Origin of the sequence: Mycobacterium sp. (assembly GCF_035506235.1) — a bacterium.
Classification (GTDB): Bacteria; Actinomycetota; Actinomycetes; order Mycobacteriales; family Mycobacteriaceae; genus Mycobacterium.
In genome coordinates this window covers 1-55,353 of sequence record NZ_DATJPU010000100.1, presented here as the reverse complement: position 1 = coordinate 55,353, position 55,353 = coordinate 1, and the positions used below count along the sequence as shown (strand labels likewise).

Below are 55,353 nucleotides of genomic sequence, written 5' to 3'. Positions count from 1 at the left end.
AACGGTGTCCGGCGCAAGTACCCGAACATCAAGTTCATCCTCAGCCACGCCGGCGGGTTCGTGCCCTACGCCTCGCACCGCATGGCGGTCGCCATCATGGGCGACACCGGACGCGCCCTGACCGACAGCCTGGATGACTTCGCGGGCTTCTACTTCGACACCGCGTTGTCGTCGAGCTCCGCGGCGCTGCCGACCCTGCTCGCCTTCGCCAGGCCCGGGCACGTCACCTTCGGCTCCGACTGGCCCTTCGCGCCCGTTGCGGCCGGCAAGCTGTTCGCCGCCGGCCTGGAAACCTACCGCGGGCTGGACACCGGCGCCCGGACGGCGATCGAGCGCACCAACGCGCTGACGCTGTTCCCTCGCCTGGGGGCGGCGCCCCCGCCGGATGCCGGCTCGGCGCTCGACCAGGTACGCCACGCCGCCAGCAGGGCGGTGATGCGCGGCGTCTCGCGACTGATCAGCACCCGGTAAGGGGTTCAGCGCAGGGCCTGCTGCCAGGACAGGACGCGGTCGGCCAGTTCCGGTCCGGCGTCTTCCTGGATGAAGTGGCTGGCGTTGATGCGCGCGTGCGGCTGGCCCGCCGCGCCGGGGACGTGCCTGATCAGGGGGCGGTCCGCTCGCCCGAAGATGGGGTCGCGCCCGCCGAAGATGGCCAGGAAGGGCTTCTCCCAGCGGCTCAGGGCCTTCCACGTCGCCCTGTTGGCCGGGATCGCGGGATCATACGGTGACGTCGGCACCAGCTGAGGGAACGCGCGGGCCCCGGCCTGGTAGGTCTTGTCCGGAAAGGGGGCGTCGTAGCCGGCCCGGACCTTGGGCGGCACCCGGCGGACGGTTCCGACGGCGACGATGCGACCGGCGGGGAGCACGGGGGAGTAGCGGGCGAAGGCCCGCCAGACGTAGAAGGCCGGAGGCATGGGCCGCTCCGCGGTGGGCAGGAAGCCGTTCGCCACCACCAGCCGCGCGATCCGGTCGCCCTGTTCGGCGGCGATGCGCAGACCGATGAGCGAACCCCAGTCCTGCATGAACAGCGTGACGTCCTTGAGGTTGAGGCGCTCGAACCAGGCGGTTACCCACTCGACGTGCCGCTGGTAGGTGTAATCCTCGATCCGGCTGGGCTTGTCGGAGCGGCCGAAGCCGATCAGGTCGGGCGCCAGGACGCGGTTCCCGGCGTCGGCCAGCGGCGGAATCATCGTGCGGTACAGGTAGCTCCACGTGGGCTCGCCGTGCAGCAACACGATCGGCGGCCCATCGGCCGGTCCCTCATCGAGGAAGTGCATGCGCAGCGGCCGGGTGTCGCTCGCGGCCACGTCGAGGTAATTCGCTACGAACGGATAGCCCTCCAGGTTTTCGAATCGGGAGTCTGGGGTTCGCAGCACATCCATACTCGGCTCCTCCGGGGTGAGACCTTTGCAAGCCTCTCGCGGCGAGGCGATTTCGTCCAGTAGTAGATTCATTGAGACGCTGACCGGCAACCACTAAACTGCCCACCATCATGACCATCCGGCGCGCGGTCCTGCTCATCGCCGACATCGGCGGATACACCCACTACATGCACTGGAACCGCACCCATCTCGCGCATGCGCAGCAGACGGTGGCCGGACTGCTGGAGTCCGTCATCGACGCCGGCAAAGGTCTGAAACTGGCCAAGCTGGAGGGTGACGCCGCGTTCTTCTGGGAGCCGGACGGCAACGCCAAAGTGCTGGTGTGCGACCGGCTGTCACGGATGCGCCAATCGTTTCTTGCGCGGCGTGAGCGATTCAAGCGCGACATCGCCTGCGAGTGCGCGAGCTGTTCGCAGCTGGACAACCTGTCGCTGAAGTTCGTGGTCCACGTGGGCGAGGTGGCGGAGCAACGGGTGAAGCGGCACGTCGAACTCGCCGGTGTCGACGTCATCCTGGTCCACCGGATGCTGAAAAACTCGGTGCCCGTGCTCGAGTACGTGCTGATGACCGATCCGGTCGCCGCGTGCCTCGACGACCCGATGCGTGGGCTGTGCAAGCCGCTGGTGCACCACTTCGAGGGCATCGGGGACACGTCGACGCACTACATCGACCTCACCACGTCGGAGGTGCCGGCTGTTCTGCCGGCGCCGCCCGCGCGCGGCTTCTTCGGCCGGTTCGGGGCGACGGCGAAGTTCGAGTTCAGCTCGCTGCCGTTCCTGTTGGGCATCAAGAAACCCGCGGAAGGGTTCCGCAACCTGGACCGCGCCGAGGACATCCCCGCGTAGCTACCGCGCCTTTTCGAGCGCTTGGCCCATGCGCGATAGGGCCTCGCCGAGAATGGCTTTGGAGGTGGCGAAGTTCAACCGCACATGCCCGGCGCCGCCGGTTCCGAAGACGTGTCCGGAGCTGAGCGCGACGCGGGCGTGGTCGAGGAACCAGCGCGCCGGCCCGGCCAGATCGGCGACCACGGCCAGCCCATCGGCGGGCTCCTCGGTAAAGCCGAGTTCTCGGCAATCGAGCCAGGCGAGGTAAGTGCCTTGCGGCCATTGATATTTCACACCTGGGAGATATTCGGCGACCAGATCGCCAAGCAATGTCCGGTTCGCGTCCAGGCCGTCCAGCAGTGCGCCGAGCCAGTCGCCGCCGCTGCGGAACGCTTCCGCATGGGCGATGACGCCGAAGTGGCTCGGACCGTGGCTGACCTCCTCCGGCATCCGGCGAAGGTCGGCGGCCGCCTCGGGACCTGCGATGGCCAGGGCCGCCTTCAGGCCGGAGAGGTTCCACGCCTTCGAGGCAGACGTCACGGCCAGGCCGTTCTCCGCGCCCGGCACGGTCAGGTAGGGAACGAATCGCGATCCCGGCAAGATCACCGGCGCGTGGATCTCATCCGACACCACCCGGACATCGAAGCGGCGGGCAAGCTCGGCAACCCGGCGCAGTTCTTCGACCGTGTGCACCGACCCGGTCGGGTTGTGCGGGTTGCACAACAGGTACGCCACCCTGCGGCCCGAAGCGCCGGCACGCGCGAACGCCTCCTCCAAGGAGGCCAAGTCGATTCGGCCGTCGGTGCCCAGCGGCGCCTCGATCACCCGCCGGCCGTCGTGTGCGACGAACGCGTAGAACGGGGCGTAGACCGGTGAGTTGACGACGACCGCGTCACCGCGGTCGGTGACCAGCCGAAGCATTTCGACGACGCCGAGCATGACGTCGGGCACGATCGCGGTGCGGCCGACCTCCAGGTCGTGCCATTGCCAACGCTGCGAGGCGAATTCACTGACCGCTTCGGCAAGCGCGGTGCCGCAAGGGTATCCGGTGTCGCCGATGTCGATGGCCCGGCGCAGCGCGGCGGCCACCGTCGGCGCCAGGTTGACGTCCATCTCCGCGACCCAGAGCGGCAACACGTCCTGCGGATGCGCGCGCCACTTCATGCTGGTGCGCAGCCGCAGTTGGGGCAACGTGAGTTCCTCCAGCGGGTTAAACGTCACCCCGGCAGACTAGGTGCCAAACGCGTGCTTTGGAATCGTCAGCGGCAGGTCGACCGAACTCAGCAGTCCCGGTTCTGCGGCAACGACATACGGCACGGCATTCACGACGCGCATCGCGGTGGCGACCATCGCGCCCGCGCCGGAGGTCATGCCCGCGACTCCGGCCTTGCGGGGATCCTTCAGCGTGGCCGCCATGGTGCAGTCGATGTCGGGGTCGCCCGTGATCGTGATGCGGTAGGACAGGTCGCCGATCCCGGTCGGCCAGTCCGGGGCGACGTCGTGCGCGAGGCGGGTGACGTGCTCGATGACGATGGCTCCGCGGCCGTCGACCACCCCGATCGCCCGCATGCGCAGCGCGCCGCACGTCCCCGCCTCGACGGTGCCCATCGCGACCTCCAGCGTCCGGTTGGTGACGGCCCGGTCGAAACCCTCGCGAACCTCCTGGACTTCGACGCCCAGCGCGTCGGCGACCAGGCGGATCTGCCCCTGCCATTCGCCGGCGATCGCACCCGGGAAGCCGATCCAGGGCTGGTATTCGAGCGGCCGGCCGAACCCCAACGCGTCGCTCATGATGTCGGGAACCCCGTAGTCGTCGTACAGGCCGATCTCGAACGAGTGGATCTTTTCGATCGACGACGACTGGGTGGTCAGGACCAGGGGCAGGTAGTCGGCGGCGAAGCCCGGCTCGATCCCTGACGCGTACAGCGACACCTGGCCCCGCTTCGCCGCGGCGACAAGTTGGTCGCGCCATTCGGCGGGTTCGTAGGCGTGCGGGTTGACCAGACGGGTGGTGCTGGTCGTGACGACGTTGATGCCCGCCTCGAGCAGCCTGACGTAGTCCGGGACGGCCAGCGCATCACGTTCCGGGCCGCTGGCCGCGTAGATCACGCAATCGGGCCGCAGCGCAATCAACGCATCCGCGTCATTGGTGGCAGCCAGGCCGATGGGCTCGCCGTTGGCGAGCTGGCCGGCGTCCTTGCCGTTCTTTTCCGGCGAGTGCACCCACACACCGACCAATTCCAGATTGGGGCGATGCTGAATGGTGCGGATCGCGATCGACCCGATACCGCCCGTCGCCCACACCACCACGCGATGAGCCGTCATCTCGTTCCTCCTCAGGTGCGGACACGATGAAAGCCGAGGCGGCCGTTGCCCTTACGTCGCAAGCTAACAGCCGCGGGTCCACGCGGTCAATGGTTTAAGAAAGCACGCACTATCTTAACGAACAAATTTTAGGTTATGGTGCTGTGAGTGTTCACGCTCAGGTTCGACATGCGAGGTCCGGGCCGAGCCGCGCCGGCCGCCGACCTCTACGCCGCGGCGATCGACATGTGCGCGTGGGCGGAAACCCGGGGCGCTGTTTTGGTGGTTCTCTCCGAGCATCACGGGGCCGACGACGGTCACCTGCCCGCGCCTCTCATGCTGGCCTCGGCGATCGCGGCCAGGACCCACACGTTGGCGATCCTTCTTGCCGCGGTGCCGATTCCGTTGTGGGATCCCGTCCGGCTGGCCGAAGAGATGAGCGTCCTCGACCTGATCAGCCGGGGACGGGTGTCCTACGTGTTCGGTGTCGGGCATCGAAGCGAGGAATACGAGCACTTCGGCATCGCCATGGCCACCCGCGGCCGGGTGGCCGATGAGATCCTCGACGTGCTGGGCCCGCTGGTGCGCGGCGAGGCCGTCGAATACCGGGGGCGCACGGTCCGGGTCACGCCGCCGAGCGGCTCGTCCGACGGGCCGATGATGCTGATTGCCGGCGGCAGCAAGGCCGCGGCCCGGCGTGCCGGCCGCTTCGGCCTCGGGTTCGTCTCCCAGACCGATCTGGCGGGCCTCAAGGAGTTCTACGAAGAACAGTGCCGCGCCCACGGACACGAGTTCGGAATGATCCAGTTTCCCGTCCGAGGCGCTGCCACAGCGGTTTTCGTCGCTGACGACGTCGATGGGGCCTGGGATGCGCTGGGGCCGTATCTATTGCACGACGCGGTGATGGCGGCGTCGTACCGGCCCCACGACGACTCGGTGGCCAGCATCACCCGCGCTGACAGCGTGGCCGAACTTCGCGCGGAGAACGGCCCCTACCGCATCCTCACGCCTGAGGAGGCAACCGAGTTCGTGCGCGGCGGGCGGCCCCTCCCGCTGCACCCGCTGTGCGGCGGCGTGCCGCCCCACGTGGCGTGGCCCTACCTCGAGCGCGCCGCGGCCGCCGCCGCCCGGGCCCACGCGTAAGGAGAGTGCTTGTGACACGAGTCGTTGTATGGTCCACCGGCGGAGTCGGATCGATCGCGATCGATGCCATCCGCCGCCGACCGGATCTGGAACTCGTTGGCGTATGGGTTCATTCGCCCGACAAGGTCGGCAAGGACGCGGGCGAGCTGGCGGGCATCGAGCCGTTGGGCGTGAGGGCTACCCACGACGCCGACGCGCTGATCGCGCTGGCCCCCGACGCCGTGGTGTACGCCGCGAGCGGTCCGGACCGCGACGGCGCCGCCGTGCCGGACTACCTGCGGCTGCTGGGGGCGGGCATCAACGTCGTGTCGACATCGTCGACGAGCCTGGTGTATCCGCCCTCGTATTTCGCCCCGGACTGGCGCGACCAACTCGAGACGGCGGCCAAGTCCGGCGGGGCCTCGTTCTACGTCTCGGGCATCTTTCCCGGCTTCGCGTCCGATCAGCTGGCGTTGCTCATGACGACGCAGTCGAAGAACATCCGCACCATCACGGCCAGCGAGGTCGCCCTCAACGACCACTACCCGGTGGCCGACGTGATGATGGACGGGATGGGCTTCGGCCGCCCACCGGATTTCTCTCCCATGCTATCCACACCCGGCTTCATCGAAATGGCTTGGAAGGCACCGATATACCTGATAGCCAGCGGGCTGGATGTGGAGGTGGAGCGGATCAACGGCTCCCTCGACCGGGAGGTTACCGATCGCGACATCGAGGTGGCATTCGGCACCATCCAGGCGGGCACCTGCGGCGCGGTGCGCACCCGGGCCGCGGGGGTGGTCAACGGCCGCGAGGCGATCGTGATCGAGCACATCATCCGGATGGCCCGCGACGTCGCCTCCGACTGGCCGACTTCGGAGTGCGACGCGACCTATCGCGTCGACATCGAAGGCGATCCGGATGTTCACTGCGTATTGACGCTCGGGGAGGCCGAGGGCCACGGCGCGGGGCGCGCCGCCATGACAGCGACGGCCATGCGGGTGGTCAATGCGATCCCGTACGTGGTCGACGCGGCGCCCGGCCTGCTCAGCTCGCTGGACATCCCGACGACTTTGCCGCGCCACGTCTTTGCCTAGGCGTTGACGCAGCTCTTGGAGGCCACGTAGCGTACGGGCAACAAATCTTAGGTTGTCTAGGAGCTGGGTGTGTTCACACTGCGCTTCGACATGCGCGCCCCGTCGTGGGGGGCGCCGAAAGTGGCGCTGTACGGCGCCGTACCCGAAATGTGTGCCTGGGCCGAGGATCATGACGGGCTGGCCGCGGTGTTCTGCGAGCATCACGGGTCCGAGGACGGCTACCTGCCGTCCCCACTTTTGTTGGCGTCGGCCGTGGCCGCGAGAACGCGGCGCCTGGCGCTGAGCCTGATCCTGATTCTCCCGTTCTACGACCCCGTGCGCCTCGCCGAGGACATGGCGGTCCTCGACATCATCAGCAACGGGCGGGCGTCGTACATCCTGGCCCTGGGGTATCGGCCCGAGGAGTTCGAGCACTTCGGCGTGGCACTGAAGGGTCGCGGGCGGCTCGCGGACGAGAAGCTCGAGCTGCTGCGCTCGCTGCTTTCGGACGAAACGGTCAGCCGAGACGGACGACGGATCATGGTGACGCCGCGCCCGCACACCGCCGGCGGCCCCGGTTTGATGTGGGGCGGCGGCACCGTGGCGGCGGCCCGCCGGGCCGGCAGGTATGGCCTGGGCATGTTGGGCAACGCCAACGCACCCGGCATGCAGGAGGCATACGAGGAGGCCTGCCGCGAGCAGGGTCATACGCCTGGCCCGACGATGTTTCCCGGCCGCGACACCCCCTCAGTCGTTTTCGTCGCCGATGACGTGGACCAGGCTTGGCAAGAGCTTGGCGAGCATCTGTTGCATGACGTGCGCACCTATGCGGAGTGGAATCCCGGGGACGAGACGACGGCTGGCTTCTCGCACGTGCAGACCGTCGACGAGCTGCGTGCCGCGCCAGCGTCGCACGTCATTATCTCTGTCCCGGAGGCGATCTCGCGGGTCCGCGCCGGCCAGATACTCAACCTTTCGCCGCTGTGCGGCGGACTTCCGCCGGAGGTCGCGTGGCCGTACCTCAAGCGCGTGGGCGACGTCGTGCTGCCCGAGGCGCTCTCGGAGCGAAAGGCGGCGCTGTGAGCGGAGCAAGCACCGCCCAGGTGTATTACGACCCGTTCGATTTCGACATCGACGACGATCCGTACCCGGTCTGGAAGAGGCTGCGCGACGAGGCACCGCTCTACCACAACGACAAGTACAACTTCTACGCGCTGAGCCGCTACGACGACGTTTCCCGCGAACTGATGAATTTCGACGTGTTCCGATCGGGTCGCGGCACCACCATGGACATCATCATGAGCGGTATCGAGTTGCCGCCCGGTGTCATCCTTTTCGAGGACCCGCCGATCCACGACGTTCATCGCCACGTGCTGTCAAAAGTTTTCACGCCGCGGCGGATGGAGGCCATCGAGCCGCTCACCCGGGCGTTCTGCGTGCGCGCGCTGGACCCGCTCGTCGGCACGGGCAGGTTCGACTTCGTCGAGAACCTCGGCGCGATGGTCCCGATGCGCACGATCGGCTACTTGCTGGGCATCCCCGAGGACGATCAGGTAGCGATCCGGGACAAGGGTGGCAGCCAGCTCACCCTGAAAAAGGGCACGTTCCGGGCGGTTCCACAAGACTTCCTGGAGCACAGCCACGAGATGTTCGCGAACTACATCGATTGGCGCGTGGACCACCCCTCCGACGACCTGATGACGCAGTTGATCAACGCCGAGGTCGAGGACGCCGACGGGACTCGGCGGCTGGCCCGGTCCGAGGTCCTGCTGTACACCAGCATGATCGCCGGCGCGGGCAACGAAACGACCACGCGACTCATCGGTTTCATCGGCCAACTGTTGGCCGAGCACCCCAATCAGCGCCGGCAGATCGCGGCCGACCCGTCGCTGATTCCCATGGCCATCGAGGAGGTCTTACGCTACGAAGCGCCCTCCCCGGTACAGGCGCGCTACGTCGCCCGTGACGTCGAATGCCATGGCACGAGGGTCGCCGAGGGGTCGATCATGTTGCTGATCAACGGATCCGCCAACCGGGACGAACGCCGGATTCCCGACGCGGAGACGTTCGACATCCATCGCGGCGCCACGCATCTGAGCTTCGGCCACGGGCTGCACTTCTGCATGGGGTCGGCGTTGGCGCGCATGCAGGCGCGGGTCGCGCTCGAGGAAGTCATCAAGCGCTGGCCGGATTGGGAAGTCGACTACGCCAACGCGACCAAGGCGCACACGTCCAGCGTGCGGGGCTGGTCCAAGCTGCCCGTCTTCACCGGCTGAGTTCTCGCCTGCCTAAGGGGGTTGGTTCGGCACGCCCGGGAACAACTGGCCCGTCGGCCCCGAAGTTACCCAGCCGCCCAGCTTCGTCACGAGGTGGGGCGCGAAAACTGCTCCGTAGAGCACATTTCCGAAGACGACGATCGCGACAACGGACAGGACCGACGCTCCAATGCGACTCGACGACCTCTTCTCGGCCCACGCCTCCAACACATTTCGTCCTTGCGAATCGGTCCGGCCCAGCAGGTAGGTGAACACCATCATTTGTATGCCCATCGCGAGGGAGTCATACAGCGGGTATTGGTGAATGGTTCCCTCACGTATCGCAAGCCCGGGGATCACGCGGCCGTAATAAAAGACGCCGAGTTTGGCTCCCAGGAACCCGTTGAAGAGAAGCGCCCAGCAAAACCCGACGACGAGGCCGACAGTCAACAGTGTTATCGCTCTGCGCCACTGGAGTTTCGCGCTCAGCCATCTCCCCAGCGCCGCGCCGGTCACCGCCGGAAACACGAAGTAGGAGATGTAGCCGATGGGAACGAACGAGGGCAGCCCACCCCACGTCACGTTGAGCGGCCACCATGACGGCATTCGCGGAATAGCGGGCGGGAACTGGGCGTACATCGCCCAGTCATAGGGCGCCTCGATCCAAGAGAACGAGATCGCCGAGATGCAGAGGAGCAGCAGTGGGTGCAGCCGGCGTCGGCGCACGCTCAGGTAAACACCGATTGCGGTGAATGTGATGCCACCGACGAGGGCGAAGCCACTGGCCGCCTGCATCAAGGGCGTCATCCCGGCGCTCATCGGTCGCCCTTGTCGAAGCGCAGCACCAAGCCGAAGATCAGGGCGATCAGCCCGAACAGCGTGCCAAGCATGATGACTGCGCCCACGTCCGCGCCCTTCCCATAACGGGTCGATTCATGAAGATAGTGCATGCTATCTTAAACGTCGTGGCCCAGCGATCTGCAACTACCGCGGCCACGCGCCGGCCGCGTGGCGCACCGCGCAAATTACTGCTCGACGCCGCCCGAGACCTGTTCGCCCGCCAGGACTACCGCGGCACCACCACGCGTGAAATCGCCCAGGCTGCCGGCGTTACCGAGCACCTGCTGTTTCGCCACTTCGGATCGAAGGCGGCGCTGTTCCGCGAGGCGCTCGTCCTGCCGTTCACCAGCTTCGTCGACGAATTCGGCCGGACCTGGCAGTCGGTCATCCCCGAGGAGACCAAGGAGGAGGAGCTCGCCGGGCATTTCGTCGGGCAGCTCTACGACGTGTTCGTCGAACACCAGGGTCTCCTGCTGACGCTGATGGCATCCGAGGCCCTCACCGAGGAGGAGATGGCCGACGCGGGCATTGCCGACGTCAGGCGGGCGCTTACGGTGCTCGGCCGGATCAGCGCCGAGGGCATGCATCTGCGCGGGCTGCGGTCGGATCACCCGGACCTGCCGGCGCATTCGACGGTGGCGATGATCGCCGGCATGGCCGCGTTGCGTTCCACGTACTTCGGAACCAAGCAGCCGTCGAGGGAGGTCATCGTGGAGGAGCTCGTCCAGGCGATCCTGCACGGCTTCCTGCACCGGAAGGAACACGATCATGACAGGCACTAGGGCCGTCGAGTTGTATTACGACCCATACGACGTCGACATCGACGACGATCCGTACCCGGTGTGGAAGCGCATGCGCGAAGAGGCGCCGTTGTACTACAACGAGAAGTTCAACTTCTACGCGCTGAGTCGGTATGAGGACGTGGCACGCGAACTGCCGAACTGGGAGACCTACCGATCCGGTCGCGGCACCACCGCCGACATCCTCTTCAACAACATCGAAGTGCCACCGGGCATCCTGCTATTCGAGGATCCGCCGCTGCACGACCTGCACCGCCGCCTGCTGTCCCGAGTCTTCACGCCCCGGCGCATGCTGGACGTCGAGTCCATGGTGCGGGGATTCTGCGTCCGGGAACTGGACCCGCTGATCGGTGCCGGCGGGTTCGACTTCATCGCCGACCTCGGGGCGACGATGCCGATGCGGACCATCGGCTACCTGCTGGGCATCCCCGAGGAGGACCAGGCGAACATACGGGATCGCAACGGGGCCTTCATCGAAATGACCGAGGGCCGCAAGCCCGGTGGGGTCAACCCGAACCTGTTCGCGGACACCATCGCTATGTTCGCCGAGTACATCGAATGGCGCGCCAGTCATCCGTCCGATGACCTGATGACCGACCTGCTGCGCGCCGAGATCGATGAACCCGACGGCACGCGGCGCCCCCTGTCACGGACCGAGGTGCTGGCCTACACCGCCATGATCGCCGGTGCCGGCAACGAAACCACCGCCCGGCTCATCGGTTTCATGGGACAGCTGCTGTCGGATCACCCGAACCAGCGCCGCGAACTCGTCGCGGATCCGTCGCTGATCCCCGGCGCGGTCGAGGAAACCCTGCGCTACGAACCCCCGTCGCCGGTGCAGGCCCGCTACGTCGCCCGCGACGCCGAGCACCACGGCCGCGTCGTCCCGGAGGGATCATTCATGTTGCTGCTCAACGGTTCCGCCAACCGAGACGAACGCCGATTCGCCGATCCCGACCGCTTCGACATCCACCGCGAGGGCGGCCACCTCAGCTTCGGGCAGGGCCTGCACTTCTGCCTCGGCTCGGCGCTGGCCCGGATGGAGACCCGGGTGGCGCTGGAAGAGGTGCTCAAGCGCTGGCCCGATTGGGAAGTCGACCACGCCAACGCCGAACGGGCGCACACCGCGAGCGTGCGCGGCTGGGCGCGCTTGCCCGTCGTCACCGGGTGAAGTGCCGCGACATGGCGAGGAGGTCGTCGACCGACCACTGGTCGTAAGCGTGCTTGCCGTATTTCACTGCAGCGACGCCACCGTCGGCGTCGATCAACAGGTCCGCGGGCAGGCCGAGATTGCCGTTGGTCGGACTGGCCGGCATCGGTGCTCGGTGCTGACTGATCGCGTTCCGGAGCGCATACCACCACCCGCTGGGCAGCGCCCGCCAGGCGCCGGGGTTGAGTATTGCCCTGGCCGCGGCCTCGACACCGAAGCGGCGGTACAGCTTCCGGTCGGGATCGCCGACGACCGGGAAGGGCAGGTCTTTCTCGTACTTGCGCAGTTCGGCAGGGGTGGAATGGAATACGACGACCTCCCGGATGCCGGCGGCGGTGATCTCGTCGAGCCGTGCGGTGATCGAGCGCAGGTGCAGGTTGCAGATCGGACAACCGGCGAACCGCCGAAATTGCAGATGGGTCAACGCGCCTCCGGGGTCGGGGATAGCGATGGGTTCGTCGAGGATGCCGGTCAGTTCCAGTTGCGGAAAGTGGTCTCCGGCGCAGAGGCGGGCAGCGGTGGTTTCGGCTTTGCGGGACATAACGTTCTCTCCTTGATCTATTTGACGGCCGCGACGAGCTTCTCGAGGGTTTCCCAGGACGTTCCGAAGGTCTTGTTGAAGGTGAAGTAGCTGATACCGAGTTCCTCGTGCAGTTTCTGGATGCGTTCGACCGCACCGAAAACGGGAAGGTCGAGCAGCGTGGTGAGCTTGCGGAGCTCGGCCTCGGGAGCGTCGGGCTCGAGCAGCCGCAACAGGGACAGGTCGCTGGGGCCGTCCATCGAGACTTGAAAGAAGGAGAAGCTCAATTCGAGGTCGTCGACGCGGTTCCCGGCTTTGTCTTTGACGAAGCCGACCCGTTCGGCCAGATCGGCGTCGGTGCCCATGGAGGCGATGGCGACGATGTCGGCCTGCTGCGCCGCCATCGTCAGCAGTTTGTCTCCCGCGCCGGCCACCATGATCGGCGGCGGAGTCTGTACCGGCGGGGGGATGTGGCCGGGATTCGAGAGTAGCCTGCGGACTTCGGTGGCGTGTTCGGTCAGGATGCGGACGCGCTGGCCCGGGCTAGGGAACGGTAGGCCGGCCGCGTCGAACTCTTGCTCGGCGTAGCCGGTGCCCAGGGAGACGATCAGCCGCCCACCGGTTGCGGAGTCCACGGCGGCGAGGTCGCGTGCCAGCAGTGCCGAGGCGCTTCCTCGGCCATCTCCGGTACGGAGTTCCGGCCGGGCAGCGTCAATCCGAGCCTGATGGGTCTGGCGGGCATGGTGGCTTCCTTCCCCTATATTCGTCGTACTAATAGTATGCTCAATAAACGATGGATCGGATTAATTCCCGATCGACCGGCCCGGTGGGGCATACTGGGAGTCCGATGAATTCCTCGCGCAGCCCGTATCAGTCCCGGTTGCGTGCCGAGCAGGCCGCCGCCACGCGCCGGCTGGTGCTGGACGCTGCCACGCGTCTCTTCGTGGAACGCGGTTACGGGGGCACGTCGATCGATGCGATCGCCGAGGAGGCGGGAGTCGGGCGTTCCACCGTGTTCGCCGCCGCCGGTGGCAAGCCCTGGCTGCTGAAAACCGCGTGCGACCGGGCCATCGTCGGCGACGACGAGCAGGTCCCGTTCCATGAACGTCCCGAAGCGCGCAAGCTATTCGCCATGGCCGACCCCACCGAGATCGTCACGGGATACGCGGGCATGCTCAGCGACGCCCAGCAGCGGGTGTCTGCCATCTACGAGGTGGTGCGGTCGGCCGCCGGAGTCGACCCGGAAGTCGGCGAACTGTGGACCGAACTCAGCCGGCAGCGCCTGGCCGGGGCGAAGGAGATGGCGACCCTGCTGGGCCGCAAAGGGGGATTGCGGCCTGGGCTATCCGTCGCGTCAGCCCGCGACATCATCTGGGTCTATAACGACCCCGGCCTGCACCACGCGCTGGTCGGTATCCGCCGGTGGAGCCAACCGAAATACCGCGACTGGCTGGCCGACACCTTGAAGTGCCAACTGCTCGGCGGCCTATGAGGTGCTGTCCACCAGGACGGCGCCGTCGGGCTGGTTCCCGAGCGTCTGAAGCGGGATGTCCCCACCCCGAGCCGTGAGGCGAACGATCTGGGCCAGCTGCGCGGGGGCGTCGCACTGCAGGTAATGATCCGCGCCGGGCACCAGCCAGTAGCGGTTCCGGCCGGGCTTGGTCTTGAGATACGTCTGCCACACGTAGTTGGGGACGCGCACCGGCGAGACGTTGTCGTGCAGGCCCCACACCACCGTGGTGTTGACGTTGAGCTTGGAAAGCGCCTCCAGCCAACTGGTTTCGTCCGCGGCGCGCTCGTTGAGATATTGGATCGTGTCCGGCAGCACGCGGATTCCGTCGTTGTGGGCGAAGCACTTCGCCAGCGCCGCGATCTCGGGGTCTTGCAACGTCCGCCGCGGCATGAAGGTGCTGGCGCCCAGGCCCGCCGCGAGCATCTCCGGGGTGGTCGCCGCCGCGGTGTCTCGCCCGGTTGCGGGGTTGAGCAGGGCGGTCTGGAACACGGTGAGATTCGACAGCGGAAGATAGATGTTGGCGTTTGTCAGGATGAGGTCGACGGGCAGTGTGGGCGGGTCCTGGGGAGCCAACATCTCCAACGCGATCATGCCGACGCTGCTGCCGCGATCGTGGGTGAGCATGCGGAATTCGGTCAGCTTCCACACCTGGGTGATCGCGTAGACCAGCAGACGCGCGTCGTCGTACAGCGAATACACGTGGGGGGGCGGCGGCTTGTCGGACAACCCGTAGCCGGGGAAGTCCAGCATGAACATGTCGAATTCGCTGCCGAGTTCGCGGGTGAGGGCGAAAAAGTCGATGCTCGACGTCGGGAAGCCGTGCACGAGAACCAGCGCGGGAGTTCCGGGTGTCCCGCAACGGCGGCTGAACACGGTGACTTGCTGTCCGTCGTTGGCGGCGGTGGTCGACCGCCACCGAACTTCCGTCCCGCCGTCTTGCCACTCCGCGAAGATGTCCAAGCTGCCAGCATGTCAGAGGGGATCGCGGTTCGACAACCGGCCGGTTGGTCCCAGGAGTCACAAGAAGCGGTGGATATGCCGTTGAGTCCACCTCGTAGCGACTACCGGTTGTCGCTATGAGGTGGACAAAAAGTCAGGTGCTCTCCTCGGGTGACTCAAGTGACAGAAGAGGAAAGCCCCATGACGGCAACGAGTTTCGCCCTCACGGGCACGTCACGTGAATTCCGAACGTCACCTGGTGGACGTCCCCCTGATTCGGCGACGCCCCCTGGCCCGTCCCGGTAATCGTGTAACTCTTCCCGTCCTTCGTCGCTTGTACCTGGGTTGCGGACTGGGGCGCCTGCCACGGCAGCTGATACTGGCCGGACCCCGTCTTGAGCGAAATTGAAAAGCCGTCGACGCTGGGCGGCTTCTCGTCCGAAATGGACAACGCTATCGACGCCGAATCGTCATGAACGCTGACGTGGGTGGTCAGATCGCCCGACTCGGCCGGCGGCACCGCCGCGGAGTTGTTGCACTCGACGCCCGCGGTCATGGTGTGCTTGTTGCCGTCCATCATGACGGTCGTCGTCGGCGGAACCGCACTCGAACTCGTGACGGAAGACGGCTGACCACCCTTGCTCGAGCAGGCCGGCAGGCCACCCCCCAACAAGGCGAGCCCGGCGGCGGCGAGAACGAGCCGTCGATTGGTCATCACACTTCCTTCGCTAGGTCGTCACGAAGGACTATAGGGCCCGCTCGCACGGCCACGCCTCCCAGCTGACCATGGTTCGCAACGGTCCCGCGAAGACGGGCCGCACCGCGGCGGACCGCCACCGCTCTTCGATGAGGGGGGCCAGGGCGTCGGCCGTGGTGAGCGGGTCGCCGTCGAGGTAGACGACGGTGATGTACTGGTGGTCCGTCCGCCAGCCGACGGGCAGGCGGCTCCAGCCGGTGCTCGAACCGAACGTCCAGGCGCCAGCGGTGCCGGGCGTGCCGAGCAGCGCCGGGTAGTGCTCGGCATGCAGCCATCGCAGCCACTCGTCCGGGCGGCCGTGGGTGGGTTCCTCGATGAGCAGCACGATCCCGCGGTGCGGCCGAAACGGCACCACCTCGGCGGAGACGAGCGCGTGCGGAGCGGCCCGCCACTGCAGCAGGCGCAGTCCGGCCACTTGCAGCGACGGACGGGTGACCGGAAAGCGGCCGTTCTCCCGCAGCGTGCGGCCGAGGGCGACGAAATCCTCGAAGGTTTTCTCGACGGGATCACCGACCAGGTAGTGCACCGCGTTGCCGACCTGCCCCAACGGCCCGTCGGCCGCCAGGCGGTGCTCGAGGTAGTCGCCGTCGGCGATCCACCGCAGCCCGTACACGATCCCGGGCAGTTGGTATTGCTCGGGCATGTGATCCAGCAGATGCCACCGCAGGTAGCTGCCGTCATCGTCGGCGGGTGCTGGCGCCGTGAGGCTGAAAAAGCCTGCCTTGACTCGCATTACGCGCCCGGCCCGATCACGAAACAGCGGCCGTTGCCCGTGCTCAGCAATACCTCCTGAACGGCGGACTTGTCGATGGCCGCAAATTCGAAGCGGTGGACTTGTTGGCCGGGCTCGATGTTGGCGTCCTGGGACTCGCTGGTGCCATCCTTCTTGCGCACCAGGGCCGTCACAGTGTCGGCCTTCGAAATGTTCTGCGGCTCATGGAAGTACCACACCTCGATCCCGCCGCCCGACGCATCGCGCCAGCCGTCAGCGTAGTAGCAGCCGGGATTTCCTTCGGCATCCGGCGGAGGCGGCGGGCATATCGACAACCCGACGCAGGCCGGCGTGCTCGTGGCGGTGACCGGCGAAACGGTCGTGCCGACCACAACGCCCGCACAACCCGTCAGGAAGATGAACAGCACTCGAAGCGCCTTCGACATGGGAGCCCTTCCCTCAAGACAGATGCAACTCGGCGAGCGCATGCAGATTTTCCAGGTAATGCCGGAGCGAGGTATGCGTGAAAATCGCGGCGAGGATGGTGGCGCCGTGCGCCGCGGTCTCGGCGATCATGTCCCGGGTTTGTTCCGGCTCGTCGATCGGGTCCAGGGGCGCCGGGGGCGGCAGCACGACCTCGAATCCCGGCCCGATGTCGAAGCGGCCCAACCACTCCCGGACCTGCCGCAGGCCCACGTTGAAGGGCGCCCAGCCGTCGGCCAGGCTCGCGGCGCGGCGCAGCGATCGCAGCGTGCGTCCCCCGATCCAGATGGGAACGCGTTCCTGGACGGCGCACGGGTCGACGACCACGCCGCCGAACGAATAGAACTCGCCGTGGTAGGAGGGTTCGGGCGCCGACAGCGAGGCGCGCAGCGCCCGCAGGGCGTCGTCGCCGCGCGGCCCGCGGTCGTCGAACGGGGCGCCGATGAGCTCGAACTCCTCTTTGAGGCTGCCGACGCCGACGCCGAGGATGAGCCTGCCGTTGCTGACTTTGTCCAGGGTGCCGTAGCGCTTGGCGATCTCGAGCGGATGGTGGTACCCGAGCACCAGCACATTGGTGGCCAACCGGATCCGTCGGGTACGCGCCGCGAGGTAGCCGAAGGTGGCCAGCGGATCCCAATAGCGGGCGCCGCGGCGGTGCTGTTCGGCGGCGGGCAGCGCGATGTGTTCGCTGCACGTCAGGTGGTGATAGCCGAGTCGGTCCGCGGCCTCGGCGATCTGGGCCAGCTCCTCGATGGAGCCGGTCTTCTCCCAGTCGGCGCTGGCCCGGGGGAACATGGTGACCACGGGCGTGGCGACCGAGAGTTTCGGGTGTCCGGGGCTCATCCCTGCATGTACCCGCCGGCGTCCACGGGAATCGATTGCCCGGTGATGGTTCGGCTCTCGTCGCCGGCCAGGAACAATGCCAGGTTGGCGACGTCCTCGGGGGTCGAAATGTCCTGCAATGGCACGCCTTTGAGGGACCTGCCGCGAACGGTCTCGAAGTCGAGGCCCTGCTCGTCGGCAGTGCGTTGCACCCAATTGCGAAACAGCTCGGTGTCGATGGCGCCGGGCACGATGCAGTTGCACCGGATGCCGTACGGGCCGACCTCGAGCGCAACGGCTTTGGTGAACGCCCGCAGCGACGCCTTGGCGGTGACGTAGTGGGTCTTGCGGACGATGCCGGAGTAGCCGGCCGTGGAGGAGAAGTTGAGGATGACACCGCGGCGGCGTTGCAGCATCGACCGGTTGAGCACCTCGCGGGTGCACAGCATGGCCGCGGTGACGTCGATGGCGAAGGTGGCGTTCCAGTTGTCCAGCGTCTGCTCCCAGATCCAACGGTCCTGCCCGGGCGCCGCGGCGTTGTTGCACAGGATGTCGACGTGGCCGAACTCGTCGACCGCCCTCGCCACCATGGCCGCGACGTCATGCTCGTTGGTCACGTCCGCGCGCATCGCGATCGCTCCAGAACCGGCCACCTGAGCGGCGTCGCGGACCAGCTCCTCGCGCCGCGCGGCCAGCAGCACCCGGGCGCCCTCCGCGACGAACAGCGAGCCCATCACCGGGCCCAGCCCGCTGCTCGCCCCGGTGATGATCGCGGCCTTGCCGTCGAGCCGGCCCGTCATCGCGGCAGCGTTGTGGGACAGCGGGTTTCGAGCCAGGCGTGGATCCGCTCGGCCACGGCGGCCCACCCGGGCTCGAGCATCATGTCATGGGCCATTCCCGGGAAGAGTTCGGCCTCGGTTCGGTATGCGGCCGCGGTCGCGCGAACTTCCTGCTGAGTGAAGACGATGTCGTCCTCGGCGCCCAGGACCAACAGCGGGGTGGTGATGAGGTGGGGCTTGGGCAGGTTCAGCAACAGCATGTCGAGCACGAATTTCGACACGTACTCCTCGTCGAGCAGCCCGGTGTAGCGCGCCACGTCGGCGCGCGGAACCGCCTCGGACAAGAACGTTTCGCGGGTTAATTCCGGGGTGCCGCCAACGCTCGACAACGACTTGCCCATGGCCAGGCTTCCCGCGGTCAGCCACGGGTGCCGCTGGAACCGGTGCAAAAAGAATCGGGCGATCCCGCTCGGGGGTACCGAGGCGAGCAGGGCGGCGGCCGGAGCGTCGTGCGACTCCAGGTACTTCTGCACCACGAAGCCGCCCATGGAATGCCCAATCACGATCGGTCGCATGGGCAGCCCGTCGGCGACGGAGGCGACGTCGTCGACGAAGTCCGCGATCGAACAGAACCGCTTGCTGCTTGGTGCGGGGCTGTTGCCATGGCCGCGCAGGCTCACCGCCAGTGATCGATAGCCCTTTGCGGCGAAAAAGTCCAGGAAATGCTCGTCCCAGCACCAGGCTCCATGCCAGGCACCGTGGACGAAGACCAACGGCGTTTTCTCGGAATCGCCGGCAGGCCCCTTATCGATCACTTCGAGCACGCCGCTGAGACTAGCGCGAATTGCGAGACCAAATTGCAGAAAAGGGATCGGATATTTACAGCTGAAGGGCGTGCGCGAAAATCAAGCCATCACATTGGCCACGTCGATAAGTTAGCGAGTGTCGGGATTCATGACCGACAGAAAATCGTGCGAACAGCGGACGCTGGTGCTGTCGGCCTTCCCTGCCGAAGCCGACGCGGTGCTGTCTTACGCCACGCTGGATCGCCACCCGGTGGTGCGGGCCGGCCGTCGGCGCTTTTACCTCGGCTCGATCGGCGACACGAAGGTGATCGTGGCGATGACCGGCATCGGCCTGGTGAACGCGACCGAGACCGCCCGGACCGCCTTCGCCCGTTTCACGTGCGCGTCATCGGTTTCGATTGGCGCGGTGCTGTTCTCGGGTGTCGCCGGCGGCGGTGCACGCGTCGGCATCGGGGACGTCACCGTGCCGGCCCGCTGGTCCCTGGACAACGGCGCGACGTTTCACCCGGTCGATCCCGGCTTGCTGGCCGCGGCGCAAGCGCTGAGCGTCGAGCTGGAAGGCGTTAATTACCTGCGCAACAAAGCCCCGCGCGTCAAGCTGGTCGATCTGAAGCGCCGGCCACGGCTGGTGGTCGGTGGCGACGGGGTCAGCTCCGACAACAACAACGGCCAGGCGTTTCCGTGCATCCCCAACGGCGGCGACGTTTTCGGATGTCAACCCCGCGGCGCGCCGGATCGCTCACTGTTCTACACGGGCAACTTCTTTGCGGCGGCCGGGCCCTGGCTGCGGAAGGCTCTGATCGGCAACCTGAACATCGCGTCGATGTCGAACCCCGCCTTCGACGCGACGGACATGGAGTCGGCGGCGGTGCAGGCGGTCGCCGACGCGCACGGGGTGCCCTTCCTCGGAATCCGCGGCATTTCGGATGGGGCCGGCGACCCGCTGCACCTGCCGGGCTTCCCGTTCGAGTTCTTCTTCTACAGGCGGATCGCGGCGAAGAACGCCGCCCGGGTGGCCGCGGCCTTCCTGCAGAGCTGCACCGGCATCTGAGTTGTCTGCGCGCGCAGGCTATTCGGTGCCGCGACCAACCGGCCGGGTCGGATCCGAACACCACTCCGACCACGACCCCGGATACAGCGCGGCTTCCCGACCCGTCGCGGCGAGCGCGGCGATGGTGACGGCCGCGGTGACCCCCGAGCCGCAATAGACGCCCACGCGGCCGTCTCCATCGACGCCATGGTCGGACAGCAATCGGCTCAGGGCCTTATCGCCGATGAAGGTGCCGTCCTGCGACAGAACGGCGCCGCTGGGCAGGTTCTCGGCGCCGGGGATGTGACCGGCGACGGGGTCCAGCGGTTCGACGTCGCCGCGGAAGCGTTCCGGTGCGCGCGCGTCCAGCAGCGCCACATCGCCGGTTTGCTCGGCCGTCAGCGTGGCCCGAGCGCCGGTGTACAGATCATCGTGCGGCACAGTCACATTCCCGGCCCGCGGGTGGACCGGGCACGTCTCGAGGTTCCCTCCGCTCGAGCGCCACGCGGGCAGGCCGCCGTCCAGGATGCGCACCTCCTCCAGGCCGGCCGCGGTCAGCACCCACCACGCCCGCGCGGAACCGGCGCGATTCCAGTCGTCGTACACCACGACCAAATCGGCCTGCCGGACGCCCCATCGGCGCGCGGCCACCTGCAGCTTGCGCCCGGACGGCAGCGGGTGACGCCCGCGCCCGGTCACGCTGTGATCGCTCAGTTCGTCTTCCAGCGACACATACACCGCGCCCGGTACGTGGCCCCCGAGGTAGGCCGCGCGGCCGTCGGGATCGTCGAGCCGCCAACGGACGTCGAGTATCGCCGGCGGGTCGCCGGCGTCGATCAGGCGGGCCAGCTCGGTGGCCGTGATCAGCACCTCGTCGCGCGCGCGCACTGGCGCACCTCCTTGCCGTTTCCAGTGAGCCTAGCCGCGGCCCGCGGGGTGAACGCCATCGGAACTCGAGGTGAACTCTTGTTTCGGAAACGAGGCCGGCCGGGCGCCCGGAATTAAACTCATTCGGAACTAAAACTGAACGGCGGATTGAACTTTGGCTTGCGAGGGGCGTTGCGCCGGCGGGCTATTGACCACCGACCCGTTCGCGCGCGACCATTCGTTATATTGGGCGTCGAAGCTTTGAAAGTGATGGGGAAATGAAAAAGAAAATCTCCGCGTGCGCCTTCGGCGCTCTGCTGGCAGTCATGTGGGTGCCCGCCGTCGCGCACGCCGACCAGACGGACCAGGACTTCGCCGACTACCTCACGTCGCACGGCATCAACCTGGGTTCGCCGGCCCAGGCCGTGAACATGGCGCACGTGATGTGTCAGGACCTCGAAGCCGGCTACACCCAGAAGGACGAGATCGACCAGCTGACGGGATCGCACAAGCTGACCCAGGCGCAGGCCGAGACGTTCATCGGCGCCGCGACCGCGGATTACTGCCCGGGCAAGCACAGTCCCAACAAGCCCGGCGGCTAACAGGCCCGGCCGCGACCGACCGGTGGTCTGGTATACCGACCACCGGTCTGCTTATACTTCGTGGGCGACCACGGAGGTAGAGCAATGAGCGGCTCAGAGCAGTCACAGATCCGCACCCGCATGTTCGCCCGGGTGATGGGACCGTTCCTCACCATCGTGCCGACCACCGTCGCGGTGCGCGGGCAGTACATGGAGGAACTGTTCAACGAATTCAAGGCCAACCCGATGTGGCCGTGGCTCTACGGCGCCATTCTTTTGGCGGCCGGCCTTTTCATCATCGCGTTTCACCAGTATTGGCGCAGCCCTTCGGCGATCATCGTTTCGGTCATCGGGTGGTTCTTCCTGATACGCGGCCTGCTCCTGCTGACCGTTCCCCGGGCCTACGACGCGGCCGGCGACGCCATCTACAGCTCGGGTGCGTCGGCCGTGATCTGGGTGCTGTTCGCCTGCCTCGCCTCGGCCGGCCTCTACCTGACCTACGTCGGCTGGAAGCCGGAACACCCGACCGACGATCGCCGGCATGCCGCGGGTAGTTAAGCACCCCGACATCCGCCGGGCGGAGCTGCTCGACCGGGCGGCCGTGTTATTCCTGCGCGACGGTTACGACAACGTCAGCCTCAACGACCTGATCGCCGACGCCGGGGTCTCCAAAGGCGCCTTCTACCACTGGTTTCCGTCCAAGGAAGCGCTGATCACCGCATTGGTCGAGCGCAGCGCGGGCGAAGCGTTCACCGCCGTGGGCGACGCCGTCGCCGCGTGCGGCGGCGACGCGTTGGCCCGGCTCAACGCGGCCTTGCGGACCAGCGTTGACATGAATATGAAGGCGGGGGGGCCCGAGCAGCTGGCCGCGATGGTGTCGTTGCTGCGCCCGGACAATGCCCAGCTGTACGCGCGGATCCAGGCCGTCGAGGAAGCGTTGTTCCTGCCCCTGCTGACGCGGCTGATATCCGACGGCGTCGCCGAGGGCGTCTTCGACACGTTCGATCCCGAGGGCGTCGCCGACATGATCTATGGCCTCGCGGCGCGGACGAACACGAACATCCTGGCGGTGTTGCAGGCCCCCGACGAGTCGTCCCGGGAGCGGGCAATCGACTCTCTGACAACGCGATTCAGGCTGCACGGGCTCGCCGCCGACCGCATCCTCGGGCTGGCCGACGGAAGCATCACCACGCTGACGCGCGCGCAGGTCGAGGCGATGGTCGCGGCGCTGCCGAAGGCCTATTGACTAGGCGCTCCGCCGGGAACCGGTGGTCCGCAGCGACGCCAGCATGCCGGCGGCGGCCCGTTCCCAGGTGAAGTTCTCCGCGCGGCGCCGGGCGGAGCTGCGGCGGTGGTGTTCGGGCCGGCCGACGACCGCGCCGACCGCCCAGGCGATGGCGAACGGGTCGTTGTCGGCCAGGGCGCCGCTGTCGGGCGTGACGATCTCGGTCAGCGCCGACGTGCGCGACACCACCGCAGGCGTTCCGCAGGCCAGCGATTCGAGCGCGGCCAGCCCGAACGTCTCGTGCGGCCCGGGCGCCAGCGTCACGTCGGCGGTGGCCAGCAGCCCCGCGACGGTATGCCGGTCATTGATGAAGCCGGTGAAGTCGATCGGAAGCCGGGAGGCCTGCCTTTCCAGCCGGGCCCGCAGCGGCCCCTCGCCCACGACGACCAGCCGAGCGTCGACACCGGCATGGCACAGCGCGCCGAGCGCGTCGATGCTGCGGTCGACGCGCTTTTCCACCGATAGCCGGCCGCAGTGAACCAGCAGGATCTGTTGCGGGGCGGCCCAGCGCCGCCGCACCAGGTACGAGTGCCGGCGCGGGTGAAACGTCTGCAGATCCACGCCCAACGGGACGGTGACGGTATTCGTCGCGCCGATCCGGTCGAACTCCTCGCGCGCGAACGCCGTCGTGCACACCACGGTGTCGTAGTTGGCGGCCGTGCGGCGATTGGCGAAGTCCGCGAACCGCTCGGCGCTGCGACGCGGAAGCACCTGCCCCACAAGGCGATCCAGCCGTTCGTGGGAGATCATCACCGTGTTGGCGCCGTAGTCGCGGCCCCACGGCCCCAGCGACCTCAGCGTGAGCCGGTCGGACACCTCCAACGCGTCGGGTTTGAGCGCTTTCAGCAGCGCCTTGACCGGCCCCGGCATCACGGCGCGGTAGCCTCCGGTGCAGGGAATCAACCGGGCGGGCATCGTGATTCGCACCACGCCGGTGGGCAGCCGGGTACGTTCGGGGCTGCGGCCGGGGACGATGAGGAACACCTCGTGCCCGGTGGCGCAGTATTCCGCGCCGAGCCGGTCCACCGCGGTGCGCAGGCCGCCGGAGCGAGGGCCGTAGAAGTTGGCGACCTGTACAACGCGCATACCGCGAGAACACGCGGCGCGCATGTGCAGTCATCGATGGGGAGCCTACGCGTGCCTGAACAATCTGTGAATTTCCACTGCTCGACGCCAGGCGACACGCCATAATCGGCCATCAAATGACATCCAAATTGAGCTTCGTGTCGCTGGCCGTGGCGGTTGTTGCCCTCGCGGCCTTCTGGTCGGTTGAGCTCGCCGCCGGCTCCGGCATCGAGGCGACGCAGAGCGTCGTCTACGTGCTGGCCGCGGCGGCCGCCGTCATCCTCGGCGTGATCGCCGTGTGGACCGGCGTTGTCGCGCGTCGGCGAGTCAAGCGCGGCAATGCCACCGGAGGCGGCGTCGCGCTCGCCGGTGTCGCGCTCGGGCTCTTGGCGGCCGTCGTGCCCGCGACCCTTCTCGCTTCCTTGGCGTATCTGGAGTACAGCGGCTGGCAGGAATTTCGATCGTGCGTCAAAGGGGCGGGTACGGCGTATCCAAACTACTTGTGCCTCAAGGAGTGTCCGCCATTCTTGGAGTCCCTGTGTCGCAAACAGATTGGCTGGTGAGTCGTCAACCGTCTTTGGGCCCTTCGGCTTTGCCGATCCGCTCGGCGAGGTCGTCGCCGGACAGCCGCGCACCGAGGAACGCACCGGAGGTGGGCAGGCTCAGGTGCAGTTGCGAAGCGCCGCTGACCGCGACCGTTCCGTGCTCGAGGCTGAAGTCGAGGACGTGCCCGCCGGCGGTGCGATCCTCATTCAGGAAGTGCAGGTGGTATCCCGCCACGGAGATGCCCTGTTCGAAGTCCGGGGTGCGGAACCCGACCACCGTGCCCGGCACGTCGGTGAACACGGTCTCGGCCTGGTCTTCTGTCGCCTGTGTCAATGGGGGATAGGGCGGCTTCTGCGCCATCACCGTGCGGGTGTGCAGTTCGGCGAAGCGCCCGGTGATCTTGATCGCGTAAATCAGGTTGGGGCTTTGGATTCGGCGGTCGATCGCTCCGGTCACCTCGGCTCGCCCGGTGCGGGTCTGGACCGGGATCTCGAAGTCGGTGTGGAATCGCGTGACCGCCGCGAACGGGGTGCGGTCGGTCGGCGCCGCCCGGCCGGCGCTGCCGTCCGCGCGCAGCCGGTAGCAGACGCCGTCGAGGATGACCATTTCGCCGTCGAGGTGGTTGAAGGTGCCCAGGCCGAAGTCGCCGTGGCGCAGGATGTCGGCGACGGTGGCGTCGCCGTCGTAGACGCCGTCGAGCAGGGCGCTGATCGTGGAGAACTGATACACCTCGTCGTCATGGTGATGGTGACTGAGAATCGTTGTGGCCCAATGACGGAACCGCTCGTGCGCGTTGCTCATGTTTCCCGTCTCATTCGAAGGGGTCGTCGTGCAGTTGCCCGGCGAGGTCGGTGTTGCGGCTGTAGTCCACCGGGACGTCGATCAGCGAGGGGCCGTCCTCGGCCAGCGCTTGGCGCAGGGTGGCACTGAACTCGTCCAAGGTCTTTACCCGGTAGCCGCGGGCGCCGAAAGCGGCCGCGTAGCTGACGATGTCGTAGTCGGCGAGTTGCACGCCGGACTTGCGCCGGTACTTCAGGACCTCCTGGAAGCCCACCATGTCGTAGCTGTTGTCGCGGAAGACGATGTGGGTGAACGTCAGCCCCAGATGGGCCGCGGTCGAGAGTTCCTGGGCGGAGAACAGGAATCCGCCATCCCCGGAAACCGATACCACGGGGGTGCCGGGACGCACCAGGCAGGCGGCCATCGCCCAGGGCAGCGCCACGCCCAGGGTCTGCTGTCCGTTGGAAAACAGCAGCCGCCTGGGTTCGTAGACGCGGAAGTGGCGCGCCATGTAGATGTAGACCGAGCCGATGTCGCAGGCGATGGTGGCGGTGTCGTCGAGTTCGTCGCGCAGGCGCAGCACGACGGCGACGGGATTGAGCCCGGGACCGCGGGGCGCATTGTTGCGTGCGGCGGTGTCTATGTCTGCCAACGCTTTTCGCTGCTCGGCGATCTGGTGCTGGTAATCGGTGGTGAGGGTGAGGCGGGCGAGGCTGCCGGTCAGTGCGGTGAGCGTCGCCGCGACGTTGCCGAGCAGTTCCAGCGTCGGCTGATAGTGGTTGTCGATGTCGGCGGGCACCGCGTCGATGTGCACGATGGTGCGCCCTTGAAGCTTCGGGTCGTTGTTCCACTGCACCGGGTCGTATTCCACGGAGTCGTAGCCGATGGTTACGAGCACGTCGGCGTGGTCGAGGATGACGTCGCCGGGCTGGTTGCGGAACAGGCCCACCCGGCCGAGGAAGTGATCCTCGAGCGCGCGGGAGATCACCCCCGCGGCCTGGAAGGTTTCCACGACGGGCAGCCCGGTCGCGGCGACCAGGGAGCGCAGCGCCGCGCAGCTGTCCGGGTCGGCGCCGCGGATGCCGACCAGCAGCGCCGGCCGGCGCGCGGCGCGGATGAGCTCGCCCGCCCGGTCGACGGCGTGGGCCGGGGCGGCCCCCAGCGGCGGGATCGGCAGCCGGGCGGTGATGCCCGCCGTCGTCGGAGCGGCCAGAACGTCGGCGGGCAGGACGACGGCGGCCGCACCGCGCGGCTCGCTGGCCGCGGCGCGGAACGCGCCGACGGTGGCCTCGACGGCGTTGTCCGGGTCGTTGATCTCGCCGGTGAACTTGGTGACCGTCCGGAGCATCGCGGCGGCGTCCATCGACTGATGGGTGCGCTTGAGCCGGTCCTCGCGGCGCACCGCGCCACACAGCGCGACCACCGGATCCTGTTCGGTGGTCGCGGTGAGCAGGCCGGTCGCCAGGTTGGTGGTGCCCGGACCGGACGTCACCAGCACCACCCCCGGGTTGCCGGTGAGGCGACCGATCGCCCCCGCCATGAACGCCGCGTTTTGTTCGTGGCGGCACACCACCAGCCTTGGGCCGCCGTCGACCAGGGCGTCGTAGACGGCGTCGATCTTGGCTCCGGGCACGCCGAAGACGTACTCGACGCCCTGCGCGGAGAGCACGTCGACGATCTTCTGCGCGCTGCGCACCGGTGCACCGGGATTCGTGGGGGCCACGCAGCCCAGTCTGGTCGCTGGCGCGGCTATCCGCTCGACTCGGGACCGAACCAGCGCCCCAGCGCGGCGCGCAGGCCCGTTTCCTCGTCCGCCCCGAATGCGTCGGCCGCCCAGGCGACGTAGCCGTCCGGCCGCAACAGCAGCGCCGCGGCGGGCCGCTCGGCGGTGGCCGCCTCGATGACGTCGACGCGATCGGCCCATCCGCGCGCCGTTTCGCCGGCGCCGCCGTCGAAATCGAGCAGGACCGGGCGGGCGTCGTGGAGCAGCTCGGCGACGCGCCGGCCGTCCCCGAGGGTCAACTCGGGCACCGGCCGGCCCGACAGCGGGTGGTCGTCGCCGACGTCGTACCGCACGTCGTTGCCGGCCAGCAGCCTCGCCATGTGCCGGGAGACGTCGGGAATCGCGAAGAGCTCGCCCATGAGCGCTCGCAGCGCGGCGACTTCCGGACCCGGCGACACCAGCGCGGTCTGCGCCTGCGAGTGCATCATGACCCGTTCGCCCACGGGGTGGCGTTCGGACTCGTAGGTGTCGAGCAGTCCCGCGGGCGCCCAGCCGTTGAGGTGGGCCGCGAGTTTCCAGGGCTTGCGGCCCCGGGCCTTTCGGTTCCCCGAGGGGGACGTCGACGCCGAGCACCCGGCGTGCGCTGGCGCGCAGTTCGTCCAGGCTCATCGGTGTGTCCTCGACCGGGGGCGAGAATTCGAAGGTGCCGAACAGCGACCGGCCGGGTTCGAACTCGGCGAAGATGACGCCGCCGCGGTCGAACCGGTTGTGGCCGAACGCGATCCGGCCGAATCCGGGGACGTCGAGGCCGCCGTCGGCGCGGCGGAGTCCGTCGGGGATGTGCACGTGTGCGAGCCGGCCCACCAGGTCGGAGGTGGTGCCGGGGAAGTCGATGCCCACGGTCTTGCGCACCAGGCTGCGGCCGCCGTCGGCGCCCACCAGATACCCGGCGGCGATGCGGTACTCGCCCTCCGGCGACGATACCGTCAGCTCAACGGATTTCGGCTCCCGGCGCAGGCCGGTGAGTTCGTGTCCCCAGCGCAGGTCCACCCCGAGGTCGCGCGCCCGCTTCTCCAGCAGCCGCACCACTCGCGGCTGTTGGATGGGCAGCGCGTACATCGGGTTGTCGGGCATGTCCGGGAAGTTCAGCGTCATGGCGGCGAAGATCCACCCGTAGACGGGTCGTGGCGGGTTGGGGTCTCCGGTGAACACTTGATACAGGCCGCGCATGTCGAGCATCCGAACCACCTGCCCGACAAGGCCGTTGGCCTTGGGCTCGGGGCTGGGTCCGGGCAATGCGTCCAGCACGACGGGCCGGATGCCGGCCAGCGCCAGCTCGCAGGCGAGCATCAGCCCGTTGGGCCCGGCGCCGGAGATGACGATGCCGGCGTGTTCGTCAGTCATGCTGTGGCTCCTTGCGTTTGCTGGGTTCGGGCAGGCCCGCGGCGACGGCGGCGAAGCCGTCGCGGACCAACTCCGTGATGGCCACCGGCGGGTCCGCCCGCACGTAGGCCTCGGCCGCCGCGTCGCCGACGGCGCGCACGACGGCCACCACCAGCCACGGGTACAGGTCGCGCTCCGGGTCGGTGCCGGTGCGTTCGGCGATTACCTCGATTAGCTCGTCAAAAAGCTGCTGCGGCAAGGCGTTACGCACCTGCGAGTTCATCAGCAGCTTGCGGACTTCGACAAGCTCCCTGCGGCTCGGCAGTTGATTCTCGTCGCCGTAGAAATCGTCGAAATTCTCTTCCAGGGGTTTGAGCACCGCATGCATGAGTGCCGTCCACAGCGGTTCGTCGGCGGGGCGCTGCCGAAGCATCGCGACGCCGCGGCGCATCCGTTCGGTCTGCCGGTAGGCCAACGCTTCGTACTTACCGCCGAAGTAGTTGCTGAAGGTGCGCAGCGAAACCCCGGCCAGGCCGGCGATCTCGTCGCGCGTGACGTTTTCCAGCCCGCGCTCGAACGCCAGCTGCAGCGCGGCGTCGCTGAGCGCGCGCCGGGTGTCGGCCTTCTTGCGCTCGCGCAGTCCGGGCGGCTGGTCGGTCACGGGCACCAACGTACGCCAAAGTTGCACGGTGGGCAAGATTGCCTGACGGGCAAGTTCTAGCGTTTGCCCCAGTCCCAGCGCGGCGTGGTCAGCAGGTCCTGGCCGGCGATGCGCGTCTCGCCCCACTCCTTGTAGAGCTCGATTTCGACGGCCTCGTCGCCGGCGGCCTCGGCCAGGGCGCGGGAATGCGTGACCACCACGACCTGAGTCTGGGCGGCGGCGGCGCGGATCAGCGACGCGAGCGGTCGCACCAGGTCCGGGTGCAGGGAAGTTTCGGGCTCGTTGAGCACCATCAGCGAAGGCGCCTGCGGGCTGAGCAACGCGGCGGCCCACAGCAGGAATCGCAATGTGCCGTCCGACAATTCGGCCGCCCGCAGCGGGCGCAGCATGCCGCGCTGTTTCAGCTGAAGGTCGAACAGCCCGTCATGAACGGCGACCGAGAGCGTCGCGCCCTCGAACGCGTCGGCGACGAAGCGGCTCAGGTCGTCGAAGGCAGCACCGGGCCCGCGAACACCGCTTCCCGCTTGATCCCGGGATCGCGGGCGAAGGCCGAGCCGGGCCCGGCCGACTGCGGAATGCCGAGGTCGACGAGATAGCCGAAATCGTCTGCGGCGAAGCTCAATTCGAGCGACACCGGCCGGGTGCGCACGGTCGCCTGCGCCTTGCCCGTGCGCCGGGCGCCGGTCAGCTGTTCGGGGCCGGCCCAAAGCACCGATTGCAGCCCGCCTTCGCGGGCGAGCGAGCCGATTACCTCGCCGCGGCCGCAATCGGCCAGCAGCCGCAGCGCGCGGTAGAGCGACGACTTCCCGGCGCCGTTGGCCCCGGTGACGATGGACAGCCCGCCCAGCGGCACGATCACCTCGCGCAGCGAGCGGTACCCGCGGATGGCGACCGTCTGCAACATCAATCGCCCTACTCGTCGTCGGCGGCGTCGAGGAGCTGCACTTCCTCGAGGTCCATCTCGTTTTGCAGCTCGCGCAGCACGATGTCGTCGATGAGGTTTTGGTTTCGCAGGGCGGTGATTTCGCGGCGCTTGTGTTCGAGCACGCCGAGCCGCACCCGCCGGACCTTCTCCTTGCCCTTGAGCAGGCGGCTGTACGGCGAACCGTCCTCGGTGGCCTTCGCGAGCGCGGCCTTTTCCTCGTATTCCTTCTGCAGGCGCCGCCGCAGATCGTCGCCGATGCCGACCTCGTCGGCGACCGCGGGCAGCGCGTCGAGCGCGGCCTGAACGCCGCGGGTTCGGGCCAGTTCCAATTCCTGGACGTAGGACACGTCGTCGGGCATCTTGGCCCAGCGGACTACCGCCGGCAGGGTGGTGCCCTGCACCAGGACGGTCACCAGGATGACGACGACCACGATGAAGATGAGCAGGCTGCGGTCCGGGAACGGCGCGCCGCTGAGCGTGACCGTCGGGACGGCCAGCGCCGCGGCCAGCGACACGGCCCCGCGGAATCCCGCCCACACGGTGACGAAACGCTGACGCCAGCTGACGCGGCGTTCGCGCTGAGCCTGGCGGCGGTCGACGACTCGTATCAGGACGGTGGTGATTTCGCCCCACAGGATCCGGGAGGCGATCACGACGCCGGTGATGGCGAGGGCGAGGTAGGCGGCGTGGCGAAGCCCGCCATCGACGTGGGCGATACCGCGCAGCGCGCCCGGGATCTGGACTCCGACGAACACCCATAGCGAGCCGTTGAGCAGGAACGTCGCGATGTCCCAAAACCCAAAGGCGGTGAGGCGGGAGCGCGCCCGGATCACCACCGGGCCGGCGTAGGCGAGCACCAGGGCCGACACCATCACCGCGACCACGCCGCTGCAGTCGAACGCCTGGGCCAGCAGGAACGCCGCGAACGGCGTCAGCAGGCTCAGGGCCCCCTCCTCTTGCGGGGCGTCGATTCGTTTGCGGGCCAGCGTCGCTAATCCGCCGACCAGCAGCCCGGCGGCGATGCCGCCGAGGTAGGAAAGGACGAACCGGCCGGTGACCTGGAGCGGGCTGATCGAGGCCCCGCCGATCGCGACGTGGACGCTGACGGCGAACAGCACCAGCGCGGTGCCGTCGTTGATGAGGCTCTCGGCCTTCAGCACGGTCAGCGACCGGCGCGGAAGCTTTTTGGCGAGGCCGGCCACCGCGGCGGCGTCGGTGGGAGAGAGCACGGCGCCCAGGACGCCCGCCGCGTGGGGGTCCATGCCCAGCGCTCGCGCCGTCCACGACACCGCCGCCGCGGTGGCGATCACCAGGGCGATGCTGAGGAAAATGATGATGCGCGCGTTCGCCCGGATCTCGCGGAAGCTGGTATTGAGCCCTTCCCAGTAGAGGATCGCGGGCAGGAACAGCAGCAGCACGATCTCGCCGTCGATCTTGACGTTGCCGAAGTGGGGAATCAGACCCAGCAGCGCGCCCAGCAGGATGAGCAGCACCGGGGGGCCCACGCGGTAGCGCCGGCCGATGACCGTCCCCAGGATGACGGTGGAGACGAGCGCGACGACGAGGACGAGGCCAAACACCAGCCCATCCTGCCGGACCCACCGGGTTTGCGCGGTGCGCGGGTCAGGGGCTCAACGCCGTGTCCGGGGTGCCAGGCGAATCTCAAAAGCGGTGGCGCATGCGCTACCAAATCCGGGAGTCGGGTGGAGTGCCACCTCACGAGCAGTCGCAGCGCGCCCCAAACCGCCGAGCTAGGAATGCGTCGCGGGACAGGTCTTCGGAAAGTTGACGGGCTGACCGATCTGGCTCATCCCCTTGCGGTACTGGGCCGTGGCCGGCAGGTCCGGGGTGGCGGCCGACCAGATGGTCGACGTGCAGGTGGCGATTTGGCAGCCGCCGGCGAAGGTCCGCCACTCGCCGGTCGTGACCATCAGGCATTGGCACTTGGCCACCGCGGGGTTGGTGGGATCGATCTCGCATTCGACGTCGAGGCAGTTGGCCCACGGCACCCCGGACGGGCAGCTCAGCACACCGAAATTCGCGTTGACGTTGACCGTGGAGAACGCCGATCGCACCTTGTTGCCCGACTGTGCGCGGTCGTTGCAATTGCGGAATCCGACCGAGTAGCCGTTGACGACCACGCAGTCGCACACCGAGACACCGGGATCGGTGGGCGACGGCACGCACGGCGCGGTCGTGCACAACGCAAAGGTCTGGTTGCACAACCAGGCGCCGTCGACCTCGAAGGCGTCGACGTTGCTGGGCAGGCTGTTCCTGCGACCCTGGTCGATGAGCACCGCGCTGGGCGTGGCGGTGATGCCGTAGGCCGCAAACGACGCCCGCGGCTCGTCGATGAGCTCCATCGGCACGCCGTGGCCGGCGGGGCCGCCGTTGACCAGGGCGACGGTGACGCGGGGCCGAGCCACAGCCCGAGCATGATCATCGCGAAAGCTGTTAGGGGCCAACCGAAGTCACCGCCAGCGGCCACCCATGCGGCCAGCGCCGCGAAGCATCCGTTCCGGGCCAGGGCCGGCCATCCCAGCGGCCCGGCGCACAGCCGCCCAAAGCAATGACACTTCAGGCGCCGGCCACGCGCGAGGCTCACCAGCGCGACCGCGCTGAGCCCCGCGAGCGCGACCAACGCGGCCACCGCGCCGATTCGCGGCTCCGCCACCAGGAGCGCCGCGATGGCGAACTCGCCCGCGATCAGTGCCGATCCCGCGAATGTCGCAGCCGCCCTTGGCACTCCGAATGCCGTCATCGCCTCCCGCACGCCGCCGCGATCTGACAGCTTCGTCAACGCGGCGACCGAGAACATTCCCGCCAGGAGCAGTCGCGCCACCAAGATGGCCATCTGCGGATCTTAGGCACCGGTGCGGTTGTCTCGCCGCCCACCGTCACCGCGAAGGCGAAGCTGGGATATTAAGGTACTGAGGCCTTTCGTGGCGGAATTGAAGGGGGAATTTCGTGAAGACCAGGCTGCTCCTGGCAGTCGCGGTGCTCATCGCGTGGACTGCCGTGGGCTGCGCGTTCGGGTCCAGGAACCCGCCGAACAACAAGACCCTCGAGGTACCCATGAGCGACGTGCTGAAGCAGAGCGCCATCACCCAGAACGTCACGCTGGCGGTCGGCAACACGCTGACGGTGAAGCTGGGCTCGAACTACTCCACCCCGTACCGGTGGGCGATCGACACGAAGATCGGCGATTCGACGATCGTCAAGCAAACCAGCCACGAGTTTGTCCAGCCCACCTCCGACGCACTGGGGGCACCGGGCACGGAGGTGTGGACGTTCAGGGCCCTGAAACCGGGGACGACGACGATCAGCACCTCGTACACGAGCTTCGTAGGCAAGAACACCCAACCCGCGTGCAAATACACCGCGAACGTGACGGTGCAGTAAACGTTTTCGGGGCAAAAAGAAGATCGCGCCGACGGCGCCGCGGTTGTCTTAGCTGACCAAATGCTCTATTGGCCGCTATGTCGGCGGCCGAGAATCGGTGAATGAGCGACATCGACAAATGGGATCGCGGCCTGACCGAGCACGTCGTCGCGCTGACCCGGCCGATCGTCAAGCGCTATTTCCGCTCCGAGGTCCGCGGCCTGGACAACATCCCACCCGGCGCATCGCTGGTGGTCTCCAACCATTCCGGCGGCCTCATTTCGTTCGACCTCTCGGTGTTCGCCGTCGACTATTACGACAAATTCGGTTATGAGCGCCCGCTCTTTGCGCTGGGGTTCGACACGATATTCGCCGGGCCGGCCGGCGAATTCCTCAACCGCACCGGGGTGATCCGTGCCACGCGCGACAACGCCGCGAAGGCATTGGCTTCGGGCGCCGTCGTGTTGGTCTTCCCCGGCGGGGATTTCGACGTGTACCGGCCCAGCATGCGGGAGAACGTCATCAACTTCGGCGGCCGAACCGGCTACGTGACCACGGCCATCGAGGCGGGTGCGCCGATCGTGCCCGCGGTATCCATCGGTGGGCAGGAGGGCCAGCTGTACCTCAGCCGCGGCACCTGGCTATCGCGCCTGCTTCGGCTCACCAAGTTCGAGCGCAAGTTCTTCCGAACCGACATCCTGCCGATTACTTTCGGGTGGCCATTTGGGCTGAGCGTCCTGGCGCCGGTCAACGTGCCGCTGCCCACCAAGATCGTCACCGAGGTGTTGAAGCCGATTTACGTCACCGCCGAATTCGGGGAGGCGCCCGACGTCGAGCACCTCGATGCGCTCGTGCGCGGCCTGATGCAGAAGGGCCTCGACGAGCTGGCGCGCAAGCGGCGCTTCCCGATACTCGGTTAGGCCGGTTTCGTGATGGGCCGGACGGCCAGGGCGTGGCTGACGAGGCCGATCGCCGCGCCGAGCATGGGCCAGATCGGCCAGAAGTACGTGGCGCCGCTCGTGACCGCGACCGCCGCCCAGACGGTGAGCACGATGGCGGTCATCGCGAGGTAGGCGCCGAGGTGAATGCGCACCCCGAGTCGGGCCGCGGCGGCTTTGGCGGCGCGACGGCGGGGATCGGCGCGCCAGAGGCGGTGGAGCGGCAGATCGGCGACGACTTCGGTGAGCTCCCCGGCGGTGTGCGTTTGGAACACCCGTTGCACGCGCTGCTCGTACTCGTCCAATTCCAGATAACCTTGCGCGAGCGCCTGGCCCAGGCGGTCGGCGGTCGTCTGCCGGTCGCGGTTGCCGATGCGGTCGGTCGTCACGGTCATGGCTGCGTCCCTTCGGCTGATGTGAATAGCATTAACATAGACCACGATGTTAATGTCGTCAACATGGCACGGAAAACCACCGCGGTGCGGCGCGACAGCTACCACCATGGCGACCTCAAACGGGCGCTGACCAGCGCCGCGCTGTCGCTGGTGGCCGAGAAGGGGCCGAAGGGCTTCACGCTGACCGAGGCGGCGCGGCGCGCCGGCGTCAGCGCCGCGGCCCCGTACCGGCACTTCGCCGACAAGGCCGAGCTGCTGGCCACCGTCGCCGAGCAGGGCTTCCGCGACCTGCACGCCGAGCTGGCCGCCGCCGCCGAGGCCGCGCCGGACCCGAAGGCCCGGGTGGTCGAACTGGGCCGTGCCTACGTGCGTTGGGCCATCGCCCACCCGGACCACTACCGGGTGATGTTCGGATCGGAGATCGCCAAGGCCGACCACCCGGGCCTGGGCGTCGCCGCGGACCGGGCGTTCGGCGACCTACTCGAGGCGATCACCAGGTGCCAGGCGGCCGGGATCGTCGACGCCGGCAACCCGCGTTCGGCTGCCGCGCCGCTCTGGTCGCTGGTGCACGGCGTCGCCTCCCTTGCCATCGGCGGCGAGCTGACCGCGGTCGGGATTCAGGACGACCCGGAGGCCATGATCCCGGGCGTGGTGGCCCAATTACTCAGCGGCTAGGCGACATTGGCCTTCAGCTGTGCCGTGTACACCTCGGCCAGGAATTGCTCGACGGCGACCGCGGCGTGTACCGCGCGGGCCGAGCCGAAGATGTCGAAAGCGTGCTGGGTCAACGGCAATTCGGCGTACACGACGGGCCGGTTGCTGACTTCGCGCAGCTTGGTCGTGAATGCGCGCGCCTGCTCGACGAAGGCCAGCGAGTCGTTTTGGCCGTGCAGCACGAAAAATGGGGGAGCGTCGGCGTTGACGTGATGGATGGGCGACGCATCAATAAACGTCTGCAGGTTCGTGGCGGGTCGCTGCTTGATGATGGATTTGATCAGCAGCCCCGGCATCATGGCGTGCAGCGAGTCGTCGAGGCGGGTGAAGTCATAGATCCCGTAAAACGGCACGGCCGCTTGCACTTTGGTGTCGGCGTCCTCGAATCCGGGCTGGAATTGCGGGTCGTTGGGCGTCAGCGCCGCCAGCGCCGACAGGTGGCCGCCGGCCGAACCCCCGGTGATGGCGATGAAGTTTGGGTCGCCGCCGCAGTCGGCGATGTTGGCTTTGACCCAGGTGAGGGCGCGTTTGACGTCGACGATGTGGGCGGGCCAGGTGTTGCGGGGGCTGTGCCGATAGTTGATCGCCACGCAGATCCAGCCGCGTTCGGCGAGGTGACTCATCAGTGGATGCGCTTGTCCGCGTTTGTTTCCCGTCGTCCAGGCGCCGCCCGGGATCTGGAAGAGCACCGGCGCCTTGCCACTCAGGTCGAGGTCGGGCCGCCGCCAGATGTCCAGGTGGTTGGCGCTGCCGAATTCGCCGTAGCTGATGTTGGAGTCGTGGGCGTAGTCGCGGTAGACCCGCATCATGCGCAGCAGCCCGGGCGTCTTGGCGCTGCCGGCGCCGGTGGGCTTGCGCCACAGGCCCTCGGAGTCGGTGCGTCTGGAGGGCCCCAGGCCGTCGTCCAGCGCCTTGCTGAGCGGCACGTTGGCCTGGTGGCCGGAACGGCTGAAGTTCAGCAGGCCCAGCGCCGAGATCGTCGCTGTGATCCACGCGAGGGTTCGCACCGGCCGTATCAGGCGGCGGGACGTCAACGCCAGCCCGCCGAGCTGGCTGGCCATGGTCTGCAGCGGTAGTTCGGTGACGACGAGGCCGAACATCCACGAGAACAGCGACAGGTAGCCGGTGCGCGCCAGCGGTCGATAGGCGTTGAGGGTGGACAGGGCCGTTACCGCCGTGACCACCAGCGACGCGATCTGCCGGAGGTGGTCAATGAGTCGAGCCTTTTGCATACGGTCACCTTACGAGGTGGGCAAGGGAGTAAAACCGGAACATGGACATCACCCACGCGATTGCCCCACTCGCGACCTTGGCCGCCGTGGCTGCGGGCCTGACGACCCCTTCGGCGTCCGGCGCTCCGGAGATGATCGGCCACTACGTCCTCACCGAGACCAGCCCAGCCGGCCAGAAATATGTCACCGATTGGAACGTCAATCCTTGCGGCGACGGATGTGTCGACGTCAAGGCCGGGAATGGAACCAGCAGAGCGCAATTGATCGATGGTCAATGGGTGCTCGACATGTTCGACAACGTACGTTGCGCGGACGGCATCAGAGTCCCTTACGCCGCGAACGCCCACATCACGTGGGACCCCAATACCCTTGCCGGCACGGATCAACAGGTCTACACGGAGACGGCGTGCGGTCGACCGGCCGGATACACGCAAACCAACCCCATCCAACTCAGAGCGGCGCCTTGACCCGCGTTATACGAGGACCGATTTCGGCATCACGGTGGGTTTGAATCCGTATCGCGGCCCGCCGAGGCCGGAGGTTGTGCCGGCCATGGCCATCGGCATCCCGGCCGGCACCGCCGTCACCGGGGTCGCTTCCTCCGGGGCAACGGCCCAGCCCGAGCCCGCTGACGCCGAAGCGGCGGGGCTCGTCGCCGGTGCGGCCGCGGACCAACCGGCCGGCACCGACAATCCGCCGACGGTGGACGCCCGGCCCAAACCCGCCAGCACCTGCGCCCCGCCGAGGCCGGTAGCGCCGGCCGGCGCCACAGCGGGCGCGGTGGTGGCCGCGAGGGCGGTCGCCGGGGCACCGTTGATGGCGTGGCTCAGCAACACCGAATTGGGGATGGTGTTCATGACCCACCACGAGGTGGCGTTCACCAGCCCGTTGATGGTGTTCGCCACGATCGGGTAGCCGAGGACGGGCGTGGCCTGGGCCGGTACCGCGGCGGCCGGGGAAGCCAGTGCCGCAACCGCATTGGGCAAACTGGCGATGGTTTGCATCAACCCGGCCTGGCCGGCCGGGGTGGCGGTCGGCGCCGGCGGGGTCAAGGGGTTCAAGATCCCGGCGATCGCAGAGGAGGCGGCGTAACCGTACATGGCGGCGGCGTCCTGGGCCCACATCTCCGCGTAATGGGCCTCGGTGGCCATGATCGCCGGGGTGTTGACACCCAGGAAGTTGGTCGCGACGAGTGCCGCCAGCTGAGCTCTGTTGGCCGCGATCACCGGCGGGGGCACGGTCGCCGCGAAGGCCGTTTCGAAGGCGGCGGCCGATGCCGTCGCCTGCGACGCGGCGCGCTGGGCGTGCCCGGCGGTGACGTTGAGCCACGCCACGTACGGCTGGACCGCGGCGGCCATCGATGCCGACGCCGAGCCGAGCCACTCGCCGGTGAGCTCGGTGATCACCGACTCGTAGCCGGCGGCCGTCGAAACCAGTTCGGCCGCCAGGGTGTTCCATGCCGCCGCGGCGGCCATCATCGGTCCCGCGCCCGGACCGGCATACATGCGTGCGGAGTTGACCTCCGGGGGTAGCGCTCCGAAGTCCATTGCAAGTCCCTTCTCGTGCAAGCGAATTGATCGACTAGACGGCCGTCGGACGTCCCATCACGGTGGGTTTGACGCCGTACCGCGGCGCACCCAGGCCGGCGGCTTTCCCGGCCGTGCCCACCGCGGGCATCGCGGCCGGCACGGTCGTCACCGGTGTGCTTTGCGGCGCCGGGGCGGTCCAGCCCGCGGTCGTCACCGCGCCGGGGCTCGCCGCCGGGCCGGCCCCTGCGGCCCAATTCGGTGGCACCGCCTGGCCCAGGCCCGGCGCCACGGTAAGGGCGCCTACACCCGCCGGGGCTACCGGCGCCGGCGCGCCCGCCAGAACTGTTCCGTCCACGCCGGCCGGCGCCACGGCTGCGATTTCGCCGGTCTCGTTGGCGGCGGGCAGGATACCTCCGCCGCACATGCCGAGCAGGTCCGACGAGGCGGAGTCCCAGTTGCCGAGCCCGATGTCGACGATGTTGGCGAGGTTGGCCCCCGGCGGGGGGTCGGCCGCGGCGGCGGCGGCGCCGAAGAGACTCGAGACCTGTTGCGCCACGGGCGAAGCGGTGGCAACGGAGTTGAGGGACTCAGTGGACGCGTAGGAACCGGCGCTGGCCCCCAAGGTGCTCACGAACAGCTCGTGAATCGCCGTGGCCTGGGCGTTGACCGACTGGTACAGGCTGCCGTACGCGGCGAAAATCGTTGCCTGCAGTACCGATACCTCGTCGGCGGCCGCGGGAATCAACCCTGTCGTCGGTGCCGCCGCGGCCGCGCTCTCGCCGGCCATCGCGGAGCCGATAATTTGCAGCTTGCCCGCCGCATAAACCAACGCTTCGGGCTGTGTGGTCACGAATGACATGGACGCCTCCTTGGGTGGATATCGGTGCTTTTCGTCGCCAAAGAATCGGAGACGAACTGGCTCCTCCGTCGTTGCGCAAGGAAAGACCTTGGGACGGAGCCGCTGTCCGGAGCCGGTGACGCATCATGTCAGGCACCCTCGGTTTCATGCTCCAACGCAATGCGGCCGCGCTCAAGGGTTCTCAGCATCTAGTTCCGTTAGTGGATAGCCTTAGGCATGGCCGATGTCCCGCTGGACGCGCAAGAGCGCCGTGAGCTGTGCGATCTTTTCGACGAGCTTGGTCCTTCGGTTCCCACGCTGCTCGACGGCTGGACCGCGCACGATCTCGCGGCGCATTTGGTGTTGCGTGAACACGATTTCATCGCCGGCCCGTGCTTGGTTCTGCCCGGGCCGTTCGAACGGTTCGCCGAGCGGCGCCGGGCTCGTTTGGCCCGTCGTGAAGACTTTGCCGGCCTCGTCGCGCTGATCCGGTCCGGCCCGCCCGCTGGGTTCTTCCGCATCCCGTGGGTGCGCGACATGGCGAACCTCAACGAGTTCTTCGTCCACCACGAGGACGTCCGCAGGGCCAATGGGCTCGCCGTTCGTAGCCTGACGCCGGCCATGGACGCCGGGTTGTGGCGAAACGTTCGCCGCGGCGGCCGCTTTCTGAGCCGGCGGCTGCGCGGGTGCGGTCTGGCGGTCGAGTGGACCGGGACCGAACAGCGGCTGACGGTTCGCCCGGGCTCACCCACGGCGCTTCTCAGCGGGCCTCCCGGCGAGCTCCTCTTGTATCTCTTTGGGCGTCAGGCCGCCGCGCGCGTCGATGTGAACGGACCCGCCGGCGCCGTCGCGGCGATGCAACGCACGCACTTCGGCATGTGAATCAGTGGCCCGCTGAGTCACATTGGCCACACGAGTCTCTGGCGGAAGGGCCACCGTGTGCGTCCATCTCATAGCGACACGCGTTATCTGCGCGCTCGATTTGGGAACCCTGGTGCAGGCCGGCCGCCCCACGCCGCGAAAGGACCGCCACGTGTTTTCGACGTACCGCCGCTCGCGTCCCGGCACCCGATTCGGGCCCTACGAACTGCGATCACTGATCGGCACGGGCGGAATGGGCGAGGTGTACCGGGCCTCCGACACGCGCAAGGGCCGGATGGTCGCGCTCAAGCTGTTGCGCACCGAGATGGCGGCAGACCCGAGCTTCCGGGAGCGCTTCCGGCGAGAGTCGCGCCTGGCGGCGCGACTCCAGGAACCCCACGTCATCCCGGTGCACGACTTCGGCGAAATCGACGGAGTGCTCTTCATCGACATGCGCCTGGTCGACGGCCGCAGCCTGAAGGACCTGCTGCGCGAGCGGGGTGCGCTCGAACCCTCGCAGGCGGCGGCGATCACGGCGCAGGTGGCGGCCGCGCTGGACGCGGCGCATGCCGACGGGCTGGTGCACCGCGATGTGAAGCCGGAGAATGTGCTGCTCACCCACGACAACTTCGCGTACCTGGTCGACTTCGGCATCGCCTACGCCGGCGGGGATCCCAGGGTGACGGCGGGCGGCCCGCTGATCGGGTCGTGCGCCTACATGGCCCCCGAACGATTCAACGGCACGTGGGTGGGCCCGCAGACCGACGTCTACTCGCTGGCGTGCGTGCTCTACGAGTGCCTCACGGGTCAACCGCCGTTCGAGGGCGTGGAGATCCCGCAGCTGATCAGCGCCCACCTGTTCTCGCCGCCGCCCCGGCCGAGCATCATGCGCCGGGGGATCGACAAGGCATTCGACGGCGTCATTGCCCGGGGCATGGCCAAGGACCCCGCCGCGCGATTCTCGTCCGCGGGTGAGTTGGCCAGGGCGGCTTTCGGGCTGACACCGTCGGCCCAGCCACCGCCCCCACCTGCGACGCCGCCCAGCCCGCCGTCACGCACCAGGCCGTTCTCGACGGCCTACCCCAACCCGGACGACACCGGGTACAGCCCGTATCCGCCGCCCGCGCCGGAGGCGCAGCGGCCGGCCAATCCGGTTCTCGCCCGGGCTCCCCTCGTCGTTGCCGGGGCGGCGGCGATCCTGCTGGTGGTCGCCGCGGTCATCGCGGCCGCCTTCATTCTTCTCGGTGGTACCCGCAACCGTTCGTCACCCCAGACCGCGTCGGCGGCACCCCCGACCGCGTCGACGGCGAAGACGCCGTCGCTGTCGCGGCCCGTCCAGGGCGCCGACGGCCTGGGCTTCGTCGGGCACACGGCGCGGTGCGACCCGGGCAGCCCTCCCGCCGCGGTGGTGCGCACCGCGCAGTCACTCGCGGTGGTGTGCCAGGGCGCGCCCGACAGTTTCTACTACCGGGGCGAGCGCATACGCGATGGCGCCCACATCGAGCTGACGGACGCGGTGCGCTCGTCGGACGGATTCGACGTCACCAACCCGGCCGACGGGGTTCGCTACGAGGTGCGCCCGGAGCGGCTTCGGATCATCAGTAACGGTCACGTCGACTCCTCGGAGCCGGTGCTGGAATACGCTTCGGCGGTCTAGGCCACTTCAGGGTGGTTGGGTCCCGGGCCGAGAAAGTCACATTGACCACAGTGGCCTCTCGCGGAAGAGACACCCTGTGTGTCCACCTCATAGCGACAATTTGCGACAATTTCCGACGAGGCGACGAGGCGACGAGGCGACGAGGGGTCCTCAGTTGTCGCTCAGAGGCGGACAACTAGGTATATCCCCAACTTCTTGTGACGCAAGGGATTTAGCGTAGTGCTCATGCCTCATCCGCGCCGAACAGCACGTCCGGATTGAGGATGCCCGCCGGGTCGAAGCTCTGCTTGATGCGGCGCATCAGGTCGACCTTGACCGGGTCTTCGAGCTCGAGGAAGTACGGGGTCTTGGCGCGGCCGAGGCCGTGTTCGCCGGAGATCGCGCCCCCCAATTCCATTGCAAGCGCGAAGATCTCGGTCAGCAGCTTCTTCTTTTTCTCCGGGTCCTTGCAGATGATCGCCAGGTGCACGTTTCCGTCGCCAGCGTGCCCGCAGCCGGCCGCGGCGCCGCCGGCTTCGGACGCCATACCCCTCGCGCCGGCGAGGAACTTCGACATCGCCGAGCGCGGCACCACCGTGTCGATGATGTCGTCGGCGCCGATCGCCTTGACCGTCCAGAAGGCCTTCTCGCGCGCCTCGATCAGCTTACGCGCCGAAAGCCCTTCCAGCACATAGGCGTCGACCGCACCCAGCTCGACCACCAGCTCACCGGCCCGCTCGACGTCCTCGTCCAGCCTTTCGGCGGTGCGGTTCTCAAGTGCCACAACGAGATACGCCTGGCAGCTGTCGCGGACGTTGTCGGGTACGCCGAGCTCGAGGTTCTGGGTATGGGCGAGGGCGGCCATCGTCATGTTGTCGATGTATTCGAGGATGTAGGGCGCGAGCCCGCTGGCGAGGACCTTGGGCACCGCCTCCATCACCTGGTCGAAGTCGGCGAACGGGGCCAGCACGGTGGCGCTGTGTTCGAGGCGCGGGTACAGCTTGACGATCACCTCGGTGGCCAGTGCCAGGGTGCCCTCGGAGCCGACGATGAGCTGGGTCAGGTCGTAGCCGGTGGACACCTTGGCGATCTTGCCGCCAGTGCGGATGATCTCGCCGGTCGGCAGCACCGCCTGCAGCCCGAGCACGTTGTGGCGGGCGATCCCGTACTTGACCGCGCGCATCCCGCCGGCGTTGGTGCCGACGTTGCCGCCGACGCTGGACGACAGCTCGCCCGGCCGGACCATGTAGTTCAGCCCGGCATCGACGGTCGCGGCGTCCAGCTCGGTCAGCGTCACCCCGGGTTGCACGACGGCGACCTGGTTGGTGGTGTCGACCTCGAGGATGGCGTTCATCCGCTCGAAGGAGATCACCAGCCCGTCGCTGCGTGGGATCGCCGCACCGGAGAGGCCGCTGCCGGAGCCCCGGGCCGTCACCGGGATCTTGTGTTCGGAGGCGGCCCGCAGCAGCTGCGAAACCTCTTCCGCGGTGGCCGGTTTGGCGACGTACGCCGGTCGCTGCGGGGCCGTCGTCAACACCTCGTCGTGCCAATAGTCCTCGGGGATCGCGTCACCCGCCAGCAAGTTGTGCTCGCCGACGATTTCGGCGAACCGCGCAGAAGGCGTCATGGCTGCCCTAATAGGCGCAACGGATGCAGGCCGTCGACGGCGCCGACGAACGGCGGGTGGATGCTGTAGCCGATCATGCGTTGAATGTCATCGGAGACCGTTCGAGCGACGTCGCGCGGTATCGAGAGTGTGAACGCCTCCATCGGTCGCAGCCACGGTTGGCAGTATTGGGCCGTGACGGCAAGCCGCGCGTCGGCGGTCGTGTTGGCACCGCCGCCATGCCAAAGAGTTCCCACGAAGAACACGCATGAGCCGGCGCGCATGACGACTGGCAGCGCGGGATCGTCCGGACCGGGCCGACGCGCGCCCCAGCGATGACTGCCGGGCATCACCACCGTGGCGCCATTGTCGGCGGTGAAGTCATCGATCGCCCAGATCGTCGCGGCAGCCAGGGGAGCCCGCGGCCGCGGAATCGGGTAGAACCCGTCATCATGGTGAGGCAGCTGCGCGGACTCTCCGGGTTGAATGTTGATGGCCTGCAAGGCCGAAAGCAGGTAATTGGGCATCAGTAGTCGATCGAGCACCGCCAGCACCCGCGGATGATCGACAAGCCGGTCGCACACGCGCGTCCTGCTCAGCACGCTGTAGATGCGCTGGGTGCGTCGTCCTTCGAAGGAGTTGCGTCCGGTATGCCCGAGCCAGGGGCCGACCGCATTGCGGATCTGCTGACACTCGTCCGCGCTGAGCAAGTTCTCCCAGATCACGTAGCCGTCGCGGTCGAGGGCCGCCATGTCGGCGTCGACGATCGCGTGGTCGACGGAGGCGCCACTGCTCGCTGTCCACTTGTGTCGGCCCGCCAAATCACCCCTGAGGTCCTCCAGCGTCGTGACGGGCTCGTCATCGATGGTCATCGATAGGTTTCCTTTCCCGCGCATGTGCGCCTATACGCAGACCCTGAACCCATCTTGACTGATGGTCAAGTAATTCAGCTTTTAAATGACAGTGGCTCGACGACGGGAGTTCGTGTCGAAGTAACGGATGGTTACTCCTTCGTACGGGATGCTGAACGTGTACCGATTGGGGAGGACGGCCGTGAGTGTCGCTATGGTCGCACCCGAATCCGTCACCGAGGAGCGCGACCGCGAGACGATCGACATCGCGTTTTCGGGGCGGTTCGGCTTCGGGATCGACCAGTGGGCGTACCTGCCGTTCGAGGTGCCGCTGGGCGTGCAGCGGATCCGGGTCACCACCTCGCATGACAACTTCGCGGTGGGCGGGCTGATCCGAAACGTGCTGGACCTGGGCGTGTTTGGCCCGGCGGGTCACGACCTGGGGAATGCGGCCGGGTTCAGGGGCTGGTCTGGCGGAGCCCGCGACGGCTTTTCCATTTCCGGCGCCGAGGCCACGCCCGGGTACCTTGCCGGACCGGTCGAGCCCGGGCGGTGGGCCGTGGCGCTGGGTCCGGTGGTGCTGAGCCCCTGGGGCATGACGTGGCAGGCGCGGGTCAGCCTGGAACGCGGCCGTTTCGCCCCGGAAAGCGGCCTCATGGTGGCATATCCGTCCCCGCCGGTCCGCGGTGCGGGTTGGTACCGAGGGGACCTGCACCTGCACACCGTGCACTCCGACGGCCAGCGCGATCCCGGTGAACTGGTGAGCGCCGCGCGCGAAAGCGGGCTGGATTTCATCGTCTCCACCGACCACAACACCAACTCCGCGAACCGGGTGTGGCCGGCGTGCCGCACGGGAGGGCTGCTGGTGGTGCCCGGCGAGGAGGTCACCACCAGGCATGGGCACTGGCTCGCCGTCGGTCTGCCGCCGGACGGCTGGGTCGATTGGCGCTACGCGCCGCGCGACGGGGTGTTCCCCCGCTTCTCTTCCGGGGTCCGCCAGGCGGGCGGCTTGGTGGTCGCGGCCCATCCCGCCGCGCCGCTGCCGGGGTCGTTGTGGGAGTTCGGTTTTGACCACGTGGACGCGCTCGAGGTGTGGAACGGCCGGTGGAACCTCGACGACGAAGTGTCGCTTCGCATGTGGCAGCGGCTGCTGTGTCAGGGCCGCCGGGTTGCGGCGGTTGCCGGCAGCGACTCGCACGCCCGTAGCCAACCGGTCGGTTCGCCGCAGACGGTCGTGCACGCCCGTGAGTTGTCGGTGCCCGGGCTCGTCGACGGGCTGCGGCGCGGCCGCTCGTACATCGCCCGATCACGCGCTGTCACGGTCGAATTCACCGCGTCCCGCGCGGGCGCCGAGCTGGCCGGGCCGGGGCAGACGCTGCGGGTGCCGCCCGGGGCGCCGGCGACCGTCACCGCCATGATCACCGGAGCCGCCGGCGCAACCGCCTCCCTCATCACTGCCGCGGGCTGCGTGGCGCGGGCCAAGGTAAGTGGGTCGGCGCGGACCATGTTGCGCTGGGAGCTCGACGCCGCGTCCGCGAGCTTCGCCCGGCTGGAGCTACGTGACGCGCAGCGGCGCCCGCTCGGCGCGATGGTGGCGCTGACGAATCCTGTGTGGCTGGTGTGAAGAAGCTCACCGGACGGCGATGACGGTCAATCTGTCGTGAATACCCGTGAAATCTGCTTCCTTACGGGTAACGAGCGGGGTCCCGAGGGAGACGGCTACTGCCGCAATAAGTAGATCGGCCGTGGATGCGTGCGCGGCAACGGCACTGGCCGGGAAGTCAATGACCACGGATGTGTCGAGTAGGGCCCTCTCGTGTAGTTGGGTCACGTTGTGGCGCGCCAGCTGTCGGCGTCGTTGTCGTCGACAACATTGTCGAGCTCTTCGAGCTCATGAGTGACTCAAAGACCTGACGGCTCAGCGCCATTTCCCGATAATGGGCTGACGGCCTTGGTCCGCGTGGAGGCACGGCGCCTCTTGCCCGGCGGTGTGGAGGTGGGAACGGGGTCGAAGGCGGCGGGATCGGCAAGGTACGCGCGGAAGATGCGGGCCATCGCCGCCGCCTGGTAGCCATCGACGAACCGGTGGTCCAGCTCGATCGCCAGCGGCAGCACCGGACGCACGACCGGTTTGCCGTTGCGGGCCAACACCTTGTCGTTCACCGCACCCACGATGATCACGATCGGCAGGTGGACGAACGTCGGCATGGGCGCGAAAGCCGTTTCCAGGCCGTAGGTCCCGATGTTGGTTATGCCCACCGAGCCGAAGGGGCGAGCCTCCAGACCCAGCAGCGGAAGGGGCAGTTGAAGGACGTCGGTGACGAATCCGATGCCCTGCGCCACCGGGCGCAGCGCCAACGGCGGCAGCCACTTGACCACCCCTTTGATTTGTTTGAACAGGGGATCGTCGTTGTGGCGGATGCGTGCGACATGATCGGCAAGCTCCCGGGCGATCACCCAGGGCGGCTTCTCGTTGACGCGGCGCACGACGGTTCCCGAGATGTCCGTCGCGGCGGCCTCGGCGCCAGTCGTCGGGTCTGTGCGGAGCGACACCACAAAGCTGCAGTCGATGGTCGGGGACGGCAGGAAGCTACCGAACACGACCCGGCCGTTGAGCTCCGGCAGTTCTTCCAGAACCTTGCCGATGGCCCTGCCCACCAGGTGGGCCGGGGTGACGTGCTGGCCGGTGGCCTCGCGGACCTTGTCGATGTACTCGAGCAGTCGAGGCGCCTCGATGTCCATCGTGGCCGAAATCGTCGGGTCTTTGCCGGGACGCCAGGTGGCCATGGCGATCTTCCGCCACACCGGGGTCGGGATGGGCGTCGTGGTCTTGGTCATCGGAGAGCTCCGTCACTCGGTCAAGTTGACGACGTCCGGCCCCGGCGCGGCGGCGTAGAGCTTGTCGATCTCCGCCGAATACTTCTCCGCGATGGGCTTGCGCTTGAGTTTCATCGTGGGCGTGAGCTCGTCTCCGCCTGGCTCCCAAGGTGTTCCGACGATGAGGAAACGCTTGATCTGCTCGACGCGGGAAAGTTTGGCGTTCCCCTCGAGGACGGCGGCGGTGAGCAATGCCCTTGCCTCGGGACGTTGCGCGAAAGCGGCGGCTGACGGGTCGGCGATGCCGAGTGCCTCCGCCTGCGCGGCGGCGGCCTCACCGTCGAGGACGATGAGTGCGGTCACGTAGGGCCTGGCGTCACCGATGGCCACTACCTGGTCGATCAACGCGGACTCGGCCTGGACGGCCTTCTCGATGTTGCTGGGGGAGAGATTCTTTCCGGATTCGTTGATTATCAAGTCTTTCTTGCGGTCGACGATCGTGACGAAGCCCTGCGCGTCGACGGCACCGATGTCGCCGGTGTGCAGCCAGCCGTCGGCGTCGATGGCTTCGGCGGTCTCCTTCGGCTGGTGCCGATAGCCTCGCATCACGATCGGCCCGCGTATCAGCAGTTCACCGTCATCTGCCACCGAGATCTCAACGTTGCGCAGCGCTTGCCCGACCGAACCGATCTTGTTGGCGCCCGGTCGGTTGGAGGTCGCACCTCCCACGCACTCCGACTCGCCCCACACTTCGTAGACGGGAATGCCCAGACCCCAGAAGAATTCGATGGTTTCGGTGGGTATGGGGGCGGCACCGGTTACCCCCCAGCGCAACTGATCCAGGCCGAGCGCGTCGCGCACCTTGGCCAGCACGAGGCGGTCGGCGATCGCGCGGCGCAGGGCAAGCGACGGGGAAAGCGGCCTGCCCGCCGATGTGTGGCGCGCGGCCCGTATACCGGTGTCGATGGCCCACAGCGCCAACCGCCGCTTGAGCCCGGTCGCCTCGGTGCCAAGCTTCGTTTCGATCCCGGTCTCGATCTTGTGCCACACCCGCGGCACCCCGAGCCACACCGTGGGACGAACCTCGGGCAGCGCGTCTGCGATCGCGCGGGGGTCATCGACGTCGGTCATCGGCACGCCCAGGACCATGTTGGCGTAGTGGCCCGTCACCCGGTCGGCGATGTGCGCATGCGGCAGGTAGGAGACGATCCGGTCGTCGGGCTGCAGGTCGAGTAGGTCGACGATCGCGGAGAATTCGGCCATCACGTTGGCGTGGGTGAGCTCGACGCCCTTGGGCGGGCCGGTGGTTCCCGAAGTGTAGATGAGCGTCGCGACGTCGTCTGGCCGTACCGCCCGCCACGTCGAGTCGAAATCGAAATCGGCTGTGGTTCCCAAGGCGTCGAGCTCTTCGAGGGTCAGGCAGCCGTCGATCTTGGCGTCGACGACGATCACGTCGGCGAGGTCGGCCCCGGCCGCTTTGACAGCGGGCAGAAAGTCTTTCTCGGTGAACACGACCTTGTTGTCGGCGTTGGTGAACAGGTACCGGATCTGGTCGGGCGCCGAGGTGGTGTAGATCGAGAACGGGATCGCGCCGACGTGCATGACGGCGGTGTCCGCCAAATGGAACTCCGGACGGTTGCGCAGCATGAGACCGACCGTGTGGCCGCGTTCGACACCCAGTGCGGCCAGTCCGGTGGCGATCTTCCGCACCCGATTGGCGTACTCCGGCCAGGTTACGACGGTGTCGTTGCCGGCCATCCGGATGGCCACCGAGTCCGCCTTCAAAGCCGCGGTCTGCTGAAATGCCTGGGGCAGCGTGGATACCATCACTCCGCTTTCGTGTCGAACCACCGTGGGATCGCCGTCGGCCATTTCCGTACCGCTCCTTCGATCGCGAAACCGCCAGGTCGGAACCCCAAACGTGCGCCGTTTACGGGGTGGCCGGAAGGGGACAAGGTCCCGACATTGTGGATCGATGCTCTCTTCTCGGGATCATCAGCACGGTCGTGTCGATTCCTCGGCACCTGTGCTGCTGTACGCCACGGCCGTTTGAGGAGCGACGGCATTGGTTATCCCGACCTCGCAGGGGGCCACCTTTCCGACAGGCGGGACATGGAGCTCCAAGGGACTCAGACTCACGCGCCCGGTGTGGTCGTGGGCGGCCGCTACGAGCTGCGCGGCGTCCTCGGCCGCGGTGCGATGGCCGAGGTGCGGCCATTCCCGCAGGAGGACCTGGGGCCGCTGGCGCACGCGATCCTGCACGAGTCGCCGCCGCCGCTTGTGGCGCTGCGCCCCGACGTGCCGCCGGGCGTTGCCGCCACGATCGAACGTACGATGGCGCGCGACCCGGCGTGGCGGTTCGATCGGGCCAACGCGATGCGAGCCGCGCTGGTCGGAGCCAGCGTCGGGCCGGCTCCGGTCCGCCCGGCCACCCGGGTGATGACGGCGCCGCTGCCGGCGATGACGGCCTGCACGCCCCGCCGGCGCGCGGCTGGCGCCGTATAGTCCCCGGCGCAAACTGTGGATCGCGGCGATCATTTCCCTATTCGTTCTGGGGTTCATGCTGTTCATGCTCGACTCTTCGTTCTCGTCGTCTCCGTCGCCTACGCCGGCCAACACCACCACTCCGTCGCCGCCACCGACGACCGCCCTCACCACAACGCACAGCAGCACCGTGGAGCCTCCGCCGCCACCACCGCCGCACCCGGGTCCCCCGGGCAAGAAACACAAAGGCGGACAGGGCGACTGAGCTAGCGTTTGCGTCGTATCCGTGACGGCCGGATTCTTGGCTCAGTTATAAGCCGTACTCCCCGCAACCGGATGTGTCGTGCTGACGATCTTCGCGGCGCAGTGGTCTCGATCGAATCCCTGGTTCCTGCACCACGCCAGCGCACCCGCGGAGTCGGCGAACGTGATGCCGGCGACAGTGACCCAGAAGTCCGGCGCTGAAAACGTCGACCAGTCACCCGACCGGAGCAGCCTCACGTTCGAGTAGCGCTGCCTCAACTGAAGGTGCTCTTGTAGCGTCATCGCGTTGTCCCACACCTGCCCGTTGTCGACGACCCCGGGGCGCTTGGAACTGAGTTGCGGCACCCAGCGATCCGCCAGTTGCGCGCTCACCCAAGCCCGGTCATCGCTCGCGATCTGCCGGAGCTCTTGCGCTGGATCTTGTGGGGCAGAGGTCACCGTGGGCGGCAATTGGGTTGGCCGTGTCGTTGAGGATGACTCCGTCGGGTACCAGGTGGGTACGGGGTTGGAGTAAGTGACGAGCGATGACGTCGAGGGCTCCGAGGTGTTGGAGTCCCGATGAGCCAGAAGACCGATCGTCACACCGGCGCCGCCCACCAATGCGACCGCGATCCCGATGGTCATCCCCACGATCAACCGCCTTGAGCGTCCTTGGTCGGCGCCAACGATCGGCGTCGGACCCCCTGCAGGGTAAGCATATTGCGCATTGAACGGCGGATAGCTTGAAGGCCCGCTGATGTATTGGGGGGCAAGCAGCGTGTCTGGGAGCGGCGCCGCCGACGAGTCTGCAGACAGTGCCCGCTTGGCGGCGCGTCCCAGCGCGCCGGCGCTGCCGTAGCGGTCGTCCGGGTGCTTCGCCATGCCGCGAGCGATGACCTCGTCAAAAGCCGCGGGAACGCGTGGATTAACGGCGCTCGGCCGTGGAGGTGGCGACGAGATGTGCGCGCCGATGACCTGCTCGGCGCTCTGCACCGGGAACGGCTTGGCGCCGGTCAGCGCCTCGTAGAGGACGCAGGCCAGCGAGTAGATGTCCACCAACGCCGTCACGTCCCCGTCGCCGAATCGTTCCGGGGCCATGTAGTCGAAGGTGCCGACTTGGTAGCCCACCATCGTCAGGTGCGTGTCACCCTTGGCTTCGGCGATACCGAAGTCCACCAAGTACGCGAAATCGTCCGGCGTCACGATGATGTTCTGCGGCTTCACGTCCCGATGGATGAGTCCTTCAGCGTGGGCAGCGTCCAATGCCGCGGCGATCTGGCGGATGATGTCGGTCGCGCGCTCCGGCTCAAGGGGGCCGGCCTTGAGCATGTCGTGCAACGTCTGTCCCCGGACCAGCCGCATATCGATGTACAGAACGCCGTTGATCTCTCCCCAATCGTGGATCGGGATTACGTGCGGCTCCTGCAGAACAGCTGCCGCGTGGGACTCGCGCAGGAAGCGCGCACGATATGTCTCGTCTTCGGCGTACCGATCCGTGAGTAACTTGAGCGCGACGGTTCTGCCCTTATTGGTGTCGTATGCCTCGTAAACCTCACCCATACCGCCTTGACCGAGCAGTCGCCTGATCTCGTACCGCCCAAACGCACCGCCGACGAGTGACCTCACAGCAGCCTTCCTTCTCTTCGCTGCGCTCAGTGTCCGTCCACTTGACTCTGCCTGGGAGTAGTTTGCCCAAGAAGCATTGAATTTATGCGATGCGGCAGAATCTGCGGGGTTGCTCCGGACAACGGGCGGCACGCGGGGACGGTGGCGTGTTTCATGGAGTCAGTTCCGTGTGTGACTCGGCAACAACGGCGGAGACGTGTTGGACCGGGTGCAGCGCCGTGTCACCGTGATCGCCACCCGCAACGGACGCGCAGTCGCCGAATTACGCCCGCTGCCACGCCCCTACGCCGAGCTCGGCCGACTTCCCGTCGCTCGCGTGCCCGGCGGCTCCGGCCGTTGCCGCAGAACTGTTCGTCGATCCGGCCGGGCAAACCGATCCCACCACTTCGGTCCCACAGGAACCAGCGGCATCGCGGGCCGCTCCAATCACAGCTGCCACACGAAGATGCGCAGGAGATTTGACGCTCTTGGCCAATCGCGTGACCGATGTGACAGTTGCCGTTGCGCCCATCAGCCAGGCCACTCATCAGCAGTGCCGCTGGACGCGGCCGACTTGATCAGCCGACAATGAAGCGCGGACACCGTCGGGCTTGCAGTCGATCGTTCTTGGGAGGCGCAAGGTGGCAGACCGACGCCGGCTCGGCATCCAGGACGCCCTGTGGCTGGAGATGGATCGTCCTAACAATCTGATGGTCGTCGACACGGTGGTCTGGACTGCCGATCCGCTCGACTGGGGGCGGGTGCGCCAGGTCATCGAGGAGCGGCTCACCAAGCGCTATCCCGTGTTCCGCAGCCTGGCGGTCAAGGACCGCGACGGCTCGTGGTGGTGGGAGGTCGACGACAACTTCGACTTCGGCGAGCACATCACGATCGTGGACCTGAAGGACCCCGACGACCGCCGCGAGTTGCAAGCACTGGTGGCCAGCCACCACACCGAAATGCTCGACCGCAAAAAGCCACTCTGGAAAAGCATTTGGGTAAACCGCTACCGGGACGGTAGCGCCATGATCATGCGGACGCACCACGCCGTCGCCGATGGCATGCGCATGGTCGAGCTGGCGATGAGCCTGTTCGATGCGTCGCCCGACGGAGGTCCCATCCGTGGTCCGGACGTCGTGCAGCACGCGGCGCGGCCGCACCCGCCGGGACGGCCGATGAAGGACCGGTTGCGGACCGCGGCGGTACGGGCGGCGGGCGCGGCGCGGGGCGCGAGGTCGGTCTTCGATGAGATGCTGGATGACCCGGTCGGACGGGCGACGGACATGGCGGCAGGCGTCGTACGGGTCACCGCCGGACTACCTCGAATTCTCGCTCATGCCACCGACTTTGGTCGCCTGGCGTTGGAGAACCCGGTGGGCGCCGGCCACACGATCACGACGTCGGCGCGGGCGACGGTGTCCGACGTCGCCGAGTCCGTCCGCTCCACCATGCGGGCGGCGGTGCCGGGCAGCGGCAAGCTGGTCGACGTGTTCTCGTCAGCGCCCGGTGACTTGGACACGGTCCGCAAACTGCTGGTCGGCACCCGTAACGACGCGACCCTGTGGACGGGTACCGCAGGCCTCGACAAAGCGGTGGCATGGTCGGAGCCGATCCCGCTGGCCAAAGTGAAGGCCGTCGCCAAGGCGAACCGGTGCACGGTCAACGACGTGCTGGTGACGACTGTCGCCGGAGCGTTGCACGACTACCTCGAGGCCCACCACGCCCGCTGCTCCGCGGTGACCTTCATGGTCCCCGTCAACCTCAAGCCGGTCGACGTGGCGCTGCCCGACAACCTCGGTAACGAGTTCGCCCTCGTGCAACTCGAACTGCCGACCGATCAGCCCGATGCCCTCCGAGTGCTGGCCGCGGCCAAACGGCGGATGAACCGGATCAAGCACGGCCACGAGGCGGCCGTGGCATTTCGCCTGCAGGAGACCATCGCCGGGTTCAACCGGCAGATCTATGAGGCGTCGGTGGACCTGTTCACCAACCGCACGATCGGCACGCTCACGAACGTGCCCGGCCCGCCGATGCCGGTGTACCTGGCCGGCAGCAAGGTGGAGGGCATCGTGGGGTGGGCACCCGTATCGGGCAACCAGCCCATGAGCTTCGGCATCTTTACCTACAACGGCGACGTGACCGTGGGCATAGCCTGTGACAAAACCCTTGTGCCCGAACATGAGACGATCGTGGACGGCTTCGCCGACGCCTTCGACCGGTTGCTGGCGGCGACTCCCGGCGTTACGGCCTGAACGACGGCACGGCTCGGGTGCCCGTTAGGTTTCTTCTCCGTTGCGGTGCACGAACGTCGCGATGATCGCCTCGCGAGGCGAATGCCAGGTCACCCCAAGCTCGGCCAGTGTGCGCGAGTCATCGGTTGGTATCGCCGCGGTGAGCAGTTGTGCCGCTTCGAAGCTGAATCCGGCCCCGAGTGGCAGCAGACCGCCGACAACGTCCGCGATCCTGCCCACGGCCCGAAACATTCCGCCGGTCATGGGAATTCGCCTGATGTGACGTCCGGAGCCGGCCTCGAGCGCGCAGATCATCTCATCGAAACTCAGCATCACGCCGCCGCACACGTAGCGTTTGGGGCCGCGGCCTGGCCGCATCGACGCGACATGCACATCGGCGATGTCGCACACGTCCACCATCATCATTCCGGCGTGCCGCAGTCGCGGCGCCACACCCGCGCGGATGATCGGCGCCCAGCCCCGTTCGGTGATACCGGGGGCTGTCATCAAGGCCGGACCGACCACGCTGGACGGATAGGTGATGACAATGGGCGCACCCTCGTTTTGCAGCCGCCGGGCTGCTCGATCGGCGTAGCCCTTCGTCTTGGCGTAGGCCGACCTACCCGCCGCAGTCGGAGTGTCCGGCCCGATCACCGGGCCCGTCGGCGAAAAGAGGGAGCTGTAGCTGTTGATCGTGACGATCGGGTCCAGCCCGCGGTCGTGTGCCTGACGCAGGATCGCCTCGGTCGCATAAGCGTTGATCTCCCACATCAACTTCTCGCGACGGTTGTCAGTCCCGACTACGCCGGCAGCGTGCAGCACGGCGTGACTTCCGTCCAGGAGCCTCGCGACTGTACCGGACTCGCGGACATCGCCCGCTAGCACGGTTATCGAGCCGAGTTCCGAAAGCCTGCGCAGCAGTTCGGGATTGTCCCAGCCGGGCTCGGCGAGAAGCCGTACCTCATGGCCGTACTTCAGTAGGCCACGGACGATGTGCGCACCGAGATATCCGGTGCCACCAGTCACTGCGATCTGCACGAATTCGTCACTCTACCGGTCGGCAGCACTTGTCGCGAACAGATGCGCTAGCAGCTCCACAGCTAGACCCGCAGCTTGCGAACCGGCGCTCGGATCTTCCACTGGCTCAGTACTTTTTGCGTTGTGACCGGGATGGGTCGACAAGCCCCGACTGCGCCAGCGCGTCGTCGATGAATCGCTGCACCCGCCGCGAGCGAAAGAATCCGGTGTGACCGCCCGGGTACCACTGGATTTCGGGTTTGCCCCAGTGCTCCCAGAGTCGGGTGATCTGTTCGCGTGGGTGTACCAACCGGTCGGCGATGCCGGCGTAGATGAAGCGGCCCTTTTTCGGCACGCGCGGGGTCAGTGCCAGCGGCGAGATCATCCGGCCGAGGGGCACGGCCGATTTCATCGTCTGGCGCAGGGCGGCGTGGCCGCTGAGGCCGGCATGGCGGCCGACCAGGTTCACCAGATCGACCGCCGGCACGCCCAGGATGGCGCAGGTGAGGCCGTCGTCGAGGCTGGCGACCAGCGACGAGATCAGACCGCCGAGGGAGATGCCGTTGAGCCCGATCGCGGCGTCGGGCTGCTGCGTGCGGATCCAGGAGAGTAGGCGCCGGATATCCCAGACCGCCTGGGCGGTGCCGTGGACGTCGTCGAGCACGTCCTCGCTGGGGAACTTCGGTGGGCCGCACGCTCGGGGCCCGTGCATGGGCAGCACGGGAAGCACGACGTTGAGGTCGAGGTTTCGGTAGAGATGCCAGGCGTGAAACAGCATCGGGTCGAGCGCGGCGCGTCCCATCTCCGCGCCGTGGATGCAGACCAGCCAGGGTCGCGGCCGGCGGTGCCGGAACATCAGGGCGCATTCGCGGTTGTTGCCGGTGTAGCTCAGCCAGCGTTCGCGACCGGGTGCGCCTTCGTGGGGCTTGTAGTCACTGGTGAAGGACAGCCGCTCGTGGGTGCGTCCCATGCCGCTGACGCGCTT

Annotated in this window: 55 protein-coding genes and 3 pseudogenes (1 of these 58 only partly in view); 23 read left to right on the top strand and 35 right to left on the bottom strand. The window is 67.6% G+C overall.

The genetic code is table 11. The features are described 5' to 3' along the window. Positions 1 to 471, top strand: the final stretch of a protein-coding gene (locus tag VMD50_RS09515) for an amidohydrolase family protein (protein ID WP_325427137.1). It extends 561 nt beyond the left edge of the window; 471 of the gene's 1,032 nt are visible here — the last part of the coding sequence; the start codon falls outside the window, past its left edge; the stop codon is at positions 469 to 471. A gap of 5 nt (positions 472 to 476) precedes the next feature. Here the strand turns inward: VMD50_RS09515 and VMD50_RS09510 are convergent, their stop codons facing one another. Further along, complete coding sequence (locus VMD50_RS09510; RefSeq protein WP_325427135.1) at positions 477 to 1,382, bottom strand: haloalkane dehalogenase; 906 nt, start codon at positions 1,380 to 1,382, stop codon at positions 477 to 479. A 110-nt stretch (positions 1,383 to 1,492) separates the two neighbouring features. On the opposite strand from VMD50_RS09510, the gene VMD50_RS09505 reads away from it, so the two are divergent. Then, on the top strand, positions 1,493 to 2,227 hold the full coding sequence (locus VMD50_RS09505; RefSeq protein ID WP_325427134.1) for a DUF2652 domain-containing protein: 735 nt from the start codon (positions 1,493 to 1,495) through the stop codon (positions 2,225 to 2,227). On the opposite strand, the gene VMD50_RS09500 is transcribed toward VMD50_RS09505, so the two are convergent. After that, the gene (locus VMD50_RS09500; protein WP_325427132.1) at positions 2,228 to 3,427 is read right to left on the bottom strand and encodes a MalY/PatB family protein; all 1,200 of its coding nucleotides are present in this window, start codon (positions 3,425 to 3,427) and stop codon (positions 2,228 to 2,230) included. A gap of 9 nt (positions 3,428 to 3,436) precedes the next feature. Further along, positions 3,437 to 4,531, bottom strand: coding sequence for an NAD(P)H-dependent amine dehydrogenase family protein (locus VMD50_RS09495; protein ID WP_325427130.1), 1,095 nt, complete (start codon positions 4,529 to 4,531; stop codon positions 3,437 to 3,439). Between the two features lie 147 nt (positions 4,532 to 4,678). Here VMD50_RS09495 and VMD50_RS09490 point away from each other — a divergent pair, with 147 nt between their 5' ends. From VMD50_RS09490 to VMD50_RS09475, 4 genes are all read left to right on the top strand, one after another. Beyond that, positions 4,679 to 5,653: an LLM class flavin-dependent oxidoreductase gene (locus VMD50_RS09490; RefSeq protein WP_325427128.1), complete on the top strand. Its 975-nt coding sequence runs from the start codon at positions 4,679 to 4,681 to the stop codon at positions 5,651 to 5,653. Between the two features lie 11 nt (positions 5,654 to 5,664). Further along, the gene (locus VMD50_RS09485; RefSeq protein ID WP_325427126.1) at positions 5,665 to 6,729 is read left to right on the top strand and encodes an NAD(P)H-dependent amine dehydrogenase family protein; all 1,065 of its coding nucleotides are present in this window, start codon (positions 5,665 to 5,667) and stop codon (positions 6,727 to 6,729) included. 69 nt (positions 6,730 to 6,798) lie between these two features. Further along, the gene (locus tag VMD50_RS09480) at positions 6,799 to 7,791 is read left to right on the top strand and encodes an LLM class flavin-dependent oxidoreductase (protein WP_325427124.1); all 993 of its coding nucleotides are present in this window, start codon (positions 6,799 to 6,801) and stop codon (positions 7,789 to 7,791) included. Further along, entirely contained in the window at positions 7,788 to 8,984 is a 1,197-nt protein-coding gene (locus VMD50_RS09475; RefSeq protein ID WP_325427122.1) for a cytochrome P450, read from the top strand. Before VMD50_RS09480 ends, VMD50_RS09475 begins: the two co-directional genes overlap by 4 nt. 12 nt (positions 8,985 to 8,996) lie before the next feature. Here VMD50_RS09475 and VMD50_RS09470 read toward each other — a convergent pair whose 3' ends face one another. Beyond that, positions 8,997 to 9,782, bottom strand: coding sequence for a spirocyclase AveC family protein (locus tag VMD50_RS09470; RefSeq protein WP_325427120.1), 786 nt, complete (start codon positions 9,780 to 9,782; stop codon positions 8,997 to 8,999). A 146-nt stretch (positions 9,783 to 9,928) separates the two neighbouring features. Between VMD50_RS09470 and VMD50_RS09465 the strand changes: the two genes are divergently transcribed. Together VMD50_RS09465 and VMD50_RS09460 are read left to right on the top strand one after the other, a co-directional pair. Then, positions 9,929 to 10,585 carry a TetR/AcrR family transcriptional regulator gene (locus VMD50_RS09465; protein ID WP_325427118.1) on the top strand — a complete coding sequence of 219 codons (657 nt, stop codon included), beginning with the start codon at positions 9,929 to 9,931 and terminating at the stop codon, positions 10,583 to 10,585. After that, positions 10,572 to 11,774: a cytochrome P450 gene (locus VMD50_RS09460; protein WP_325427116.1), complete on the top strand. Its 1,203-nt coding sequence runs from the start codon at positions 10,572 to 10,574 to the stop codon at positions 11,772 to 11,774. The genes VMD50_RS09465 and VMD50_RS09460 overlap by 14 nt, the downstream gene beginning before the upstream one ends. Here VMD50_RS09460 and VMD50_RS09455 read toward each other — a convergent pair. From VMD50_RS09455 to VMD50_RS09445, 3 genes are read right to left on the bottom strand one after another with little or no spacing between them, the layout of a single operon-like run. Continuing rightward, positions 11,764 to 12,354, bottom strand: coding sequence for a peroxiredoxin-like family protein (locus tag VMD50_RS09455; RefSeq protein ID WP_325427114.1), 591 nt, complete (start codon positions 12,352 to 12,354; stop codon positions 11,764 to 11,766). The two genes, VMD50_RS09460 and VMD50_RS09455, sit on opposite strands and share 11 nt — an antisense overlap. 17 nt (positions 12,355 to 12,371) lie before the next feature. After that, the gene (locus tag VMD50_RS09450; RefSeq protein ID WP_325427112.1) at positions 12,372 to 12,968 is read right to left on the bottom strand and encodes an LLM class flavin-dependent oxidoreductase; all 597 of its coding nucleotides are present in this window, start codon (positions 12,966 to 12,968) and stop codon (positions 12,372 to 12,374) included. Beyond that, positions 12,941 to 13,075, bottom strand: a complete 135-nt coding sequence (locus VMD50_RS09445; RefSeq protein WP_325427110.1) for a hypothetical protein — start codon at positions 13,073 to 13,075, stop codon at positions 12,941 to 12,943. The genes VMD50_RS09450 and VMD50_RS09445 overlap by 28 nt, the downstream gene beginning before the upstream one ends. A gap of 105 nt (positions 13,076 to 13,180) precedes the next feature. Here VMD50_RS09445 and VMD50_RS09440 point away from each other — a divergent pair, with 105 nt between their 5' ends. Next, entirely contained in the window at positions 13,181 to 13,825 is a 645-nt protein-coding gene (locus VMD50_RS09440; RefSeq protein ID WP_325427108.1) for a TetR/AcrR family transcriptional regulator, read from the top strand. Here the strand turns inward: VMD50_RS09440 and VMD50_RS09435 are convergent. The 7 genes from VMD50_RS09435 to VMD50_RS09405 all read right to left on the bottom strand — a co-directional run bounded on the left by VMD50_RS09435 (position 13,820) and on the right by VMD50_RS09405 (position 19,162). Next, positions 13,820 to 14,806 carry an alpha/beta fold hydrolase gene (locus VMD50_RS09435; protein ID WP_325427106.1) on the bottom strand — a complete coding sequence of 329 codons (987 nt, stop codon included), beginning with the start codon at positions 14,804 to 14,806 and terminating at the stop codon, positions 13,820 to 13,822. The genes VMD50_RS09440 and VMD50_RS09435 overlap by 6 nt on opposite strands. Before the next feature lie 202 nt (positions 14,807 to 15,008). After that, entirely contained in the window at positions 15,009 to 15,500 is a 492-nt protein-coding gene (locus tag VMD50_RS09430; protein WP_325427104.1) for a lipoprotein LpqH, read from the bottom strand. 31 nt (positions 15,501 to 15,531) lie between these two features. After that, a complete protein-coding gene (locus VMD50_RS09425) occupies positions 15,532 to 16,275 on the bottom strand; it encodes a hypothetical protein (RefSeq protein WP_325427102.1) in 744 nt (247 codons plus the stop codon). Beyond that, on the bottom strand, positions 16,275 to 16,700 hold the full coding sequence (locus VMD50_RS09420; protein WP_325427100.1) for a hypothetical protein: 426 nt from the start codon (positions 16,698 to 16,700) through the stop codon (positions 16,275 to 16,277). Before VMD50_RS09420 ends, VMD50_RS09425 begins: the two co-directional genes overlap by 1 nt. 13 nt (positions 16,701 to 16,713) lie before the next feature. After that, the gene (locus tag VMD50_RS09415) at positions 16,714 to 17,580 is read right to left on the bottom strand and encodes an LLM class F420-dependent oxidoreductase (protein WP_325427098.1); all 867 of its coding nucleotides are present in this window, start codon (positions 17,578 to 17,580) and stop codon (positions 16,714 to 16,716) included. Next, on the bottom strand, positions 17,577 to 18,359 hold the full coding sequence (locus VMD50_RS09410) for an SDR family NAD(P)-dependent oxidoreductase (RefSeq protein ID WP_325427096.1): 783 nt from the start codon (positions 18,357 to 18,359) through the stop codon (positions 17,577 to 17,579). Before VMD50_RS09410 ends, VMD50_RS09415 begins: the two co-directional genes overlap by 4 nt. Continuing rightward, positions 18,356 to 19,162: an alpha/beta hydrolase gene (locus tag VMD50_RS09405; protein WP_325427094.1), complete on the bottom strand. Its 807-nt coding sequence runs from the start codon at positions 19,160 to 19,162 to the stop codon at positions 18,356 to 18,358. The genes VMD50_RS09410 and VMD50_RS09405 overlap by 4 nt, the downstream gene beginning before the upstream one ends. Before the next feature lie 130 nt (positions 19,163 to 19,292). Between VMD50_RS09405 and VMD50_RS09400 the strand changes: the two genes are divergently transcribed. Further along, positions 19,293 to 20,195 carry a 5'-methylthioadenosine/S-adenosylhomocysteine nucleosidase family protein gene (locus VMD50_RS09400; RefSeq protein ID WP_325427092.1) on the top strand — a complete coding sequence of 301 codons (903 nt, stop codon included), beginning with the start codon at positions 19,293 to 19,295 and terminating at the stop codon, positions 20,193 to 20,195. 18 nt (positions 20,196 to 20,213) lie between these two features. Here VMD50_RS09400 and VMD50_RS09395 read toward each other — a convergent pair whose 3' ends face one another. Beyond that, positions 20,214 to 21,062: a sulfurtransferase gene (locus VMD50_RS09395; protein ID WP_325427090.1), complete on the bottom strand. Its 849-nt coding sequence runs from the start codon at positions 21,060 to 21,062 to the stop codon at positions 20,214 to 20,216. Positions 21,063 to 21,319: 257 nt separating this feature from the next. On the opposite strand from VMD50_RS09395, the gene VMD50_RS09390 reads away from it, so the two are divergent. The 3 genes from VMD50_RS09390 (at position 21,320) to VMD50_RS09380 (ending at position 22,868) form a co-directional block, all read left to right on the top strand. After that, positions 21,320 to 21,643: a DUF732 domain-containing protein gene (locus tag VMD50_RS09390; protein ID WP_325427088.1), complete on the top strand. Its 324-nt coding sequence runs from the start codon at positions 21,320 to 21,322 to the stop codon at positions 21,641 to 21,643. 84 nt (positions 21,644 to 21,727) lie between these two features. Next, on the top strand, positions 21,728 to 22,180 hold the full coding sequence (locus VMD50_RS09385; RefSeq protein WP_325427086.1) for a hypothetical protein: 453 nt from the start codon (positions 21,728 to 21,730) through the stop codon (positions 22,178 to 22,180). Next, positions 22,164 to 22,868, top strand: coding sequence for a TetR/AcrR family transcriptional regulator (locus tag VMD50_RS09380; protein ID WP_325427084.1), 705 nt, complete (start codon positions 22,164 to 22,166; stop codon positions 22,866 to 22,868). Before VMD50_RS09385 ends, VMD50_RS09380 begins: the two co-directional genes overlap by 17 nt. Here the strand turns inward: VMD50_RS09380 and VMD50_RS09375 are convergent, their stop codons facing one another. Next, positions 22,869 to 23,993 carry a glycosyltransferase gene (locus tag VMD50_RS09375; protein WP_325427082.1) on the bottom strand — a complete coding sequence of 375 codons (1,125 nt, stop codon included), beginning with the start codon at positions 23,991 to 23,993 and terminating at the stop codon, positions 22,869 to 22,871. It abuts the gene before it with no gap. A gap of 128 nt (positions 23,994 to 24,121) precedes the next feature. On the opposite strand from VMD50_RS09375, the gene VMD50_RS09370 reads away from it, so the two are divergent. Continuing rightward, positions 24,122 to 24,535, top strand: coding sequence for a DUF4190 domain-containing protein (locus VMD50_RS09370; RefSeq protein ID WP_414686032.1), 414 nt, complete (start codon positions 24,122 to 24,124; stop codon positions 24,533 to 24,535). 4 nt (positions 24,536 to 24,539) lie between these two features. Here VMD50_RS09370 and budA read toward each other — a convergent pair whose 3' ends face one another. The 8 genes and pseudogenes from budA to VMD50_RS29830 form a co-directional block, all read right to left on the bottom strand. Further along, positions 24,540 to 25,319 carry an acetolactate decarboxylase gene (gene budA / locus VMD50_RS09365; protein ID WP_325427080.1) on the bottom strand — a complete coding sequence of 260 codons (780 nt, stop codon included), beginning with the start codon at positions 25,317 to 25,319 and terminating at the stop codon, positions 24,540 to 24,542. Positions 25,320 to 25,329: 10 nt separating this feature from the next. Beyond that, a complete protein-coding gene (gene alsS, locus VMD50_RS09360; RefSeq protein ID WP_325427078.1) occupies positions 25,330 to 27,021 on the bottom strand; it encodes an acetolactate synthase AlsS in 1,692 nt (563 codons plus the stop codon). A gap of 26 nt (positions 27,022 to 27,047) precedes the next feature. Next, positions 27,048 to 28,425, bottom strand: a pseudogene (locus tag VMD50_RS09355) (FAD-dependent monooxygenase). Next, on the bottom strand, positions 28,418 to 29,071 hold the full coding sequence (locus VMD50_RS09350; RefSeq protein ID WP_414686031.1) for a TetR/AcrR family transcriptional regulator: 654 nt from the start codon (positions 29,069 to 29,071) through the stop codon (positions 28,418 to 28,420). Before VMD50_RS09350 ends, VMD50_RS09355 begins: the two are co-directional and overlap by 8 nt. 50 nt (positions 29,072 to 29,121) lie before the next feature. Further along, positions 29,122 to 29,969, bottom strand: a pseudogene (locus VMD50_RS09345) (AAA family ATPase). An 8-nt stretch (positions 29,970 to 29,977) separates the two neighbouring features. Then, positions 29,978 to 31,570: a Na+/H+ antiporter gene (locus tag VMD50_RS09340; RefSeq protein WP_325427074.1), complete on the bottom strand. Its 1,593-nt coding sequence runs from the start codon at positions 31,568 to 31,570 to the stop codon at positions 29,978 to 29,980. Positions 31,571 to 31,741: 171 nt separating this feature from the next. Continuing rightward, the gene (locus VMD50_RS09335; protein ID WP_325427072.1) at positions 31,742 to 32,416 is read right to left on the bottom strand and encodes a hypothetical protein; all 675 of its coding nucleotides are present in this window, start codon (positions 32,414 to 32,416) and stop codon (positions 31,742 to 31,744) included. 113 nt (positions 32,417 to 32,529) lie between these two features. Beyond that, positions 32,530 to 32,808 (bottom strand): annotated as a pseudogene (locus tag VMD50_RS29830) (MauE/DoxX family redox-associated membrane protein); the annotation flags it as partial. Positions 32,809 to 32,957: 149 nt separating this feature from the next. Here VMD50_RS29830 and VMD50_RS09325 point away from each other — a divergent pair. Next, complete coding sequence (locus VMD50_RS09325) at positions 32,958 to 33,392, top strand: protease inhibitor I42 family protein (RefSeq protein WP_325427068.1); 435 nt, start codon at positions 32,958 to 32,960, stop codon at positions 33,390 to 33,392. Positions 33,393 to 33,493: 101 nt separating this feature from the next. After that, positions 33,494 to 34,291: a lysophospholipid acyltransferase family protein gene (locus VMD50_RS09320; RefSeq protein ID WP_325427066.1), complete on the top strand. Its 798-nt coding sequence runs from the start codon at positions 33,494 to 33,496 to the stop codon at positions 34,289 to 34,291. On the opposite strand, the gene VMD50_RS09315 is transcribed toward VMD50_RS09320, so the two are convergent. After that, positions 34,288 to 34,704 (bottom strand): DUF1707 domain-containing protein, encoded by a 417-nt coding sequence (locus VMD50_RS09315; RefSeq protein ID WP_325427064.1) that lies wholly within the window; start codon positions 34,702 to 34,704, stop codon positions 34,288 to 34,290. The genes VMD50_RS09320 and VMD50_RS09315 overlap by 4 nt on opposite strands. Positions 34,705 to 34,767: 63 nt before the next feature. Between VMD50_RS09315 and VMD50_RS09310 the strand changes: the two genes are divergently transcribed. Continuing rightward, entirely contained in the window at positions 34,768 to 35,379 is a 612-nt protein-coding gene (locus VMD50_RS09310; protein WP_325427062.1) for a TetR/AcrR family transcriptional regulator, read from the top strand. On the opposite strand, the gene VMD50_RS09305 is transcribed toward VMD50_RS09310, so the two are convergent. Continuing rightward, positions 35,376 to 36,650 carry an alpha/beta hydrolase gene (locus tag VMD50_RS09305; protein WP_325427060.1) on the bottom strand — a complete coding sequence of 425 codons (1,275 nt, stop codon included), beginning with the start codon at positions 36,648 to 36,650 and terminating at the stop codon, positions 35,376 to 35,378. The genes VMD50_RS09310 and VMD50_RS09305 overlap by 4 nt on opposite strands. Before the next feature lie 41 nt (positions 36,651 to 36,691). Between VMD50_RS09305 and VMD50_RS09300 the strand changes: the two genes are divergently transcribed. Next, positions 36,692 to 37,117, top strand: coding sequence for a hypothetical protein (locus VMD50_RS09300; protein WP_325427058.1), 426 nt, complete (start codon positions 36,692 to 36,694; stop codon positions 37,115 to 37,117). 6 nt (positions 37,118 to 37,123) lie between these two features. Here VMD50_RS09300 and VMD50_RS09295 read toward each other — a convergent pair whose 3' ends face one another. Both VMD50_RS09295 and VMD50_RS09290 read right to left on the bottom strand, forming a co-directional pair. After that, positions 37,124 to 38,197, bottom strand: a complete 1,074-nt coding sequence (locus VMD50_RS09295) for a PPE family protein (RefSeq protein ID WP_325427056.1) — start codon at positions 38,195 to 38,197, stop codon at positions 37,124 to 37,126. A gap of 34 nt (positions 38,198 to 38,231) precedes the next feature. After that, positions 38,232 to 39,038 carry a PE family protein gene (locus VMD50_RS09290; protein WP_325427054.1) on the bottom strand — a complete coding sequence of 269 codons (807 nt, stop codon included), beginning with the start codon at positions 39,036 to 39,038 and terminating at the stop codon, positions 38,232 to 38,234. Positions 39,039 to 39,254: 216 nt separating this feature from the next. On the opposite strand from VMD50_RS09290, the gene VMD50_RS09285 reads away from it, so the two are divergent. Together VMD50_RS09285 and VMD50_RS09280 are read left to right on the top strand one after the other, a co-directional pair. Beyond that, a complete protein-coding gene (locus tag VMD50_RS09285) occupies positions 39,255 to 39,899 on the top strand; it encodes a TIGR03085 family metal-binding protein (protein WP_325427052.1) in 645 nt (214 codons plus the stop codon). A 151-nt stretch (positions 39,900 to 40,050) separates the two neighbouring features. After that, on the top strand, positions 40,051 to 41,535 hold the full coding sequence (locus VMD50_RS09280) for a serine/threonine-protein kinase (protein WP_325427051.1): 1,485 nt from the start codon (positions 40,051 to 40,053) through the stop codon (positions 41,533 to 41,535). Between the two features lie 223 nt (positions 41,536 to 41,758). Here the strand turns inward: VMD50_RS09280 and VMD50_RS09275 are convergent, their stop codons facing one another. Both VMD50_RS09275 and VMD50_RS09270 read right to left on the bottom strand, forming a co-directional pair. After that, the gene (locus VMD50_RS09275; RefSeq protein ID WP_325427049.1) at positions 41,759 to 43,141 is read right to left on the bottom strand and encodes an FAD-binding oxidoreductase; all 1,383 of its coding nucleotides are present in this window, start codon (positions 43,139 to 43,141) and stop codon (positions 41,759 to 41,761) included. Beyond that, the gene (locus VMD50_RS09270; protein ID WP_325427047.1) at positions 43,138 to 43,992 is read right to left on the bottom strand and encodes a phytanoyl-CoA dioxygenase family protein; all 855 of its coding nucleotides are present in this window, start codon (positions 43,990 to 43,992) and stop codon (positions 43,138 to 43,140) included. Before VMD50_RS09270 ends, VMD50_RS09275 begins: the two co-directional genes overlap by 4 nt. A gap of 181 nt (positions 43,993 to 44,173) precedes the next feature. Here VMD50_RS09270 and VMD50_RS09265 point away from each other — a divergent pair, with 181 nt between their 5' ends. Further along, complete coding sequence (locus tag VMD50_RS09265; RefSeq protein WP_325427044.1) at positions 44,174 to 45,595, top strand: CehA/McbA family metallohydrolase; 1,422 nt, start codon at positions 44,174 to 44,176, stop codon at positions 45,593 to 45,595. A 278-nt stretch (positions 45,596 to 45,873) separates the two neighbouring features. Here VMD50_RS09265 and VMD50_RS09260 read toward each other — a convergent pair whose 3' ends face one another. Together VMD50_RS09260 and VMD50_RS09255 are read right to left on the bottom strand one after the other, a co-directional pair. After that, positions 45,874 to 46,809 (bottom strand): 2-oxo acid dehydrogenase subunit E2, encoded by a 936-nt coding sequence (locus VMD50_RS09260; protein WP_325427042.1) that lies wholly within the window; start codon positions 46,807 to 46,809, stop codon positions 45,874 to 45,876. A 12-nt stretch (positions 46,810 to 46,821) separates the two neighbouring features. Then, complete coding sequence (locus tag VMD50_RS09255) at positions 46,822 to 48,660, bottom strand: AMP-dependent synthetase/ligase (RefSeq protein ID WP_325427040.1); 1,839 nt, start codon at positions 48,658 to 48,660, stop codon at positions 46,822 to 46,824. Positions 48,661 to 48,900: 240 nt separating this feature from the next. Here VMD50_RS09255 and VMD50_RS09250 point away from each other — a divergent pair, with 240 nt between their 5' ends. Next, the gene (locus tag VMD50_RS09250) at positions 48,901 to 49,293 is read left to right on the top strand and encodes a serine/threonine-protein kinase (RefSeq protein WP_325427038.1); all 393 of its coding nucleotides are present in this window, start codon (positions 48,901 to 48,903) and stop codon (positions 49,291 to 49,293) included. 285 nt (positions 49,294 to 49,578) lie between these two features. Here the strand turns inward: VMD50_RS09250 and VMD50_RS09245 are convergent, their stop codons facing one another. Then, positions 49,579 to 51,141, bottom strand: coding sequence for a serine/threonine-protein kinase (locus VMD50_RS09245; protein ID WP_325427164.1), 1,563 nt, complete (start codon positions 51,139 to 51,141; stop codon positions 49,579 to 49,581). 620 nt (positions 51,142 to 51,761) lie between these two features. Between VMD50_RS09245 and VMD50_RS09240 the strand changes: the two genes are divergently transcribed. Next, entirely contained in the window at positions 51,762 to 53,372 is a 1,611-nt protein-coding gene (locus tag VMD50_RS09240; RefSeq protein ID WP_325427036.1) for a WS/DGAT domain-containing protein, read from the top strand. Positions 53,373 to 53,396: 24 nt separating this feature from the next. Here VMD50_RS09240 and VMD50_RS09235 read toward each other — a convergent pair whose 3' ends face one another. Together VMD50_RS09235 and VMD50_RS09230 are read right to left on the bottom strand one after the other, a co-directional pair. After that, positions 53,397 to 54,389: an NAD-dependent epimerase/dehydratase family protein gene (locus VMD50_RS09235; protein WP_325427034.1), complete on the bottom strand. Its 993-nt coding sequence runs from the start codon at positions 54,387 to 54,389 to the stop codon at positions 53,397 to 53,399. A 106-nt stretch (positions 54,390 to 54,495) separates the two neighbouring features. Continuing rightward, positions 54,496 to 55,353: alpha/beta hydrolase family protein (locus VMD50_RS09230; protein ID WP_325427032.1), on the bottom strand; the 858-nt coding region annotated here is incomplete at its 5' end.

What these genes read in the sequence shown, in the direction of transcription:
- VMD50_RS09510 (WP_325427135.1), bottom strand. Translation starts at nt 1,382, where the DNA reads ATGGATGTGCTGCGAACCCCAGACTCCCGATTCGAAAACCTGGAGGGC.
- VMD50_RS09505 (WP_325427134.1), top strand. Translation starts at nt 1,493, where the DNA reads ATGACCATCCGGCGCGCGGTCCTGCTCATCGCCGACATCGGCGGATAC.
- VMD50_RS09495 (WP_325427130.1), bottom strand. Translation starts at nt 4,531, where the DNA reads ATGACGGCTCATCGCGTGGTGGTGTGGGCGACGGGCGGTATCGGGTCG.
- VMD50_RS09470 (WP_325427120.1), bottom strand. Translation starts at nt 9,782, where the DNA reads ATGAGCGCCGGGATGACGCCCTTGATGCAGGCGGCCAGTGGCTTCGCC.
- VMD50_RS09460 (WP_325427116.1), top strand. Translation starts at nt 10,572, where the DNA reads ATGACAGGCACTAGGGCCGTCGAGTTGTATTACGACCCATACGACGTC.
- VMD50_RS09455 (WP_325427114.1), bottom strand. Translation starts at nt 12,354, where the DNA reads ATGTCCCGCAAAGCCGAAACCACCGCTGCCCGCCTCTGCGCCGGAGAC.
- VMD50_RS09445 (WP_325427110.1), bottom strand. Translation starts at nt 13,075, where the DNA reads ATGCCCGCCAGACCCATCAGGCTCGGATTGACGCTGCCCGGCCGGAAC.
- VMD50_RS09440 (WP_325427108.1), top strand. Translation starts at nt 13,181, where the DNA reads ATGAATTCCTCGCGCAGCCCGTATCAGTCCCGGTTGCGTGCCGAGCAG.
- VMD50_RS09430 (WP_325427104.1), bottom strand. Translation starts at nt 15,500, where the DNA reads ATGACCAATCGACGGCTCGTTCTCGCCGCCGCCGGGCTCGCCTTGTTG.
- VMD50_RS09425 (WP_325427102.1), bottom strand. Translation starts at nt 16,275, where the DNA reads ATGCGAGTCAAGGCAGGCTTTTTCAGCCTCACGGCGCCAGCACCCGCC.
- VMD50_RS09420 (WP_325427100.1), bottom strand. Translation starts at nt 16,700, where the DNA reads ATGTCGAAGGCGCTTCGAGTGCTGTTCATCTTCCTGACGGGTTGTGCG.
- VMD50_RS09415 (WP_325427098.1), bottom strand. Translation starts at nt 17,580, where the DNA reads ATGAGCCCCGGACACCCGAAACTCTCGGTCGCCACGCCCGTGGTCACC.
- VMD50_RS09410 (WP_325427096.1), bottom strand. Translation starts at nt 18,359, where the DNA reads ATGACGGGCCGGCTCGACGGCAAGGCCGCGATCATCACCGGGGCGAGC.
- VMD50_RS09400 (WP_325427092.1), top strand. Translation starts at nt 19,293, where the DNA reads ATGACCGACAGAAAATCGTGCGAACAGCGGACGCTGGTGCTGTCGGCC.
- VMD50_RS09390 (WP_325427088.1), top strand. Translation starts at nt 21,320, where the DNA reads ATGAAAAAGAAAATCTCCGCGTGCGCCTTCGGCGCTCTGCTGGCAGTC.
- VMD50_RS09385 (WP_325427086.1), top strand. Translation starts at nt 21,728, where the DNA reads ATGAGCGGCTCAGAGCAGTCACAGATCCGCACCCGCATGTTCGCCCGG.
- VMD50_RS09380 (WP_325427084.1), top strand. Translation starts at nt 22,164, where the DNA reads ATGCCGCGGGTAGTTAAGCACCCCGACATCCGCCGGGCGGAGCTGCTC.
- VMD50_RS09375 (WP_325427082.1), bottom strand. Translation starts at nt 23,993, where the DNA reads ATGCGCGTTGTACAGGTCGCCAACTTCTACGGCCCTCGCTCCGGCGGC.
- budA (WP_325427080.1), bottom strand. Translation starts at nt 25,319, where the DNA reads ATGAGCAACGCGCACGAGCGGTTCCGTCATTGGGCCACAACGATTCTC.
- VMD50_RS09320 (WP_325427066.1), top strand. Translation starts at nt 33,494, where the DNA reads ATGAGCGACATCGACAAATGGGATCGCGGCCTGACCGAGCACGTCGTC.
- VMD50_RS09315 (WP_325427064.1), bottom strand. Translation starts at nt 34,704, where the DNA reads ATGACCGTGACGACCGACCGCATCGGCAACCGCGACCGGCAGACGACC.
- VMD50_RS09310 (WP_325427062.1), top strand. Translation starts at nt 34,768, where the DNA reads ATGGCACGGAAAACCACCGCGGTGCGGCGCGACAGCTACCACCATGGC.
- VMD50_RS09305 (WP_325427060.1), bottom strand. Translation starts at nt 36,650, where the DNA reads ATGCAAAAGGCTCGACTCATTGACCACCTCCGGCAGATCGCGTCGCTG.
- VMD50_RS09300 (WP_325427058.1), top strand. Translation starts at nt 36,692, where the DNA reads ATGGACATCACCCACGCGATTGCCCCACTCGCGACCTTGGCCGCCGTG.
- VMD50_RS09295 (WP_325427056.1), bottom strand. Translation starts at nt 38,197, where the DNA reads ATGGACTTCGGAGCGCTACCCCCGGAGGTCAACTCCGCACGCATGTAT.
- VMD50_RS09290 (WP_325427054.1), bottom strand. Translation starts at nt 39,038, where the DNA reads ATGTCATTCGTGACCACACAGCCCGAAGCGTTGGTTTATGCGGCGGGC.
- VMD50_RS09285 (WP_325427052.1), top strand. Translation starts at nt 39,255, where the DNA reads ATGGCCGATGTCCCGCTGGACGCGCAAGAGCGCCGTGAGCTGTGCGAT.
- VMD50_RS09275 (WP_325427049.1), bottom strand. Translation starts at nt 43,141, where the DNA reads ATGACGCCTTCTGCGCGGTTCGCCGAAATCGTCGGCGAGCACAACTTG.
- VMD50_RS09270 (WP_325427047.1), bottom strand. Translation starts at nt 43,992, where the DNA reads ATGACCATCGATGACGAGCCCGTCACGACGCTGGAGGACCTCAGGGGT.
- VMD50_RS09260 (WP_325427042.1), bottom strand. Translation starts at nt 46,809, where the DNA reads ATGACCAAGACCACGACGCCCATCCCGACCCCGGTGTGGCGGAAGATC.
- VMD50_RS09255 (WP_325427040.1), bottom strand. Translation starts at nt 48,660, where the DNA reads ATGGCCGACGGCGATCCCACGGTGGTTCGACACGAAAGCGGAGTGATG.
- VMD50_RS09250 (WP_325427038.1), top strand. Translation starts at nt 48,901, where the DNA reads ATGGAGCTCCAAGGGACTCAGACTCACGCGCCCGGTGTGGTCGTGGGC.